51 protein-coding genes (2 of these 51 cut by a window edge) are annotated in these 57017 nt (G+C 61.0%); 25 read left to right on the top strand and 26 right to left on the bottom strand.

Translation table 11 applies throughout. The features are described 5' to 3' along the window. On the bottom strand, positions 1-313 hold the 5' end (the start) of the coding sequence (gene minC, locus BFN10_RS17845; RefSeq protein ID WP_071490789.1) for a septum site-determining protein MinC. Its footprint begins 425 nt before the window's first position; the window shows 313 of its 738 coding nt (coding positions 1-313); its start codon is at positions 311-313; its stop codon lies beyond the left edge, outside the window. 119 nt (positions 314-432) lie between these two features. Here minC and BFN10_RS17840 point away from each other — a divergent pair, with 119 nt between their 5' ends. Further along, positions 433-1368: a lipid A biosynthesis lauroyl acyltransferase gene (locus tag BFN10_RS17840; protein ID WP_071490788.1), complete on the top strand. Its 936-nt coding sequence runs from the start codon at positions 433-435 to the stop codon at positions 1366-1368. A gap of 30 nt (positions 1369-1398) precedes the next feature. Then, on the top strand, positions 1399-2523 hold the full coding sequence (locus tag BFN10_RS17835; RefSeq protein ID WP_071490787.1) for a patatin-like phospholipase family protein: 1125 nt from the start codon (positions 1399-1401) through the stop codon (positions 2521-2523). Between the two features lie 3 nt (positions 2524-2526). Here the strand turns inward: BFN10_RS17835 and BFN10_RS17830 are convergent, their stop codons facing one another. From BFN10_RS17830 to puuE, 7 genes are all read right to left on the bottom strand, one after another. Continuing rightward, complete coding sequence (locus BFN10_RS17830) at positions 2527-3312, bottom strand: outer membrane protein OmpK (RefSeq protein WP_028617274.1); 786 nt, start codon at positions 3310-3312, stop codon at positions 2527-2529. A gap of 437 nt (positions 3313-3749) precedes the next feature. Then, on the bottom strand, positions 3750-5096 hold the full coding sequence (locus BFN10_RS17825; RefSeq protein WP_071490786.1) for a nucleobase:cation symporter-2 family protein: 1347 nt from the start codon (positions 5094-5096) through the stop codon (positions 3750-3752). A gap of 132 nt (positions 5097-5228) precedes the next feature. Continuing rightward, positions 5229-6512: a urate hydroxylase PuuD gene (locus BFN10_RS17820; protein WP_071490785.1), complete on the bottom strand. Its 1284-nt coding sequence runs from the start codon at positions 6510-6512 to the stop codon at positions 5229-5231. A 51-nt stretch (positions 6513-6563) separates the two neighbouring features. Then, positions 6564-7067 (bottom strand): ureidoglycolate lyase, encoded by a 504-nt coding sequence (locus BFN10_RS17815; protein WP_071490784.1) that lies wholly within the window; start codon positions 7065-7067, stop codon positions 6564-6566. A 124-nt stretch (positions 7068-7191) separates the two neighbouring features. Further along, a complete protein-coding gene (alc, locus tag BFN10_RS17810) occupies positions 7192-8187 on the bottom strand; it encodes an allantoicase (protein ID WP_071490783.1) in 996 nt (331 codons plus the stop codon). Between the two features lie 41 nt (positions 8188-8228). Then, a complete protein-coding gene (gene uraD, locus BFN10_RS17805; RefSeq protein ID WP_071490782.1) occupies positions 8229-8744 on the bottom strand; it encodes a 2-oxo-4-hydroxy-4-carboxy-5-ureidoimidazoline decarboxylase in 516 nt (171 codons plus the stop codon). Next, positions 8741-9667 carry an allantoinase PuuE gene (gene puuE, locus BFN10_RS17800; protein ID WP_071490781.1) on the bottom strand — a complete coding sequence of 309 codons (927 nt, stop codon included), beginning with the start codon at positions 9665-9667 and terminating at the stop codon, positions 8741-8743. Before puuE ends, uraD begins: the two co-directional genes overlap by 4 nt. Before the next feature lie 345 nt (positions 9668-10012). Here puuE and uraH point away from each other — a divergent pair, with 345 nt between their 5' ends. Beyond that, complete coding sequence (uraH, locus tag BFN10_RS17795) at positions 10013-10366, top strand: hydroxyisourate hydrolase (RefSeq protein WP_071490780.1); 354 nt, start codon at positions 10013-10015, stop codon at positions 10364-10366. A gap of 149 nt (positions 10367-10515) precedes the next feature. Continuing rightward, positions 10516-15720 carry a dermonecrotic toxin domain-containing protein gene (locus BFN10_RS17790; protein ID WP_071490779.1) on the top strand — a complete coding sequence of 1735 codons (5205 nt, stop codon included), beginning with the start codon at positions 10516-10518 and terminating at the stop codon, positions 15718-15720. Here BFN10_RS17790 and BFN10_RS17785 read toward each other — a convergent pair. The 3 genes from BFN10_RS17785 to BFN10_RS17775 form a co-directional block, all read right to left on the bottom strand. Beyond that, positions 15701-16342: a LysE family translocator gene (locus BFN10_RS17785; RefSeq protein ID WP_071490778.1), complete on the bottom strand. Its 642-nt coding sequence runs from the start codon at positions 16340-16342 to the stop codon at positions 15701-15703. The two genes, BFN10_RS17790 and BFN10_RS17785, sit on opposite strands and share 20 nt — an antisense overlap. A gap of 13 nt (positions 16343-16355) precedes the next feature. Further along, the gene (locus BFN10_RS17780; RefSeq protein ID WP_071490777.1) at positions 16356-17702 is read right to left on the bottom strand and encodes an NCS2 family permease; all 1347 of its coding nucleotides are present in this window, start codon (positions 17700-17702) and stop codon (positions 16356-16358) included. Positions 17703-17881: 179 nt separating this feature from the next. Continuing rightward, positions 17882-18316, bottom strand: a complete 435-nt coding sequence (locus BFN10_RS17775; RefSeq protein ID WP_071490776.1) for a MarR family winged helix-turn-helix transcriptional regulator — start codon at positions 18314-18316, stop codon at positions 17882-17884. An 81-nt stretch (positions 18317-18397) separates the two neighbouring features. Here BFN10_RS17775 and BFN10_RS17770 point away from each other — a divergent pair, with 81 nt between their 5' ends. Both BFN10_RS17770 and BFN10_RS17765 read left to right on the top strand, forming a co-directional pair. Beyond that, positions 18398-19564: an aminotransferase-like domain-containing protein gene (locus BFN10_RS17770; RefSeq protein ID WP_071490775.1), complete on the top strand. Its 1167-nt coding sequence runs from the start codon at positions 18398-18400 to the stop codon at positions 19562-19564. Between the two features lie 11 nt (positions 19565-19575). After that, a complete protein-coding gene (locus BFN10_RS17765; RefSeq protein ID WP_071490774.1) occupies positions 19576-20178 on the top strand; it encodes a glutathione S-transferase family protein in 603 nt (200 codons plus the stop codon). On the opposite strand, the gene BFN10_RS17760 is transcribed toward BFN10_RS17765, so the two are convergent. Beyond that, the gene (locus tag BFN10_RS17760; protein ID WP_071490773.1) at positions 20175-21086 is read right to left on the bottom strand and encodes a LysR family transcriptional regulator; all 912 of its coding nucleotides are present in this window, start codon (positions 21084-21086) and stop codon (positions 20175-20177) included. The two genes, BFN10_RS17765 and BFN10_RS17760, sit on opposite strands and share 4 nt — an antisense overlap. A 111-nt stretch (positions 21087-21197) precedes the next feature. Between BFN10_RS17760 and BFN10_RS17755 the strand changes: the two genes are divergently transcribed. The 3 genes from BFN10_RS17755 to BFN10_RS17745 are packed head-to-tail and all read left to right on the top strand — an operon-like array spanning position 21198 to position 24134. After that, on the top strand, positions 21198-22490 hold the full coding sequence (locus BFN10_RS17755; protein ID WP_071490772.1) for a CitMHS family transporter: 1293 nt from the start codon (positions 21198-21200) through the stop codon (positions 22488-22490). A gap of 1 nt (position 22491) precedes the next feature. Then, a complete protein-coding gene (locus BFN10_RS17750; protein WP_071490771.1) occupies positions 22492-23817 on the top strand; it encodes an acyclic terpene utilization AtuA family protein in 1326 nt (441 codons plus the stop codon). Next, entirely contained in the window at positions 23814-24134 is a 321-nt protein-coding gene (locus BFN10_RS17745; protein ID WP_071490770.1) for an AtuA-related protein, read from the top strand. Before BFN10_RS17750 ends, BFN10_RS17745 begins: the two co-directional genes overlap by 4 nt. Positions 24135-24243: 109 nt before the next feature. Here BFN10_RS17745 and BFN10_RS17740 read toward each other — a convergent pair whose 3' ends face one another. The 5 genes from BFN10_RS17740 to BFN10_RS17720 form a co-directional block, all read right to left on the bottom strand. Beyond that, positions 24244-24615 carry a glutathione S-transferase N-terminal domain-containing protein gene (locus tag BFN10_RS17740; protein ID WP_071490769.1) on the bottom strand — a complete coding sequence of 124 codons (372 nt, stop codon included), beginning with the start codon at positions 24613-24615 and terminating at the stop codon, positions 24244-24246. Between the two features lie 102 nt (positions 24616-24717). Continuing rightward, positions 24718-25263 (bottom strand): GTP cyclohydrolase I FolE, encoded by a 546-nt coding sequence (folE, locus tag BFN10_RS17735; RefSeq protein ID WP_003236739.1) that lies wholly within the window; start codon positions 25261-25263, stop codon positions 24718-24720. Between the two features lie 78 nt (positions 25264-25341). Next, a complete protein-coding gene (locus BFN10_RS17730; RefSeq protein WP_058424628.1) occupies positions 25342-25899 on the bottom strand; it encodes a Smr/MutS family protein in 558 nt (185 codons plus the stop codon). Positions 25900-25974: 75 nt separating this feature from the next. After that, positions 25975-26295 (bottom strand): hypothetical protein, encoded by a 321-nt coding sequence (locus BFN10_RS17725; RefSeq protein ID WP_058424627.1) that lies wholly within the window; start codon positions 26293-26295, stop codon positions 25975-25977. Positions 26296-26437: 142 nt separating this feature from the next. After that, positions 26438-27028 carry a cysteine hydrolase family protein gene (locus BFN10_RS17720; protein ID WP_071490768.1) on the bottom strand — a complete coding sequence of 197 codons (591 nt, stop codon included), beginning with the start codon at positions 27026-27028 and terminating at the stop codon, positions 26438-26440. Positions 27029-27267: 239 nt separating this feature from the next. Between BFN10_RS17720 and prmB the strand changes: the two genes are divergently transcribed. Next, positions 27268-28176, top strand: a complete 909-nt coding sequence (prmB, locus tag BFN10_RS17715) for a 50S ribosomal protein L3 N(5)-glutamine methyltransferase (protein ID WP_071490767.1) — start codon at positions 27268-27270, stop codon at positions 28174-28176. A 148-nt stretch (positions 28177-28324) separates the two neighbouring features. Here the strand turns inward: prmB and BFN10_RS17710 are convergent, their stop codons facing one another. Together BFN10_RS17710 and BFN10_RS17705 are read right to left on the bottom strand one after the other, a co-directional pair. Further along, positions 28325-29131: a hypothetical protein gene (locus BFN10_RS17710; protein ID WP_058424625.1), complete on the bottom strand. Its 807-nt coding sequence runs from the start codon at positions 29129-29131 to the stop codon at positions 28325-28327. A gap of 99 nt (positions 29132-29230) precedes the next feature. Beyond that, positions 29231-30193 carry an alpha/beta hydrolase gene (locus BFN10_RS17705; protein WP_071490766.1) on the bottom strand — a complete coding sequence of 321 codons (963 nt, stop codon included), beginning with the start codon at positions 30191-30193 and terminating at the stop codon, positions 29231-29233. A gap of 143 nt (positions 30194-30336) precedes the next feature. Here BFN10_RS17705 and aroC point away from each other — a divergent pair, with 143 nt between their 5' ends. From aroC to BFN10_RS17685, 4 genes are all read left to right on the top strand, one after another. Next, the gene (gene aroC, locus BFN10_RS17700) at positions 30337-31428 is read left to right on the top strand and encodes a chorismate synthase (protein WP_071490765.1); all 1092 of its coding nucleotides are present in this window, start codon (positions 30337-30339) and stop codon (positions 31426-31428) included. 10 nt (positions 31429-31438) lie between these two features. Beyond that, complete coding sequence (locus BFN10_RS17695) at positions 31439-32599, top strand: MFS transporter (RefSeq protein ID WP_071490764.1); 1161 nt, start codon at positions 31439-31441, stop codon at positions 32597-32599. Continuing rightward, positions 32596-33126: an acireductone dioxygenase gene (locus tag BFN10_RS17690; protein WP_071490763.1), complete on the top strand. Its 531-nt coding sequence runs from the start codon at positions 32596-32598 to the stop codon at positions 33124-33126. Before BFN10_RS17695 ends, BFN10_RS17690 begins: the two co-directional genes overlap by 4 nt. Positions 33127-33335: 209 nt before the next feature. Next, positions 33336-33605: a response regulator transcription factor gene (locus tag BFN10_RS17685; RefSeq protein WP_071490762.1), complete on the top strand. Its 270-nt coding sequence runs from the start codon at positions 33336-33338 to the stop codon at positions 33603-33605. Between the two features lie 58 nt (positions 33606-33663). Here the strand turns inward: BFN10_RS17685 and BFN10_RS17680 are convergent, their stop codons facing one another. After that, positions 33664-33942 (bottom strand): DUF3509 domain-containing protein, encoded by a 279-nt coding sequence (locus BFN10_RS17680; protein ID WP_003172952.1) that lies wholly within the window; start codon positions 33940-33942, stop codon positions 33664-33666. Between the two features lie 352 nt (positions 33943-34294). Here BFN10_RS17680 and BFN10_RS17675 point away from each other — a divergent pair, with 352 nt between their 5' ends. The 5 genes from BFN10_RS17675 (at position 34295) to BFN10_RS17655 (ending at position 39956) form a co-directional block, all read left to right on the top strand. Beyond that, positions 34295-36121 (top strand): long-chain-acyl-CoA synthetase, encoded by a 1827-nt coding sequence (locus BFN10_RS17675; protein ID WP_071490761.1) that lies wholly within the window; start codon positions 34295-34297, stop codon positions 36119-36121. Between the two features lie 110 nt (positions 36122-36231). Then, positions 36232-36747, top strand: coding sequence for an ankyrin repeat domain-containing protein (locus BFN10_RS17670; RefSeq protein ID WP_071490760.1), 516 nt, complete (start codon positions 36232-36234; stop codon positions 36745-36747). Between the two features lie 42 nt (positions 36748-36789). Then, entirely contained in the window at positions 36790-37320 is a 531-nt protein-coding gene (locus BFN10_RS17665) for a hypothetical protein (RefSeq protein WP_071490759.1), read from the top strand. Positions 37321-37387: 67 nt separating this feature from the next. After that, positions 37388-37579, top strand: coding sequence for a PLDc N-terminal domain-containing protein (locus BFN10_RS17660; RefSeq protein ID WP_003192770.1), 192 nt, complete (start codon positions 37388-37390; stop codon positions 37577-37579). A gap of 289 nt (positions 37580-37868) precedes the next feature. After that, the gene (locus tag BFN10_RS17655) at positions 37869-39956 is read left to right on the top strand and encodes an LTA synthase family protein (RefSeq protein ID WP_071490758.1); all 2088 of its coding nucleotides are present in this window, start codon (positions 37869-37871) and stop codon (positions 39954-39956) included. A gap of 54 nt (positions 39957-40010) precedes the next feature. Here BFN10_RS17655 and BFN10_RS17650 read toward each other — a convergent pair whose 3' ends face one another. After that, positions 40011-40163: a DUF3309 family protein gene (locus BFN10_RS17650; RefSeq protein ID WP_015885095.1), complete on the bottom strand. Its 153-nt coding sequence runs from the start codon at positions 40161-40163 to the stop codon at positions 40011-40013. Between the two features lie 327 nt (positions 40164-40490). Here BFN10_RS17650 and BFN10_RS17645 point away from each other — a divergent pair, with 327 nt between their 5' ends. Next, entirely contained in the window at positions 40491-41306 is an 816-nt protein-coding gene (locus tag BFN10_RS17645; RefSeq protein WP_071490757.1) for an SDR family oxidoreductase, read from the top strand. Positions 41307-41435: 129 nt separating this feature from the next. Next, positions 41436-41639 (top strand): carbon storage regulator CsrA, encoded by a 204-nt coding sequence (csrA, locus tag BFN10_RS17640; protein ID WP_071490756.1) that lies wholly within the window; start codon positions 41436-41438, stop codon positions 41637-41639. A 2-nt stretch (positions 41640-41641) separates the two neighbouring features. Here csrA and BFN10_RS17635 read toward each other — a convergent pair whose 3' ends face one another. The 4 genes from BFN10_RS17635 to BFN10_RS17620 form a co-directional block, all read right to left on the bottom strand. Beyond that, complete coding sequence (locus BFN10_RS17635; protein ID WP_003192759.1) at positions 41642-41869, bottom strand: YheU family protein; 228 nt, start codon at positions 41867-41869, stop codon at positions 41642-41644. Between the two features lie 59 nt (positions 41870-41928). Beyond that, the gene (locus BFN10_RS17630; protein ID WP_033900901.1) at positions 41929-43113 is read right to left on the bottom strand and encodes an osmoprotectant NAGGN system M42 family peptidase; all 1185 of its coding nucleotides are present in this window, start codon (positions 43111-43113) and stop codon (positions 41929-41931) included. A gap of 78 nt (positions 43114-43191) precedes the next feature. Then, entirely contained in the window at positions 43192-44940 is a 1749-nt protein-coding gene (ngg, locus tag BFN10_RS17625) for an N-acetylglutaminylglutamine synthetase (RefSeq protein ID WP_071490755.1), read from the bottom strand. Positions 44941-44943: 3 nt separating this feature from the next. Continuing rightward, entirely contained in the window at positions 44944-46716 is a 1773-nt protein-coding gene (locus tag BFN10_RS17620; RefSeq protein ID WP_071490754.1) for an N-acetylglutaminylglutamine amidotransferase, read from the bottom strand. A gap of 215 nt (positions 46717-46931) precedes the next feature. Here BFN10_RS17620 and BFN10_RS17615 point away from each other — a divergent pair, with 215 nt between their 5' ends. Then, positions 46932-51770 (top strand): NEL-type E3 ubiquitin ligase domain-containing protein, encoded by a 4839-nt coding sequence (locus BFN10_RS17615; protein ID WP_071490753.1) that lies wholly within the window; start codon positions 46932-46934, stop codon positions 51768-51770. Here BFN10_RS17615 and mnmC read toward each other — a convergent pair whose 3' ends face one another. After that, positions 51771-53753, bottom strand: a complete 1983-nt coding sequence (gene mnmC / locus BFN10_RS17610) for a bifunctional tRNA (5-methylaminomethyl-2-thiouridine)(34)-methyltransferase MnmC2/FAD-dependent 5-carboxymethylaminomethyl-2-thiouridine(34) oxidoreductase MnmC1 (protein WP_071490752.1) — start codon at positions 53751-53753, stop codon at positions 51771-51773. Positions 53754-53894: 141 nt separating this feature from the next. Here mnmC and pap point away from each other — a divergent pair, with 141 nt between their 5' ends. The 3 genes from pap to BFN10_RS17595 all read left to right on the top strand — a co-directional run. Further along, positions 53895-55412 carry a polyphosphate:AMP phosphotransferase gene (gene pap / locus BFN10_RS17605; RefSeq protein ID WP_071490751.1) on the top strand — a complete coding sequence of 506 codons (1518 nt, stop codon included), beginning with the start codon at positions 53895-53897 and terminating at the stop codon, positions 55410-55412. Between the two features lie 109 nt (positions 55413-55521). Beyond that, positions 55522-56706, top strand: coding sequence for a thiolase family protein (locus BFN10_RS17600; protein ID WP_071490750.1), 1185 nt, complete (start codon positions 55522-55524; stop codon positions 56704-56706). 83 nt (positions 56707-56789) lie between these two features. Further along, a protein-coding gene (locus BFN10_RS17595) for a DMT family transporter (protein WP_071490749.1) crosses the window boundary here: on the top strand, positions 56790-57017 show its beginning. It continues 729 nt past the right edge of the window; only the first 228 of its 957 coding nucleotides appear in the window; the start codon lies at positions 56790-56792; the stop codon falls past the right edge of the window.

Genomic DNA, 57017 nt, shown 5'->3' with positions numbered 1-57017 from the left:
GCAGTTCAATGGCGATGGCCGCCGCGATGTCTTCGATACGGCTGGCGCGAATCGCCAGGGTGCGCAGGCCATGGGAGCGGCACACGCGCATCAGGCCGGGCAAATCGATACTGCCCTGGTCGGCGGGCAACTTGTCCAGGGCCAGCACCAGCGGGGCGTTGTTGAAGAAGTTCGGCGCCAGGGCGACCTTGGCCGCAAGTTGGCGGTCCAGGGCGTCGAGGTCGTTACGGGCGAGTTCCAGTACGGTGATGGCGAGCATGCTGCCTTTCAGCTGGAACACGGGATCTTGGTCTAGCGGTTCGGTTTGGCTCATGGTCGGCAAAAGCGGCTTGTCGCGAAAAGTGTCGAGACTTATAACGAGAACACTCACTGGCCGCAAGCCGGGTCGAACCGTTGTAGAATGCGCGGCCCTTGTCTTTACCGGAATCTGTAATGGATCGCCCGCGTTTTCGAGCTGTATTTTTTCACCCGCGTTTCTGGCTGTTATGGCTGGGGCTCGGCCTGTTGTGGCTGGTCACCCAACTGCCGTACCGCGCGCTGCTGACCATCGGTCGCCTGCTGGGCGCCGGCATGTACCGCGTGGCCGGCGAACGCCGCCGCATCGCCGCACGCAACCTGGAACTGTGCTTCCCGGAAAAATCCGCCAAAGAGCGTAAACAGTTGCTCAAGGAAAACTTTGCCTCCACCGGCATCGCGTTCTTTGAAATGGCCATGAGCTGGTGGTGGTCGCGCCAGCGCCTGGCGCGCCTGGCCCACGTCGAAGGCCTGGAACACCTCAAGCAGGCGCAGTTGGATGGCAAGGGTGTGATCCTCATGGCCCTGCACTTCACCACCCTGGAAATTGGCGCAGCGTTGTTGGGGCAGAAGCACACCATCGATGGTATGTACCGCGAGCACGGCAACCCGCTGTTCGACTATATCCAGCGCCGTGGCCGCGAACGTCACAACCTCGATTCCCTGGCCGTGGAGCGTGAAGACGTGCGCGGCATGCTCAAGCTGCTGCGCGCCGGCCGTGCCATCTGGTACGCACCGGACCAGGACTATGGCGCCAAGCAAAGTATCTTCGTGCCGTTGTTCGGCATCCAGGCCGCTACCGTGCCGGCCACCAGCAAGTTCGCCAAGCTGGGCAAGGCACTGGTGGTGCCGTTCACTCAACAGCGCCTGGCCGATGGCAGCGGTTACCGTCTGGTGATCCACCCGCCGCTCACCGACTTCCCCGGCGAAAGCGATGAAGTCGACTGCCTGCGCATCAACCAATGGGTTGAAGCCTCCGTGCGTGAATGCCCCGAGCAATACCTGTGGACCCACCGCCGCTTCAAGAGCCGGCCACCGGGTGAACCCAAGCTGTACGAAAAACGCCGTCGATAAGACAGACATTTCCCCACATGGAGTGACGCAATGCGCCCAGCTGAACCGGTTACTGGCTTGATTCTTTCCGGCGGCGGGGCGCGAGCGGCGTATCAGGTGGGGGTATTGGCGGCGATTGCCGAGTTGCTGCCGCCGGGGGCGCCCAATCCTTTTCCGGTGATCGTCGGTACGTCGGCCGGTGCGATCAATGCGGTAAGCCTGGCCAGTGGCGCCATGGACTTCACCGCCGCGATCCAACGCCTGACCGCTTTCTGGCAGGGCTTCAGCAGCCATTTGGTGCTGCGCAGTGACTGGCCGGGGGTGATCCGCCAGGCGAGCCGTTTCCTGATCCACAGCCTGCTGGGCTTGGGCGCACAAGTACCGGTGGCACTGCTCGACAGCACGCCGCTGAAGGCGCTGCTCAAAGACAAGCTGCATCTGGACGGCATCGACGAAGCCATCCGCAACAAACACCTGCATGCGGTGGCGGTTACGGCTTTTGGTTATGAGTCCGGGCAGGCAGTGACCTTCTATCAGGGCGGCGGCACCATCGACGCCTGGTTGCGCCACCGCCGTATCGGCCTGCCGACTCAACTGACGGTCGAACACCTGCTGGCCAGTTCGGCGATCCCCTTGTTGTTCGCCCCGGTCAAACTCGACCAGGAGTACTTCGGCGACGGCGCCGTGCGGCAGTCGGCGCCGATCAGTCCGGCGTTGCACCTGGGCGCCAGCCGCGTGCTGGTGGTCGGTGTCAGCGGCAACCCGCGGGGCAATGAGCCGGCGGTACAGCGCAGCTACACCGGCCAGGAGCCGACCCTGGCGCAGATCGGTGGGCATATGCTCAACAGCACGTTCATTGACAGCCTGGAAAGCGATATCGAATTGCTCGAACGCTTGAACCAGTTCAGCCATGTCGCACCTGGGGTGGCGGCGGTGGAGGTGCTGGTGATCGCACCCAGCCAGCCGATCGATGAGATCGCGGCGCGGCATCGCCAGGAACTGCCGGCGGCGTTGCGCTTGTTTCTGCGTGGGCCGGGGGCGACCAAGACGAGCGGGGCGGGGGTGTTGAGTTACCTGCTGTTCGAGGCGGGGTATTGCAGTGAATTGATCGAGCTGGGGCGACGGGATGCGTTGGCCAAGCGCGAGGAATTGTCGAAATTCCTCGGCCTGGCCTGACGGTCAGAAGTGATACTTGACCAGGAAGCTCGCCGTGTCCTGGTTGGTCTTGAACGCGCCGGAATCTTCGATCCCGTACTTGTTCTTCCAGTAGTCGTATTCAAAACCCACGTACAACTGCTTGTCGCCCCAATGCAGCGCCTTGCCCAGGTCATATTTGACCTGCGGGTTGAAGTGCAGGTTGGCGTGGTAGGTGCCACGGGCGTTCTTGTCGTTGTCCGTCACCCAGTCCATGAAGCCGTCGATCAGCACGTCGGAATTGCCCACTGGGATGGTGTAGGACCAGACCGGCGTGATCTGCCAGACGCCGTCACCTGGGCGATTGCCTTCGGTCTGGCGTTGGTAGAAGTTCAGCTGGAAGTAATCGAAACCGGGGATGTTCAAGTCAAAGCCAGGCCCGAGCAGGTACGACTCGTTGTCGCCTTCGCCGAACTCGTAAGTGAACGCCAGCAATACATCCTTGATGGGGCCGAAGGACAGGTCTTTATCAAAGATCTTGCCGAATGACAGACGTGGGCTTATTTCGCCGTAATACGTACTGGGGCCGACGTTGCCGTCTTCCTTGCCGTTGTAAAAGATGCGGTCGACGAAGATAAAGTTATCACCGTACTTCCACGCATCGGCATGTTCGAACGTGACGGTTTGCTGAATCTGCGGGTTGACGGTAAAGCTCTTGCCCCACAAGTAAGTCAGGCTGTTGTTCTGCCACTGCAACAGGTCACCGGCCACGGCTTGGCCACCGGCCAGCAGGGATCCCGCCAGCATCAGGCCTTTGAACATAGGTTTCATTCGGTTGCTCCCGAGTTAAAGTTTTATGGTTTTTCTTCTACGCAGGCGCTCTGGTGTGGCGCCTTTTGGTTCGCTGCAAAAATCGTCTGTTCGGTCAGCTTTAGTGCTTTTAGCAAGAGCTGCGCCAAGGTGTTTAAAAAGCCAAAAAATCCCCGTCGGCTGCATGAGATGCAGTCGAATTCAGAGGACATTTGCGCACTTTGGCCGCAGACATTAGGCCGGGATAAGTTGGCCTTGCAGTCAGCTTTTACATTCGCTGTTTTTTTTTGAGTCGATTCGAGCGGGCGCGGAGAATACTGGCTCCCAGGCCTGGGCTCAAGTGCGCCGTTACAGCGCGCGCGGGGCGAGAATGGGGCACGGCTTGTGACCGGCCCCAGGTGAGCGGTGTGCATGTTGATGTTCCCTGTTTCGTTATTGTTTTTGTGCGAACGAAGGAATCAATGCGTAGGAGCAACGGCTGGTCGTTCAGAACCGCCGAGAATGTTGAACAGGATATTCAGCGACAACGCGCTGAGGGTGGCCATGGCGATACCGCTGTGGGTAATCGGGCTCATCCATAGCGGCAGCTGCGCGAAGAACTCCGGGCGCACCACCGGGATCAGGCCCATGCCGATGCTCACCGCCACCAGCAATTGGTTGCGCCGGTCGGCGATATCGGCTTCCTGCAGGATCTTGATCCCGGTCGCCGCCACCATGCCGAACATGGCAATCGCCGCGCCGCCCAGCACCGCCGGCGGGATCGACGCGACCAGGTACGCCGCCTTGGGCAGCAGGCTGAGCACGATCAGAAATGCGCCGGCCATCATCGTCACCGAACGGCAACGCACGCCGGTCATCTGCACCAGGCCGATGTTCTGCGCGAACGAAGAGTGGGTGAAGGTGTTGAAGAACCCGGCAAAGAACGACGCACCGGCATCACACAGCAGGCCACGGCGCAGCATTTTCGGCGTGACGTCCTGGCCGGTGATCTTGCCCAGCGCGAGGAACATCCCGGTGGACTCGACAAAGATGATCACCACCACCAGGCACATCGACAGGATCGGCGCCAACTCGAATTTGGGCATGCCGAAGTGCAACGGCGTCACCACCTGCACCCACGGCGCCTGGGCCAGGCCACTGAGGTCGACCATGCCGATGGCGCCGCACAAGGCGTAGCCCAGGCCCATGCCGATCAGCACCGAGATGTTCACCCAGAAGCCACGCATGAAGCGGTTGATCAGCAGGATGGTAGCCAATACCAGCGCGGCAACCGCCAGGTAGACCGGTGAGCCGAAAGTCGCGGCGGCACTGCCACCGCCGGCCCAGTTCACCGCCACGGGAAACAGCGACAGGCCAATCGCGGTGATCACCGTGCCGGTCACCAACGGCGGGAAAAAACGCACGACCTTGGACATGAACGGTGCGATCAGCATGCCAAAGAACCCGGCAGCGATGGTCGCGCCGAAGATGCCCTGCAAGCCGATACCGGGCATGCCGGCCATGGCGACCATGCTGCCGACGGCGGCAAAACTGGCGCCCATCATCACCGGCATGCGAATGCCCACCGGGCCGATGCCGAACGACTGCACCAGGGTGGCGATGCCGGCGACCAGCAGATCAGCGTTGATCAGAAAGGCGATTTCTTCACGGCCGAGGCCTGCGGCCTGGCCAATGATCAAGGGCACGGCGACGGCGCCGCCGTACATCAGCAAGACGTGTTGCAGGCCTACCAGAATCAGTTGCAAGAGGGGCAGCCGCACCAGGGCGGGTGCGGCGGGAATCTGCGGTTCGGCTAACTCGGTCATGCAACACCTCGGATCTTTTTATTGTTGTGTTGTTCGGCATTCAATTGCCGGGTGGAACTCGATCTTCAAAACCCTGGAGACCCTTGTGGGAGGGGGCCTGCCCCCTCCCACCTTTGGATCTGCGCCAGCCTGTCAGTTGGTACGCGCCCCCTGGTTGATCCAGGTGCCAATCAAATCCCGCTCCTGCTGGGTCATCTGGGTGATGTTGCCCAGCGGCATGATCTGGCTCGCCACGGCCTGCGCCTGGATACGTGCGGCCTGCTGCTGGATCTGCGCCGGGGTGTCGAACATCACACCCGCTGGAGCCGTACTGAACAACGGACTGGTGGGCTTGGCCGAGTGACACACGGCGCAGCGCTCCTGGATCACCCCGTGGACCTTGTCGAAATCAATCGTCGCCTGGGCCGGAGCAGGTTCAGCGGCGGGGGCGGCAGGCGCTGCCGGTTTCAAGCCACCGCCCAGTGCGGTTTCCGGCAACGGTTGGTACTCGATGGCCGCCGGGGCCTTCGCCACTTCGGCCACCGGCTTGGGGCCGGTCACGTAGGCGAGGCAGATCATTGCCAGTGCACCCACCGGCAACGTCCACGCATACTTCTGGCTGTTATGCCGGGTGTTGAAGTAGTGGCGCACCAACACCGCCGCCACCGCGATGCCTGCCAGGATCAGCCAGTTGTATTGGCTGCCGTAGGTGCTCGGAAAGTGGTTGCTGATCATGATGAACAGCACCGGCAAGGTGAAGTAGTTGTTGTGACGCGAACGCAGCAGACCTTTGGCGGGCAGCGCCGGGTCCGGCGTGCGGTTTTCCGCGATCGCCGCCACCAGCGCGCGTTGTGCCGGCATGATGATGCGGAACACGTTGCCCACCATGATGGTGCCGATCACCGCACCCACGTGCAGGTACGCACCCCGCCCACTGAACACTTTGCTGAAGCCGTACGCGGCGGCAATCAACAGCACGAACAGGATGAAACCGAGCAGGGCAGGGCGCTTGCCCAGGGCCGAGTCGCAGAGGAAGGAGTAGATGAACCAGCCGGCGAACAGTGAGCCAATGCCCAGCAACACGCCTTCCGGGCCACTGAGACTGCTGCCCGGGGCCAGCAGGTACAGCGTCGGGTTCCAGTAGAACACCACGCACAGCAGCGCAATGCCCGACATCCAGGTGAAGTAGGCCTCCCATTTGAACCAGTGCAGGTTGTCCGGCATGGTCGGTGGGGCCAGTTTGTACTTTTCCAGGTGGTAGATACCGCCACCGTGGATCGCCCACAAGTCACCGGCCAGGCCGCTCTTGGGGTTGACGCGATTGAGGTTGTTTTCCAGCCAGACGAAGTAGAAAGAAGCGCCGATCCACGCGACGCCCGTGATCATGTGAACCCAGCGCACGCTCAGGTTCAGCCATTCCATCAAATGTGCTTCCACAGTCTTTACCTCTCGCCTGTCACCCTTGTTGTCGGGTGATCAGACCTTCTCTTATTGGTGGGGGGCGAGGATCAACCGCTCATCCTCTTTGAAAAAATGCTCATCGCAGTTATTGCCTGTGCCACTGCGATCAACCACCAGGAAGTCATCCCGCTTTTCGATCGTCAGCACCGGGTGGTGCCAGACGCCGCGATGGTAATTAATGCCCTGCCTGCCGTTGGTGACGAAGGCGCGGACCAAGCCCGATACAGGTTCATCGCCAAGTGGCGCGACCACGATCAGAAAGGGGTTGCCGAGCAGCGGAATGAAAGCCTGGCTGCCCAGCGGGTGTCGTTCCAGCATGCACACGGTCAGCGGCATGTCCTGCGCATCGGCGCGGAAGATGCTGATGATTGCGTGGTCTTCCGGCGTCGCGGTTTGCACCGTCGCCAGCTTGTGAAAGCGCATGGTCGACCCGTTGTTGATCATGAAGTGATCGCTGCCATCGGTTTCGATAACGTCTCCGAAAGGGGCGAAGGCTTCTTTGGTCAGGGGTTCGATCATCAGTGTGCGCATGGCTGTCTTCTTAAATTTTCGAGTGTGATGGTGTCTGGTCTACCGTTATCGCGGGCAAGCCCGGCTCCCACATTTGACCGCATACTCCTGTGGGAGCCGGGCTTGCCCGCGATGGGGTCCACCCTTATTTCGCTACCTTACCGAGGACCCGCAGGCGACTTACGCCCCCATCCGGGAACACATTCAGGCGGATGTGGGTAATCGGCCCCAGCGCCTTGATCTGCTCGGCGAAGGTGTGTTCGGCGTGCATTTCCAGCTTCTGCGCCGGCAGCAGTTCGCGCCAGAACAGCGACTGGGTTTCGATCTGGCTGTCGGTGCCGCCCTTCACGAACGCGCCCTGGATCGAGCAGGTGTCCGGGTAGTTGCCCTTGAAGTGCAGGGTGTCGACGATGATCTTCTCGATCTCGCCCGGGTGACCCAGCGCCACGATCACCCAGTCATTGCCCGGTGTGCGACGACGCGCGGTTTCCCAGCCGTCGCCCATGTTGATGCCACGGCCTGGATTGAGGATGTTGCTCATGCGGCCGAAGTGTTCATCGGAGCAGGCCAGGGCACGGCCACCGTTGAGTGCTGCCGCCAGGTCGACCTGTTCGTTGTCGCCCACCGAGGACCAGTCGCGAAACGGCACGCCGTATACGCGCAGGCGCGCCACGCCGCCGTCCGGGTAGATGTTGAAACGCAGGTGGCTGAAGGCCTGGTCGTTGTGGATCTCGTGATAGTGGTGGCTGTTGCCTTGCAACTCGACGGCGGACAGCACTTCGACCCACTGGGTGTTGTCATCCGGCTCGCCCGAAGTCAGGAAGCAGGCTTCCAGGGAGGCCGATGGCGGGAAGTTGCCGGTAAAGAATGAAGTGTCGATGTCCACGCCTTTGATCGAGCCTGGCACACCCAGGCGGATCACAGCGCTGTCGTAGCCTTCGAAGCGTTTGCGGCGCGACTCCCAGCCGTCCATCCACTTGCCGTTGTCATCGAAAACGCCCTCCTTCCATACGGCCGGGGTCGGCTGGAACAGGCGGTTGGCGTCGGCGAACCAGTCATCGGTGACGGAGATGATCTTGGTGCCCAGGCGGGCGTCGGCCAGGTTGACGAACTTTTCGAAAGGTACGGCGTAAGCTTTCATTCTTCTTGTCTGCCTTAGATAAAGTGGCTGGGGATGGTCGTTTAGAGGGTCAGTAATCGGAACAACGCGATCTTGTTGATCTCGGCCAGTGCACATTTGAACTCGGCCTCGACCGAGTTGTGAATGCGCGTTTCGAACGCGGCCAGGATCTGATGCCGGTTGCTGCCTTTTACCGCCATGATGAAGGGAAACTTGAACTTGGCCTTGTAGGCGTCGTTCAGCTCGGTGAAGCGCGAGAACTCTTCGGCCGTGCATTGGTGAATCCCCGCGCCAGCTTGCTCATCGGTGCTGGCTTGGGTCAGTTGGCCCTGGACGGCGGCTTTGCCGGCCAGGTCCGGGTGAGCGTTGATCAGCGCCAGCTGGCTGGCATGATCAGCGCTCAACAGGATGTCGCTCATGCGCTGGTGCAGGGTTTCGATCTGGTCGATCGAAGCATCCTGGCCCAGGTCGAAGGCCTTTTCGGCCACCCATGGCGAGTGTTCGTAAATATCGGCGAAGGCAGCGACAAACTCATCTCGGCTCAAGGTCGAGGGTTTCAGGCCGTGGAACGCAGTCATTTCGCCGCTCCCGTGTAGGGGTGGGTTTCCTGCCAGTGGCGGGCAATGTCGACGCGGCGGGTGAACCACACCTGCTCGTGACCTTTGACGTACTCGATAAAGCGCTTCAACGACGCCAGGCGCGCCGGGCGGCCGATCAGGCGGCAGTGCAGGCCGATGGAAAGCATCTTCGGTGCCTCGGCCCCTTCGGCGTAGAGCACGTCGAACGCGTCCTTGAGGTACTCGAAAAAATCATCGCCCTTGTTGAAACCCTGCACCTGGGTGAAGCGCATGTCGTTGGTGTCCAGGGTGTAGGGGATCACCAGGTGCGGCTTGCCGGTCGGGGTGTTGGGTTCCCAGTAGGGCAGGTCGTCGTCGTAGGTGTCGCAGTCATAGAGGAAGCCGCCTTCCTCCATGACCAGCCGCCGGGTATTGGGGCCGGTGCGCCCGGTGTACCAGCCCAGTGGGCGTTCGCCGGTGAGTTCGGTGAGGATGCGGATGGCTTCGAGCATGTGCTCGCGCTCCTGGGCCTCGTCCATGTATTGGTAGTCGATCCAGCGGTAGCCGTGGCTGCAGATCTCATGGCCGGCGTCGACCATGGCGCGGATCACATCCGGATGGCGCTGCGCGGCCATGGCCACGGCGAAGATGGTCAGCGGGATATCGAATTCTTTGAACAGCTTGAGGATACGCCACACGCCGGCACGGCTGCCGTATTCGTACAGCGACTCCATGCTCATGTTGCGCTCGCCCTGCAGGGGCTGGGCCGAAACCATTTCGGAGAGAAAGGCTTCGGATTCTTTGTCGCCGTGCAAGATATTGCGCTCGCCGCCTTCTTCGTAATTGAGTACGAAAGACAGCGCAATGCGCGCCTTGCCCGGCCAGTGGGGGTGAGGAGGGTTACTGCCGTAACCGATCAGGTCGCGTGGGTAGTCAGCGCTCACTGCAGTCTTCCTTCTTGTTCGTCGTAGTAGCGATGAGTGATTGTATACAACTTATCGCGCACTTTGTAAGCCTACATTTCTGCATTTTTTCGGCGTAGCGCTAGACCAGTGGTGTAGCAAGAAACTTGCCTGGTTGGTCAGCTAATGGACAAAAGGTCGTTTAAAAGCAAGGATAACGCGCAGATTGCCCTGTTGAGCAATGGCAGCAGGCGGATCTGAGAGTTTGTGATTTTTATTGTGTACAATTTTTTTAAAAAGTGTCTTAATCGATCATCGCCGGCTTTTTCGATGCCCTGAAAAAGTGCGGATCACTCTTCTATTGACCACAGGAGGCGCGTAGACGCCATGGGACGCTTGACCACACACGTATTGGACGCCGCACACGGCTGCCCCGGCAGCGCAATCAAGGTTGAGCTGTACCGCGTCGAAGGCGCGCAGCTGGCACTGGTCGCCACCGCGCAGACCAACAGCGACGGCCGCTGCGACGCACCGTTGCTGCAAGGCGATGACTACCGCAGCGGCGTGTACCAATTGCAATTCAGCGCTGGCGATTACTATCGCGCCCGTGGCGTGCAACTGCCGGAGCCGGCCTTCCTCGATGTGGTAGTGCTGCGTTTCGGCATCAGCGCCGAACAGGATCACTACCATGTCCCGCTACTGATTTCGCCCTACAGCTACTCCACCTATCGCGGTAGCTGAGCGTCAACTCGCTTCACACCCCCAAAGCCCTTCGTTGGTTTTTCGCCCGCCCACACTGCGGGCTTTTTTCGATTCTGGGCTTAACTATCTAGCTCCTTTCGCGTGTGCGCCCTATTTAGGCTGGGTTTTTCTCATTGATAGAAAACACCATGAGCCCGCCCCCCGATACCGATGATGCAGACATGGCCGCCCAAGCGGCGTCGCAGGAAATACGCAAAACACTGCGGTGGCGAATAAACGCCAGTACGCATCCCAGCCGCTTGATCAATAAGATTGCCTTTGCCGACCTTCGGTGCGTCGAGTCGACTCGGGCGCTTGCCCGCCTGATAGGACGTTCGCCCACAGTGTTGAAGGTCATCCGCGCCGAGCTGCACAAGGCGTTCGAGATTGACCCGGACACGCTGTTGTTTACCGAGCCCAAACCGCCGCTTGTACCTGAGAAGGTCCAGACGCTGACCGAGCGGGCATTGTTGTTGCTGGTCAAGCCGGTGGTGGAAATCAACGTCAATGCCTTTACCGTCCTGAGCGTCAAGGGTGAGCCGAGTCGTCGATTGTCCTACACGCCGTTGGAGGTATTGCAGCGGGTAGTCGAGATGCGGCTGTCTGACCGGCTGGCGCGTGCGCATGACACCTATTGGAATACCCTGGCCGAGGGTTCCTGGCTGACGCGGCGTGAGCGCTGGATCGAGCTGCATGCAGGACTGTTCGCTGACCGGGCCTTTATCTCGTGGCAACTCAACGAACTGTCGAGTGCGGCAATGCTGATGGTCCAGGCCGTGATCGATGCCCCGACTGCTGAAGCACGCCAGCGGGCAGGTGGGCATTGGGCCAACGTGCACGTGAGCCAATTGATGTGGCCGGGCTCGCCGGCTGAAGCGATCCCCGGAGCGTTGCATATTTACCGTGAGGGTGAGTCTGCTGAAGCCCTCCACGTGACTTACCTTCCAGGTGTGGTACGCAACTTCTACGAGTACCCGAGCTTCAACGACCTTCAGTGCGGCCTGCTGGAGCTGGACAGAGAGCGCTTTCACCAGTTGTGGCAGTGTATGCCGTTGAAGCGGCGCAATGGATTGTGCTCACCGGCCGGCCTGTCGTCGGCAACTGGATTCGCGTGTGGTCCGAAGATTGTGGGGGATGCGCTGACGCAAGGCACGCAGATGTTGCTGGAGGGGCAATGGGCCAATGAAGTCGCTTGTGCCTTTACGATTAATCTGGCCCAGGTCTTCTCCGCAGAGCCCCCCCAGTCTCAATCGCTGGAGGTAGTGCCCTTTCTCAGGTTCATGGAGCGCACCAGAAAGCAGTTGATCGGCGGCGTTCGCCTGGGGGCCATCCGCGACTCGTTACTTGAATGGGATCATCAGCGACGACACGCAGAAATAATTTTTGCCAGCATGCCACCCGGCCTCGCATTCCTTACCGTAAAGCATCAGGTCAAGCGCTATGAAAAAGGCCTGGTCGCGCTGTTGGCTCCGAATGATCCCGCTGCTCAGACACCTGCGTACCAAGATCACCTGTCGCTGATGAGCCAATTGGAGATTCATACACAGGCGTTAAAGACGTTGATCAAGGAGGCACCGCAAAGGTCGCTTGATCTGGCTTTTTGGGCTGAACGACCCGGCGGGGCGGGTACTCCCAGGCGTGTTTCGCTGTTCATGAACGCCCAGGCCGAGGCTCTGCGCTGTGAGGTTCAATTGCAACACCGGCTCAAGCTCCTCGGCACGGCACATCGGGACTTGATGATTGAGGTGATAGATCAGCCTTTGGCAAGCAAGCGCCCCGGCAGTCAAACCCAGGTGATGTCAGTCGCCATTGGCAACGACCCAGACGCCTTCTATCCGCTCCATAACGTGTGGGTGATCACCACCGCAGCGGCGTTGAGCAGGCCGACACGCCAGCTTCCCGTGGTTCTGTACGCCTTTGGGGAAGAGGGGGGGGTATTGGCTTTTTCCGGGGTGGACGGGCTAACACGCAGTCTCAAGGCAAGCCTGGGCAGTCGGGACGACTCTGTGCTGTGGGGCTGTGTCGAGCACGATAAACGTCGCGACTTACGTGCACATGCCGCCCGTGAAACCCTGAGCGTGCGCTATGTAGACATCCCGGGTAAGCCCGCGCTGGCCACTCTCAAGAAGTTGCTGGGGACTTACGACCGATTGCACAAAAGCAGCGAAGATATCACCCGTGTTTTCAGTGAGGTAAAGGATGCGCAGTTGAGCCGTGCGCTGCTGCTGACTGAGCTGGAGCAACAACTGAAGGCTCCTGTCAACAGCGCCCTGAGCCGAGCGCAGGCGAATATTGAGCTGCTGCGCAAGGTTGCGCTTGAAGCGAAAAAACTGCCGACATGGTTGACGACGGCAACGCGTGCGCAGCGTAGGCACTGCAGGCGCGTGCAAAAGCACTACATGAGCAGCGCCTGGGCATTGTTAGCGCGGCAAGAACAGCGTCTGCCAGATTTACACACGTATGCCAGGCAGGCGTTGACCGCCCGCTTGTATAGCGAGGGGATCGCCCTGGAGATTGATATGGACGAGCCTTTTATCGCGATGTCTGGCGATATTCACGGCACCTATTGTGATTACGAAGAGGCCTGCCTACTGAAGGACCCGAAAACCCGATTGCCTCTGTCTTCTGCATGCAGGGCCTTCAGTCTGATGGAGGTGGCGCTGCAAAACCTGGATCCGCTGGCATCCTGGACCCAGTACAAATTAAACCGTGCCTGTCTTCTGCGAGTGCCGTGGCCAGGCTTTCATGTTAACCATCTGAGGCAAATAATCGCTTCGCTGGATATCGGCGGTCGGTACGGCGTGCTGATCAAAGACAGTTTTTATCCACCCGTTAGCCCTGACCAGTCGCTCAGCGAAGGCCGAATGCCTGAGTTACTGAATCGAGTGTTGCGCGCGGGCGTTGACTATCATCTGTTTTCAGCGGTTCAACAGGGGCTGTCGGCGCAAGCGCAGAGCGTATTCAGCACTGCAATGGCCGCGCGAACGCCGCAGGACCTGTTGAAAAACCAGCATGAATTACAACTGCACGTGGTTCATCTGGTGGGGCATACGCTGCAGCATGATCGCTATGTCACCGGGATAGTGGTCGTGCAAGACAAGCACTCGCAGCTTTGCGTGGTCTATTGGCCGCAGGCCCCGCACGCCTGGGTGCTCACTGAGTACAGTAGTCTTGAACAAGCCACGGCTGAATTGAATCGCTTCGGCGCATTGCCCGATAACGCCAAGGCGCTGGCGCGGCAGGTCGCCGCCGGCTGGGCCTTTGAGGCAACGTTCGACGCTCTGTTTGAACGCAATGTCTTCAGCCTGGCTAAAGCGAAGGCTGGGATGTTTTTTGTGATCGGGAAATGGCTGTTGTCTCGTGTGACCCGCGCAAAGCATCTGGAGCCATCGCTGTCGCTTGATGAGATAGAAGCGCAGGTGTTCGAGCAGATTGCCAGCAACCCAAAGGATTGGCTGGCGATTGTCCCCCGGTCCAACAGCGATGCCCAGGCGTTGCTGTACCACGGCCATGTGCAGTGCCTGCAACGACAGACACAGGCCGCCAGCTATTCCAATAAGGCGCTGGAGGAATATCGAACCCGGCGCCTTCGCGACGATAGCGTATCTAAAATACGGATGATGTTAGGTGTCTTTTTTCCGATTGCCGGGGCGTTCAATGACATCGTTGAACTGTACCTGGCGGTGCGGCGCTATCAGCGTTCTGGCGATCCCCGTGATAAACGTGTGTTGGCCGATACGATAAAGCTTTCTATGGTTGGTCTTGTGATGACCTTCGTACCCGGCCCCAAGAGAGTCGGTAATGTGGCGAATGCTGCTATACGCTCTGCTTTGCCGCCGGCGTTGGGACGGATACGCCGTTGGCGTGGGGAACTGAGTGGCGTTCCCCGTCCGGTGTCATCGGTGAAGCAACTTCCGGCGCTGGAGCGTTTCAAAGTCAAATCGGTGCCCGAAGGGGCCGTGGCGCTCAAAGGGCTGGGCGAGGAGGGTGTGTACGCGAAGGGGGGCACGCTTTTCATGGCGGATGGCACCCACCATTACCCTGTTTATCGGCGCAACAACGAACCGTTTCTTCGCCTGAAAAACCAGCAGGTCGCGGGCCAGGACGAACTGATCCTGAACATCCATGAGTCGGGCGAGTGGTTGCTCGGTGCGGACGCGCCCCAGCCCGTGGCGGGGATGAGTTCAGGAACGTTGAATCCATGGCGCTCGCCGGTGTCGCCCCCGCCTGATTGGTGGCCGCCCATTGTGCGCACGGCGACGGAAAATACGATTCTTCGATCAACTAGCACGACTGAACATTGGACAAGTTGGCGTATACCAGCCCCTGATCCTCGACAAGTGGTTTCTCCTGCACCTGGCGTTTTCCGCGTTCCCGGTGAGGCCCCCGGTTGTTCCTATAATGTTGCGCGAATCGCCCCGCCGAATGTTCCATTCGACCACCTGACAAGTGGTTTTTACAGGTTGCTACCTGAGGGACAGCAGGCGCCTTTGAACCGTATTGTGTTTATGACAAAGAATGAGCCTCTGGCTTCAAAGGCTGCCGTTGATATCGTGCGCTGGACAAGCACGGCGCGGCATGAACAACCCCTTCCAATGTCCTTCTCTGCCCAGGGCGAATGGATACCCCATGCTCCGCTGTTCGACAGACCGTTGGCTCAGTCTGTAGGTGAGGCCTTCCCCTCCATGACAATCAGGGATCGAGATCTCACTGTCATACGCATGATTGAGTTGTCTGGGCCAGAAGGTTCTGCAACGGCAACTCATTTGCTTAACATCCGCACAACGTTGGACAAATGGTTGCCGCCACTGCCTGCTCGGCCGGGGCAAACGGATGACTTGTTGAGAATGCTAAGGCCCGTTGAGAGGGGCACCGGGAACTTTTTTATTGGTTATCAGGGTGCTAGCCCTGGCTTCACGCGTGTTGACTTTCAGATGAGGGGATTAGACCCCTCATTGCGGATCGTTAAGTCTCGTATCTCCCCCGAGCGCCGCACTGTGATGATGACTGCCGTCGAGGGGGGGCTGCTGCAGCGGGGGTTCACGGTTCATCAACTAGACGTTAAGCGTCCCGGTTCCCCATCATGTGAGTTGGCGGCGACGCACCCCGGGTCGAATTCACTTTATTACGTGTCAGTTCACTGGGTAGAGGGAGGGAGTATCCACTTACAAAAAAGACTGACCGATGAATGGCTCAACATTACCATTCGCAGAAACTCAAAGAACCCAGCATTCTTGCCCGTCAAAACAGCTATGGAGGAAGGGCGGTTGGTCCGGATCGTGGCAGGCATTCAATGGCCCACCACGGGTACGGTTCCCCCGAGCATTTATTTTGTCAAAGTGAGTCCATCCTGACCTTCATCAGCGACATCACCCCCGCACCGCCAAACAACCCTGCGCTGACGCGGTTGAACCAGCCTTGACCTTTGCCGCTGCGTAGATACCGTGCGGCCCCCTGGGCGCTCAAGCCATAGGCAAGCTTGCAGAGCAGGTCGAGCAGCGTCCAGGTGGCGATCATCATTAGCAATTGCGGCAGAAATGGCCTTTCGGCGCTGAGAAACTGAGGCAGGAAGGCGGCGAAAAACAGAATGTCCTTGGGGTTGCTCGCGCCGAGCACAAATGCGCGGCCAAACAGGCTGCAAAAGCGCGGTGTGGCAGCCGACATCATGACCTCGGCGCCTAGGGCCGGTTGTCGCGATTGCTTCCAGCTCTGCCAGGCCAAATAGAACAAGTAGGCTGCGCCGACCACCTTGAGCGCACTGAATAGCTGTTCCGACGCCAGCAACAGCGCGCCCAAGCCGAGGGCCGAGGCGCTGAGCAGGCAGATCGAGGCGGTTACGCCGCCGAGGAAGGCAGGGTAGGAGCGGCGCAAGCCATAGTTGAGGCTGTTGCTGATCATCAACAACGACAGCGGCCCGGGGATCAGGATCACCACCAATGCCGCGCCACTGAACAACAACCAGGTTTCCAGACTCATGCCTTGCTCCTCTTTATAGAAATATGAATTTCGCGATGAAAATCGCGCACAGCACCCACAGGCTCACGGAGATCTCGCGGTACTTGCCGGTACCGGCCTTGAGGGCCACGTAGGTGATAAACCCCAGGGCAATCCCATCGGCGACCGAGAACGTCAGCGGCATCATGATCGCGGTGACAATCGCCGGAATGCTGTCGGTGGCCTCATCCCAATTGATATGGGCCATGCTCGCCATCATCAGCATTGCCACGTAAATCAGCGCACCTGCGGTGGCATAGGCCGGAATCATCCCGGCCAGCGGTGCGAAAAACATCGCGGCCACAAACAGCACGCCGACGGTGACGGCGGTCAACCCGGTACGGCCACCTGCGGCCACGCCCGCAGCACTTTCCACGTAGCTGGTCACCGGCGGCACACCGACCATGGCACCGAACACGCTGGAGGCACTGTCGGCCTTCAATGCACGGGACAGGTTGTCGATCTTGCCGTCGGCATTGACCAATCCGGCCCGTTGCGCGACGCCCATCAGTGTACCTGCGGTGTCGAACATGTGTACAAAAAGAAAGGCAAATACCACGCTGATCATGCTGACATTGAACACACCCGCTACGTCCATCGCCATCCAGGTCGGCGCCAGGCTCGGTGGGGTGGAGATGAAACCGTTGTAATGCACCAGGCCCAGGCCCCAGCCGGCGAGCGTCACGGCGATGATGCTGATCAGGATCGCGCCGAAAACCCGGTGGTAGCTGAGAATCGCGATCAGTAAAAAGCACACCGCCGCCAACAGCGGCGCAGGCTCATGCAAGGAGCCGAGCTTGATGAGGGTCGCCGGGCTGTCGACGATGATGCCGGCGGTCTTCAGGCCGATCACCCCGAGGAACAACCCCACGCCGGCACCCATGGCGTGGCGCAGGCTGACGGGGATGCTGTTGAGCAGCCATTCACGCACCCGGGACAGGGTCAGGAACATGAACAGCACACCGGAGATAAACACGGCGCCGAGGGCGGTCTGCCAGGTGTAGCCCATGGTACCAACCACGGTGTAGGTGAAAAACGCATTCAAACCCATGCCCGGCGCCAGGCCCACGGGCCAGTTGGCATACAGCCCCATCAACAGGCAACCGAGTGCGGCGGCGATGCAGGTGGCGACGAACGCCGCACCGTGATCGATGCCCGCGTCGGCCATGATGTTGGGATTGACGAAGATGATGTAGGCCATGGTGATGAAGGTGGTGAGGCCGGCGATCAGCTCGGTCTTCACTGTGGTGCCATGCAAGCGCAGTTTGAACAGGCGTTCCAGCCAGCCATTTGGTGAGGGGGCAAGGTCCAGCGTCGGGGCTTCGGATTTGCGGCTATCCACAGCGAGTACTCCTCAAGCATTTTATTGTTATGGCCAGCGCGGAAGCGCTGAGAGGTACTGGCGGGTTTGTTGACCAATAGGTCAGGAACTCGCACGAAGCGAATTATGCTTTTGTATACAAATAAAGCAAATAATGTTTTCTATCTGCTGCGCCAAATAGATGAAAGGCAACCAAAGGGTCAGGGCTGGTTGGCGAGCGCCTGATTCACCGTCAGCCACCCAACCACCGCGTCTTCACCGGCGTCATTGAAGGCACGTTGCAGCAACTTCACCTGTTCGCGGCGCAGTGACTGTTCGAAGCGCAGGCCTTCTTCGGTCAATTCCAGCAGGCGTTTGCGCTTGTCTGTCTCGGACGCGACGCTGTTGACCAGGTGCATCTCCTGCAATTGGCGCAGAGGGATGTTCAGTGCCTGCTTGCTCACACCGAGCAGTTCCAGCAGTTCCTTCACGCTCAGCGCCGGGTAGCGCGCGATGAAAAACACGATGCGCTGATGCACCCGGCTCAGCCCGCGGCGCTCGAGCATTTCGTCAGCCTTGGCGGTAAACGCCTGGTAGCCGAAGAAAAACGCTTCCATCGCGGCCTGCTGGGCGGTTGGGTTTTTAAGGTCAAGCATATTGACGTATCCGTGCGAGTCGTCGTAATTTCGGTCAACCAGTTTGACGTATTTCCCACAGTCTTCGCTACCGGTGACCCCATGGCCTTCTCTGAACGTGTTACGCGCCTCAAAAGCTCCCTGATCCGTGAAATCCTCGCGGCGGCCCAGCGCCCGGAAGTGATGTCGTTCGCCGGTGGCCTGCCGGCCGAAGCCATGCTGCCTGCCTTGAACTGGGACGACATGCCGCTGAACATCGGCCAGTACGGCATGAGCGAAGGCGAACCGCAGTTGCGCGAACTGCTCGCTGCCGAGGCGCGTGCCCTGGGCGTGCCGTGTCAGGCCAGCCACGTGCTGGTGGTCAGCGGCTCCCAGCAGACCCTCGACCTGGCGGCCAAGCTGTACATCGACAAGGGCACCCGGATCCTGCTGGAAGGCCCGACCTACCTGGCCGCGTTGCAGATCTTTCAACTGTTCGGCGCCGATTGCCTCACCGTGCCACTGGACGCCGACGGCCCGGACCTGAACGCGTTGCGTGCCAACCTTGAACGCCATCGCCCGGCGTTCATCTACCTGATCCCGACCTTCCAGAACCCCTCGGCCGTGCGCTACAGCGAGGCCAAGCGCGAAGCCGTCGCCGCCTTGCTCGACGAATTCGGCGTGACCCTGATCGAAGACGAACCCTACCGCGAACTGACTTTCGACGGCGGCAGCGCCAGACCCATCGTCGGGCGCCTGAAAAAAGCCAGCTGGATCTACACCGGCACCGTGTCCAAGACCCTGTTGCCGGGCCTGCGCGTGGGCTATCTGATCGCCAGCCCGGACCTGTTCCCGCACCTGCTCAAGCTCAAGCAATCGGCGGACCTGCACACCAACCGCGTCGGCCAATGGCAGGCCATGCAGTGGATCGGCACGGAGCAATACCAGCAGCACCTGACTCAACTGCGCGGCTTTTATCGCGAGCGCCGCGATGCTTTCCAGTCGGCGCTGGAGCGTCACTTCGTCGAGCTGGCCGACTGGCAGGTGCCCCAGGGCGGTTTATTCTTCTGGCTGACCTTGAAACAGCCGCTCGACACCCGCACCTTGTTGGCTCAAGCGCTCGACCAGAACGTCGCGTTCATGCCCGGTGAACCGTTCTTTTCCGAGCCCGACCGACACCTGGGTTCGTTGCGGCTCAATTTCAGCCATATCGACCCGGCCCGTTTGGACGAAGGTCTCAAGCGCCTGGCCGCGGTGGTCCGTCAAGCACAGCACGCGCAAGCAGCATAAGGGGGAGCCCCATGTACAAGGTTTATGGCGATTACAAGTCGGGCAACTGCTACAAGGTCAAATTGATGCTCAGCCTGCTGGGCATCCCGTACCAATGGATCGATGTGGACATCCTCAAGGGTGACACCCAGACCGCCGAGTTCCTGGCGAAGAACCCCAACGGCAAGATCCCCGTTCTGGAGCTGGAAGACGGCACCTGCTTGTGGGAGTCCAACGCGATCCTCAACTTCCTTGCCGATGGCAGCGAGTTCCTGCCCACCGAACCGCGCCTGCGCACCCAAGTGTTGCAGTGGCAGTTCTTCGAGCAGTACAGCCATGAGCCGTACATTGCGGTGGCGCGGTTTATCCAGTTTTACCTGGGCCTGCCCGAGGACCGCCTGGAGGAATACAAGAAACTGCACAAAGGCGGTTACAAGGCACTCAAGGTCATGGAGCGCCAACTGCAACTGACGCCGTACCTGGTGGGCGAGCAGTTCTCCATCGCCGATGTGGCCTTGTATGCCTATACCCATGTGGCCCATGAGGGTGGTTTTGAGCTGGAGGCTTATCCGGCTGTGCAGGCGTGGTTGAAGAGGGTTGCCAGCCATCCCAAGCATGTGGCCATGCTCGGTTAAACCTGTGGTAGGGGGCTTGCTCCTCCCACATTCAGTTCTTCGTTCAGCAAGTCAAAGCAGCGTTGCGCCGCCGGGCTCAGGCCCATCCCGCTGCGACTGATCAGCCCGATCTCCCGGTTTACGCCGGGATGCTCGATGTGGATGCGCTTCAACCCCGCCAGGCTGTCCGCCGCCGATTCCGGCAGCACACTGATCCCCAACCCCTGGCGCACCAGTGCCAGCACCGTCGACATGTAGTTGGCCTCCATGCCCGCGTTCATCGTCAGGCGCGTCTCATCGAACAGCGCATCCACTTGCTCGCGCACGCTGCTGTCGCGGCCAGTGAGGATGATCGGTTGGTCCGCCAGTTGTGCCAGGGTCAGTTTGCGATGGCGGGTCAGCGGATGACCGACCGGTACAAACGCGCACAGGCGATCGTTCAGCACTGGCACGAACTCCAGGCCATGGCTGAGCCGTGCGCGCACGCCGATGCCGAAATCCACCTCGCCGGACCGCACCTGGGCGTGTATGCGATGGGCCACCAGGTCATGCAGGCGCACTTCGATTCCGGCAAAACGTTCGCGAAACAGGCGCAGCACCGGTGGCAGGCTGCCGGCACAGACCGAGGGCAGGGCGGCGATGGTCACCACGCCTCGGCGCAACGCCGCCAGGTCGCGGGACCCGCTGACGATGTTGTCCAGATCCAGCAGCAGTTTTTCCATCGGCCCACGGGCGTCCTGGCCAGCGGCGGTGATGCTGACGTGGCGCGGGCTGCGGTCGAGCAGGGCGACGCCGAGCCAGTCTTCCAGTTGTTGCACCTGCACCGTCAGCGCAGAAGGCGACAGATGCAGCTCATTGGCCGCCTTGGTGAAACTGCCAGTACGGGCCACGGCAAGAAACGCCTGAATGTGTTGGATACTGTTCTTCATTTTGTTTTTCCGAACACTAGCGGGTGAATATTCCAATTTACAAAGACTAACCTGCTTCCAATACTCCAGGGAAAACAATAACCGACCAAAAAGGTCGCTCTGGAGTAACCCATGCTCGCTACCCTGGGTGTCATCACCATCCTGTGCCTGCTCGCTGCCGTCATGAGCAAACGCCTCTCGCCGCTGGTGGCCCTGATCGCCTTGCCGATCATCGCCGCACTGCTCGGTGGGTTCGGCCTGCAAACCAGCGCCTTCATCATCACCGGTATCAAGAACGTCGCCCCCGTGGTCGGCATGTTCGTCTTTGCGATCCTGTTTTTCGGGATCATGACCGATGCCGGCATGCTCGACCCCATCATTGATCGCATCCTGCGCACGGTAGGGACGCGTCCTACACGCATTGTTGTAGGCACCGCGACCCTGGCGCTGCTGGTACACCTGGACGGCTCCGGCGCGGTGACATTCCTGGTGACGGTACCGGCGATGTTGCCGCTGTATACGCGGCTGGGTATCGATAAGCGCATCCTGGCCTGTGTCTGCGCGATGGCGGCCGGGGTCAACTTCCTGCCGTGGACGGGCCCGGTGCTGCGCTCGTCAGCGGCCCTGCACGTGCCGGTGGCGGACCTGTTCCAGCCGTTGATCCCGGTGCAGATCGTCGGCCTGATCTTTGTGTTTGCCTGTGCCTGGTGGCTGGGCCGTCGCGAAGAAAAACGCCTGGGCCTCGGCGCCGGCTCCACGGTGGATGCGGTGCCGCAACGGGTGCTCAGTGAAGACGATATCAAGCTGCGTCGCCCGCGCCTGTTCTGGGTCAACCTGATCCTGACCGTGCTGGTGATGGTGGTGATGATTGCCGGCTGGGTCGACCCGGTGGTGATGTTCATGCTCGGCACCGTAGTGGCGTTGTGCATCAACTATCCGAACGTAGATGCCCAGCGTGCCCGCATCGATGCCCATGCCAAGACCGCCCTGACCATGGCCAGTATCCTGCTGGCCGCCGGGGTGTTCACCGGCATCATGCAAGGCACCGGTATGCTCAAGGCTATCGCCGAAGTAGCGGTGGCGCAGATTCCGGCGGGTCACGGCAAGTTGATCCCGGCGGTGGTGGGGTTCATTTCCATGCCGTTGAGCATGCTGTTCGACCCCGATTCCTACTATTTCGGCGTGATGCCGGTGATCGCCGAAGTCGGCAAGGCCCTGGGCGTCGACCCGCTGCAAGTGGCCCAGGCCTCGTTGCTGGGGGTGCACACCACCGGCTTCCCGGTCAGCCCGCTGACCCCTGCGACTTTCCTGTTGGTGGGCCTGTGCAAGATCGAGTTGGCCGATCACCAGCGCTTCACCATTCCGTTTCTGTTTGCCGCGTCGGTGTTGATGACCCTGACCGCGTTGCTCCTGGGAGTGATTTGAGATGAAAACCTTGCGCATCGGTTCTGGTGCCGGCTATTCCGGCGACCGTATCGAACCGGCGGTCGAGTTGGCCGAACACGGCGACCTGGATTACCTGGTATTCGAATGCCTGGCTGAACGCACCATCGCCTTGGCGCAACAGGCGCGGATCAGCGATCCGCAGGGCGGTTACGATCCACTGTTGAGTGAGCGCATGCGCCGGGTGCTGCCGTTTGTGGGTGTGCAGACCGGGCGCCGTCGCCTGCGGGTGATCACCAATATGGGCGCGGCCAATCCAGTGTCGGCGGCGGCCGAAGTGCGGCGAATTGCTGTTGAGTTGGGCCTGGATCTCAAGGTGCTCGCTGTGGTGGGCGACGACGTGTTGACGATGTTGCAGCCCGAGTTTCTGCTGGATAACGGCCAGACCGTCGGCTCTTTGGGCGAACGGTTGATCTCTGCGAATGCCTACCTGGGCGTCGACGGCATTCTGCAGGCATTGCACGCCGATGCGGACGTGGTGATCACCGGGCGCGTGGCCGACCCCTCGCTGTTCCTGGCGCCGCAGATGGTTGAGTTCGGCTGGGCGGCGGACGATTGGCCGCGGCTGGGGCGCGGCACCTTGGTGGGTCATTTGCTCGAATGTGCCGGGCAAGTCAGCGGTGGGTATTTTGCCGACCCGGGTTTCAAGGATGTGGATGACCTGGCGCGCCTGGGTTTCCCGCTGGCCGAGATTGATGCTGACGGTCAGGCCGTGATCACCAAGGTCACCGGCTCCGGTGGGCGGGTCAGCCGTGCCACCTGCACCGAGCAGCTGATCTACGAAGTGCATGACCCTGCGGCCTATCTGACGCCGGATGTAACCGCCGATTTTTCCCGGGTGTGCTTTGTCGAGGAGGGCGCTGATCGCGTTCGTGCCCAAGGTGCTGGTGGTCGCTCGCGTCCCGAACGGTTGAAGGTGAGTGTTGGCTATCTGGACGGCTGGATCGGCGAAGGGCAGATGTCCTACGGTGGGCCCGGTGCTGTCGCACGGGCGCAGCTGGCGCGGGATGTCGTGCTCAAGCGCCTTGAGTTGATAGGCGTGAAGATGCAGGACGTGCGTGCCGAACTGATCGGCATGGACTCGCTGCACGGCCCGCGCAGCACGGTGGAGCCCTGGGAAGTGCGCCTGCGCGTGGCGGCACGCTGTGAAGAGCGCAGCGAAGCGGTGCGCGTGGGCAACGAAGTGGAAACCCTTTACACCAATGGCCCGTCCGGTGGCGGCGGCGCGAGCAAGAGCGTGCGGCAGGTGGTGGCGGTGGCGTCGTTGCTGCTGCCGCGTGATGCGGTCAACCCGAGGATCGAAGCATGAAGCTGCACACACTGGCCCATTCCCGCACGGGGGATAAGGGCGATACGTCGAACATTTCGATCATTGCCTATCGTGCCGAGGATTACCCCTGGCTCTGCGAACAACTGACCGTCGAGCGTGTGGCTGGGTTTTTTGCGGATCTACTGGAGCCAGGCGCCGCACCGGTGCGGCGCTATGAGCTGGCGAATGTGCAGGCACTGAACTTCGTGCTGCCGGGCATCCTGCGCGGCGGTGTGACCCGCTCGCTGGCGCTGGATGCCCATGGCAAGTGCCTGGGCTCTGCACTGCTGGACATTGATTTGCCAATAATGAACTAAGTGTGGGAGGGGGCTTGCCCCCGATAGCAGAGTGTCAGTCACACACTAAGTTGACTGATACACCGCCATCGGGAGCAAGCTCCCTCCCACATGGGTCATCCAGTGTCTGTCAGACCGCAGCGAAACGCTTGTCGAGGTAATCGATGATCACCTCGGAGTCATACATCCAGGTGGTCTGGCCATTCTCTTCAATGCGCAGGCACGGCACCTTGATCTTGCCGCCTTGCTCCAGCAGGGTCTGGCGGTCCTGCTCGTTGTTCTTCGCGTCCTTCAACGCCACCGGCACATTCAGGCGGTGCAGGGTGCGACGGGTCTTCACGCAGAACGGGCAGGCGTGGAACTGATACAGGGTCAGTTCCTTGGCCGCTGCATTCACCTGCGCCTGCTGTTCGGCGGGGCGCTGTTTTTTACGGGGACGGGTCAGGAAGTCGCCCGCGATGATGATCTGGCCGAGGCCGACTCGAAGTGCTTTGACCAACATGGTTTAAACCTCTTGCCCATAACTGAGGGGCGGCAGCTTACCTGAATTCTGCGGGCGAAAAAAAAACCGGCGATGAACGCCGGTCTTTTCCTACGCAGCCCGTTACTTGATCAGGCTAAGGAATTCGCTGCGGGTCGCCGCGTTTTCGCGGAACTCACCCAGCATCACCGAAGTGATCATCGACGAATTCTGTTTCTCCACACCACGCATCATCATGCACATGTGCTTGGCCTCGATCACCACGGCCACGCCCAGGGCGCCGGTGACTTGCAACACCGCGTCGGCGATCTGGCGACTGAGGTTTTCCTGGATCTGCAGGCGGCGGGCATACATGTCGACAATCCGCGCGACCTTGGACAGGCCCAGCACTTTGCCGCTCGGGATGTAGGCAACGTGGGCCTTGCCGATAAACGGCAGCAGGTGGTGTTCGCACAGCGAGTACAACTCGATGTCCTTGACCAGCACCATTTCGCTGTTGTCGGAGCTGAACAAGGCACCGTTGGTGACTTCTTCCAGTGTCTGCTCATAGCCGCGGCAGAGGTACTGCATCGCCTTGGCGGCACGCTTTGGCGTGTCGAGCAGGCCCTCGCGGGAAACGTCCTCGCCGAGTTGGCCGAGGATCGCGGTGTAATTCTGTTCCAGGGACATGAAACTACCTGTGGGATTTTCGCAAAGCGCAAGGTTACGGTGGCGGGCACATCGCTGCAAGCCTGACGATGGCACTTGTTACTCGTCGCGCCCTTCCATCATGGTCCGCTTGAGCATCACATACACCGCCCCCGCGCCGCCGTGGCGGGCCTGGCACGAGGTAAAGCCGAGTACCTGGGCGTGCTGGCGCAGCCAGGTGTTGACGTGGCTCTTGATCATCGGCCGCTTGCCGTCCAGCCGCACGGCCTTGCCATGGGTGACGCGCACGCAGCGGATTTCGAATTTGGTGGCTTCGGCGAGGAAGGCCCACAGGGTTTCCCGGGCTTTTTCCACGGTCATGCCGTGCAGGTCGAGGCTGCCTTCGAACGGGATCTGGCCGATCTTGAGCTTGCGCATCTGGCTTTCCTGCACACCGTCGCGGGCCCACATCAGCTCGTCTTCGGGGCCGACGTCGATCACGAACTGGTCCGACAGGCCGTCCACGGTGGTGGCATCGGTGCGCACGGTCGCGGCCTGGCGCAGCTTGGCGATCTGCGCGCGGTCGGCCTTGGGTTTGCCGGTGTCGGCGCGGTCGTGCTTGATCGGCTTGACGCCGCGCAGCTCGTTTTTGAACAGGGAAAAATCGTCGTCTTGCATGTCAGCCTCCGCGAAGGGCGGGCAGTTTACCTAAATCGCGGCGGCCGGGGCGCAGGAAACGCTATCCAAGCGCCATCAGTCGTGTTTTTTCATCAGGTGCGAAGCGATATTAAGCGACAACGGCTGGCGCATTTTCCGACGGCTGCGCCGCCACAACCATACGCCCAACCACAGTACCAGCAGCCCGATCCCCAACAGGATAGCCGAGCCGCCAGGGCTGGCATTCAGCTCGCCAAGGGCCGGGGAGTGACCAGACAGACCAGCGCCACCAGCGCCGGCCAACAGCAGACCTACGATCGCCAGCAGCGCGGCGATGCCGGCAACCAGGCGCAGACGCCAGTTGCTCGGGCCCTTGGGGCGCAAGCGACGAGCATCAAAACCATCGGATATCTTCATTCCGACCTTTCCTCCAGGGTATCGGCCCTTCGACCGGACAATACACAGGTTGTTCCGGGGCGAGGGGTAAATGCGCCAAATGAAAAGGCTTTGCGGATGAGCGGGGTAATAAACATTGCCGCACCGCTCATCAGAAGGTCGATCAGATCAGGTCTTTGGTCAACGCCAGGGTGGCGAAGTTGTCGGCCATGATGGCCATTTCGGTCTGCTGTACGTGCTCGGCGCTCAGGATGCCGCCTTTGCAAGGCAGGTCGCGGGTGGCGCAGGCATCTTCCACCAGGGTGCAGCGAAAGCCCAGGTTCTTGGCGGCACGCACGGTGGTGCTGACGCTGGAGTGGCTCATGAAGCCGCAGACAATCAGGTCCAGGGAACCGAGGTCCTGCAGGTGTTTTTCCAGGCCGGTGCCGTGAAATGCGCTGGGCAGCAGTTTGCCGATGATGGTTTCGTCGCCTGCAGGCTCAAGGCCCGGGATGAACTCACCCCGTTCGCCTTGCGGGTCGAACAAGCCGCCAACGGTGCCCAGGTGACGCACATGCACGATCGGGCGCCCGGCGTTGCGCGCTGCGGCGACCAGTTGCTTGATGTTACCAACGGCCGCGTCCATGCCCGAGAGGGCGAGCGGGCCGCTGAGGTATTCCTTCTGGGCGTCGATGATCACGAGGGTCGCATGGCTGAGGTTCGCAGCTGCGTAACCACGACCGCTGAGTTGAAACATCGTCTTTGGAACGGACATTCTGGGGCTCCTGTGAGGGGGGCTTTTGCGACATTGTCCACTGGCTGAGCGGTTCTGTGAATCGCTACCATCGTAAGGTACGCCGTTGTTGACGTGTAGCCATGTCAAGAGGTGGGCCTGTTTGACACAATGATGGCAATTCGGATGAAATCCGACGGATGGGCGCTGGGTTTCGTACATCGTCGGTACAGGTGAACGCTGTTAGAATCACCAGTCGTTTTTTCCAGGAGCTTGCCCCCGTGATCACATCCCGCCTGCGCACGTTGCGCGACCACATCCGTTGGGCTGTCAGCCGTTTCCATGGGGAAGACCTGTTTTTCGGGCATGGCACTGACAATGCCTGGGACGAAGCCCGTCAATTGGTGCTCGGCGCGTTGAACTTGCCGTGGGAGATTGCCGACAGTTATCTGGACTGCAACCTGGAGGAAGAGGAAGTTTCCCATGTGCAACGTTTGCTGCACAGGCGCATCCATGAGCGCGTGCCCACCGCGTACCTGTTGAACGAGGCGTGGTTCTGCGGCATGTCGTTCATCGTCGACGAACGCGTGCTCATCCCCCGTTCACCGATCGGCGAGCTGATCGAAAACCGCTTCGAACCCTGGCTGGCGCAACCGCCGGCACGCATTCTCGACCTGTGCACCGGCTCCGGCTGTATCGGCATTGCATGTGCCTACGAGTTCCAGGACGCCGAAGTGGTGCTGGGCGACCTGTCGTTCGAAGCCCTGGAAGTGGCCAACCAGAACATCGAGCGCCATGGCGTCGATGAGCGCGTGTACACCGTTCAGGGTGACGGTTTCGACGGTCTGCCGGGCCAGCGTTTTGACCTGATCGTGTCGAACCCGCCGTATGTGGATGCGGAAGATTTCGCCGACATGCCCGACGAATACCAGCACGAACCGGAACTGGGCCTGGCCTGCGGCGATGATGGCTTGAACCTGGTGCGGCGCATGCTGGCCGAAGCGGCGGACCACCTGACCGAGAAAGGTTTACTGATCGTGGAGGTGGGCAACAGCCAGGTGCACGTCGAGGCGTTGTACCCGGAAGTGGACTTCGCCTGGCTGGACTTCCAGCGTGGTGGGCATGGGGTGTTCATGTTGACGGCGGAGCAGTGCCGCCAACATCAGGCGGTGTTTGCCGCCCGCGTTTAACCCACCTTACTGAACGAATAGGGCCAATGTGGGAGGGGGCTTGCCCCCGATGGCGGTGGATCAGTCAGCTACTCCAAATACTGACACTCAGCTATCGGGGGCAAGCCCCCTCCCATATTCAGACCTTATTTCAAGGCATAGACTCATTTCAGCGGTGGGTGGCAATCCAGATCAACAACCCCGCCTGAAACACCGTAAACGCCACCAGGCAGGTGATGGTAAAGCGCAACCCGCTGTCCTCACGCTTGAACTTGGTGACCTTTTCCTCTTCCTTGCGCAGCTTCACTTCCTGCTCCGCCAGGTTCTGCTCAGCCTGTTGCAGCATCTGCGCGGCTTCGAGAATCTCCACGAACTGCACCTTCTCGGTGTTCCAACTGTCCAGCACATCACCGACCTTGCCCGGCTGCACATTACCTTTGAGGTGTTGCACATCGGCGTAGGCCACATCAAAGCCCTGGATGCGCAGGAAGTGATCGCGGCGCAGGCGGGTGGCCTCGTTCAAGGCATCTTTGTTGGCCAGGTCGACGCCGTCGACGCGATAGTGTGACCACTTCTTCTTCGCCCACGCGGCGCCCTGGGCCACCAGGAAGCGACCGATACCCCGGTTGGCTGGTTCGATTTCCAGGCTGTTGCCCGGGCCGAAGTGCACACGGTGCTTGTCGTGGTCGACCCAGATATCCAGGTGGTTCTGCTCACGGCGCACGCGCTGCCCTGGCAGCTGGATGACCATGCGCAGCAGGCTGTGGTGTTTGTCATTGCGCTCGGCGTAGCCGAACTGCACGAACCGCAACGGTCGCACGCCAGTGGCACGGTCGGTGGCCAGGGGCGCCAGGCGCAGCATCTTGAAATGCTCGGCCTGGACATCCGCCCACGGCAGGGGCGCCGCGTCGACGGCCTCGGTTTTTTCAGCCGGGGTGTCGGCGGTGGATTCCGGTGTTGCTTCAGTGGTTGTCATGCGGCGCGATCCTGTCCAAGCCCAGCGAGCCGACAGTCTTTTTACTGTCGACCCAGGGCTTATCGGCCGGTTTTCCCAGGACTGGAGGCAAATAGTCGCTTAATGGGGTTGAAGTCCTTCGATAAAACGCACGACGCGGCTGCCCAGCTCGGCGGCGAGGGGCAGTTGCGGATCGTTGTAGGAGGCCAATTGTTGCTTCACATCGTTGGGCACGATGCGCATCACGTGGTTCATGCCTTCGATGACCGCCAACTGCGCGTCGGGCTTGGCCTTTTTCAATCGCTGGGCGTCGCTCACACCCACCTGGATATCGTGGGTGCCCTGGATGATCAGCGCGGGCATGCGCAACTGGGCGAAAGCGGCCGATGGGTCGGCACGGAACAGGCTGATCAGGTACGGCTGCACACTGGGGCGGAAAATACCTTCCAGCGGGCCAGGCACGTCGTTATCCACCTGGCCGGCCTTGAGGTGATCGAGGATCTCGTTGCTGCGCAGCAACAGGGCGGGGGGCAGGTGATCGGCCAACTGCTGGCGGATCACCTGGTCTACCGGGCGTGCGCTGCCGGACAACGAAATGACGCCGGCCGGGTCCAGTTGCGGCGCGGCGAGGGTCGCCACCAAAGCGCCTTCGCTATGACCCAGCACAATCAACGGCCCCAGGCGTGTGTCGGCCTTGAGCCGCTTGCCCCAGGCCACGGCATCGGCCACGTAGGCATCCAGGGTCAGGTTGCGCTCATCCGGCGTGGCCGCCAGGCTGGCCGCGACGCCGCGCTTGTCGTAGCGCACGCTGGCGATATTGTGCCGCGCCAGCACCCAGGCCAGACGCTTGAGGCTGTCGTTGCGCGCGCCGTCGGCACTGTTGCCGTTGCGGTCGGTGGGACCGGAGCCGGCGATGATCAGTACAACCGGGACTGGCCTATCGGATTTGGGCAACAAGAGTGAGCCAAACAACTCGCCACTGCCGGTGTCGAGGCTGATGGGCCTTTGCAGCACGACCGGGGAGGCGGCGAAGCCAACGCTGGAAAACAGGGTGAGGGTCAAAAGCAGAACTCGCAGCATCATCGCGCCATCATGGGGAAGGTGCCGGTTGGACCAAGGTCTACCGGGAAGGTTTCGAGGATGAACTACTCGGTTAGCCTGCGTATACTGGCCGCCTTAAGTTATTACGGTTGACTTGATTCAACTGATTTCACGGAGCGCCCTGCATGTCCGGCAATACCTTCGGCAAGCTGTTCACTGTCACCACCGCGGGCGAAAGCCATGGCCCGGCGTTGGTCGCCATTGTCGACGGCTGCCCGCCAGGCCTCGAACTGTCCCTGGAAGACCTGCAGCGTGACCTCGACCGCCGCAAGCCCGGCACCAGCCGCCACACCACCCAGCGCCAGGAGCCGGACGAAGTCGAGATCCTCTCCGGCGTGTTCGAAGGCCGCACCACCGGTTGCGCCATCGGCCTGCTGATCCGTAACACCGACCAGAAGTCCAAGGACTACTCGGCGATCAAGGACCTGTTCCGCCCGGCCCACGCCGACTACACCTACCACCACAAATACGGCGAGCGCGACTACCGTGGCGGCGGCCGCAGTTCGGCCCGCGAAACCGCCATGCGCGTGGCCGCCGGTGCCATTGCCAAGAAATACCTGGCCACCCAGGGCATCGTGATCCGGGGCTACATGAGCCAACTGGGTCCGATTGAAATCCCGTTCAAGACCTGGGACAGCGTCGAGGACAACGCCTTCTTCAGCCCGGACCCGGACAAGGTGCCGGAACTGGAAGCCTACATGGACCAGTTGCGCCGCGACCAGGATTCCGTCGGCGCGAGGATCACCGTGGTGGCCGAAGGCGTGAAGCCGGGACTGGGCGAGCCGATCTTCGACCGCCTCGATGCGGAACTGGCCCACGCGCTGATGAGCATCAACGCCGTCAAAGGCGTTGAAATCGGTGCCGGCTTTGCCTGTGTGTCCCAGCGTGGCACCGAGCACCGTGACGAGTTGACCCCGCAAGGCTTCCTCAGCAACAACGCCGGCGGCATCCTCGGCGGTATTTCCTCCGGCCAGCCGATCGTGGCGCACCTGGCGCTCAAGGCCACATCGAGCATCACCACGCCAGGGCGTTCGATCGACGTGCACGGCAACCCGGTGGACGTGATCACCAAGGGCCGCCACGACCCATGCGTCGGCATCCGTGCCACCCCGATCGCCGAAGCGATGATGGCCATCGTGTTGATGGACCACCTGCTGCGCAATCGTGGGCAAAACGCCGATGTGCGCGTGAGTACGCCGGTGCTGGCCCAGTTGTGACGGCGCTGCTGTGACAGCCCTCCCATACTGGCGCCTCTCCAGCTTCTACCTGTTCTACTTCGCCCTCCTGGGGGCGACCGCGCCGTTCCTGGCGCTGTACTTCGATCACCTCGGGTTCTCCAGCGCGCGTATCGGCGAGCTGGTGGCCATTCCCATGCTGATGCGTTGCGTGGCGCCCAACCTGTGGGGCTGGCTGGGCGACTACACCGGCCGGCGCCTGGCCATCGTGCGTTTTGGTGCGGTGTGCACCCTGGCGAGTTTTTCGCTGATCTTCGTCAGCCATACCTACGCCTGGCTGGCCCTGGTCATGGCGCTGCATGCATTCTTCTGGCATGCGGTACTGCCGCAATTTGAAGTGATCACCCTCGCGCACCTGCAAAAGCAGACGGCGCGCTACAGCCAGATCCGCCTGTGGGGCTCCATCGGGTTTATCCTCACCGTGGTGATCATGGGCCGCTTGTTCGACTGGTTGAGCCTGGACATCTACCCGGTTGTGGTCGTAGTCATCATGGCCGGCATCATCGGCGCCAGCCTGTGGGTGCCGAATGCGCAGCCCGCGACCCACGGCAATCGTCTGGCGGGCGACGGCTTCCTCAAGCAATTGCGCAGCCCCGGCGTACTGGCGTTTTATGCCTGCGTGGCATTGATGCAACTGAGCCACGGCCCCTATTACACCTTCCTCACGCTGCACCTCGAACACCTGGGTTACAGCCGGGGCGTGATCGGCATGCTCTGGGCGCTGGGGGTCGTGGCGGAAGTATTGATGTTCCTGGGCATGAGCCGCATCCTCACGCGCGTTTCGGTGCGTCGTGTACTGCTGGCGAGCTTCCTGTTGGCGGCATCGCGCTGGCTGCTGTTGGGGTCGTTTGCCGAGTATTTCTGGGTGTTGTTGCTGGCGCAGGTGATGCACGCTGCCACGTTCGGCAGCTTTCATGCAGCCTCGATTGCCTTTGTGCAACGCAGTTTTGGTGACCGGCAACAAGGCCAGGGCCAGGCGCTCTACGCCGCCCTGGCCGGCACCGGCGGTGCGCTGGGTGCGCTGTATGCCGGCTACAGCTGGAACCTGTTGGGGCCGACCCTGACCTTCAGTATCGCGAGCGTCGCGGCCCTGGCCGCCGCCCTTATCATCGGTCTTCGATTGCACGAGCAGAACCAAGGAACCCTTCAATGAGTTATGTCGCCGTCTACTGCGCTGCTTCACCGGACACCCCGAACAAGGTGCTGACCCACCCCGAGGATATTGCTGCGACCCTGGCCGAGCACGGCGTGCGTTTTGAGCGTTGGCAACCGGTTTCTATCGAGAAGGGGGCCACAGATGCGCAACTGATTGCGGCGTACAAGGCACAGATTCAAGCCTTGGGCTACGCGGGTGCGCAGGTGCTCAGGGTGACGGAGGATCATCTCCAGAAGGCCGAGGTGCGTGCGGGCTTTCTTGCCGAGCGCCGCTGCAGCGAAGCTGCCGCACGTTTCATCATCGCTGGCCAGGGGCTGTTTTCCCTGCACATAGGCGATTATGTATACGCCGTGCGTTGCGAGAAAAACGACCTGCTTGTGATCCCGGCCAGTATGCCGCACTGGATTGACATGGGGGAGAACCCGCACTTTGTCACACTGCGGCTGTTCAATACGCTTGAAGAATGCATACCGGAGTTCATCGAGGACGATATTGCCAGTCGTTTCCCCGGCCTGGACGACTAATCCCCACCGATCAAAAACTACAACCCCTGAAGGTTGGAAGTTGCTGTGGGAAGAAACTTAAACTTCTGTAAGGCTTGGATGTTTATGCGCGGGCCTGCGCCTTAATACCATTCGTTATGTAACCCTCTGCGACATCAATGTTTATGTCACCTGTCAATAGGAGGAATCCGAAGAGGGGGCGGCATGAGCCAGAGAAAGGAGAGGAACTAATGAGTGGCCCCAAGGAATCGTTTCTACCGCCATATTCGGTACCCAATGCAATCAGGCGACGTTTGAACCTGGCTGGCAAGGCCCTGACTCCGGCGGAGTTGGAAATCCTGCGCTGGGCTTCGGAAGGCAAGACCGTCTGGGAGATCAGCCAGATACGCGCCACGTCCGAAGCAACCGTGAAATTCCACCTGCGTAATATCTATTGCAAGCTGCAAGTGACCAATCGGGTACAAGCCGTCAATGAAGCCAGCCGCCAGGGGCTGTGTTGAACCCATGAAAAAGGGCCGCGACGCTCAATGCGTCGCGGCCCTTTTGGGTATTTCAGGCTTAAGCCGAGTGGTAGGTCGGCAAGGCAAAGCGGTTCTGGCTTTGCAGCATCGAAATCTGCGGCAACTCGCTGGCCTGTTCAGCCAGGTCGCGGCGAATGGCGCTGATGACCCAGGTCAGCTGATCGGCAGTGTGCAACTGCTGATAGGAGATCGAACGCTTGACCTGTTTACCTTCGCTGTTGCGCAGGGTCAGCAGGATGCCGCCGTCTGGACGAGGCTGGGTGGTGACATCGTAGTTGGAGAATACTGAAGCGAATTTATCTTGGATCAGGCTCATGTCTATCAGCTCCGTTGGCTCAAGTGGGCAAGCATGGAGAGATAGGTGCAGTGATTGTGCCAGCTAGTGATTTAGATAAATATCGTTATAAATCAAGGAGTTATAAAAATACAAAATTTCCGGATTCGTGCAATTTGCATGAATGGCCATCATGCATCCTGCATTTTGCGTTGCTGGGCGCGCTCGGGCAGGTGCCTCATTACTCATAATGACTCTCTCTGCTTGGCTTAATTCCTTTTTTCAGCGTTCGCTTATCGGGATACAAAACTTTTCAAATCCTGCGTGTACAGCCGAAGAGGGCCTGACGTACTTTTCTGCAAGGTTTACGAACAATAAGAAAAAGGACGTTCCCATGAGCCACCCGCAAAACGACATGATCACCTGGGGCATGATGCTGCGTAAGGTGCCGGCCATTGTTCGTGCTCTGCCTCGGGTGGTGCGCGGCATGCGGGCCGCCAATGTCACCGACCCCGCTCAGCCCTGTGGCCTGGGCTGGCAGTTTGAACAAGCCACCCTGCGCAACCCGGATGGCACCGCCTTGTTGTACGGAGAGCGCGTGCTCAGCTACAGCGAAGCCAACCAGCAGGCCAACCGTATTGCCCACCATCTGCAAGCCCAGGGCATCGGCAAGGGCGATGTGGTGGCGATCTTTATCGAAAACCGTCCCGAGTTGCTGCTCAGTGTGCTGGCCGTGGCCAAGCTGGGCGGCATCTGCGCGATGCTCAATACCGCGCAGACCCAGGCGGCGCTGCTGCACAGCCTCAACCTGGTGAACCCGGTGGCGATTGTGGCCGGTGCGGAATTGGTGGCTTCCTATGACGCGGTACGTGAGCAGGTGAGCATTCCCGCTGAACGCACCTGGTTTGTCGCGGACCAGCAAGCCACTGCGCTGCCCGATGGGTATTGTGACCTGATGGCTGCCAGCGCTGGTGGGCCGGTAGATAACCTGCCGAGTACCGCGCAGATTTTCTTCAACGACCCCTGCTTCTATATCTATACCTCCGGCACCACCGGGCTGCCCAAGGCCGGCATCATGAAACATGGCCGCTGGACCAAGACCGCGATCAGCTTCGGCAGCATTGCGCTGGACATGGGGCCGGAGGATGTTCTTTATTGCACCCTGCCGCTGTACCACGCCACCGGCCTCTGTGTGTGCTGGGGCTCGGCGATTGTCGGGGCGTCCGGTTTCGCTATCCGGCGCAAGTTCAGCGCCAGTCAGTTCTGGGAGGATGCGCGCAGATTCAAGGCGACCACCCTCGGCTACGTCGGCGAACTATGCCGCTACCTGCTCGACCAGCCAGCGGCCGAAAACGACCGTGATCACCGCGTGACCAAGATGGTCGGCAATGGCCTGCGTCCTGGCGTGTGGGCGCAATTCAAGGCGCGCTACGGCGTGGAGCATGTCTGCGAGTTGTACGCCGCCAGCGACGGCAATATCGGTTTTACCAACATATTGAATTTCGACAACACCGTCGGCTTTTGCCTGCAACACTGGGCGTTGGTGGACTACGCCCACGACACGGGTGAACCGATCCGTGGCGGCGATGGTTTCATGCACAAAGTGAAGACCGGCGGGCAGGGCTTGTTGCTGGCCAGGATCGATGAAAAGTCGCCCTATGACGGTTACACCGACCCGGAAAAAAACCGCAAGGTGATCCTCACGGATGTGTTCGAGAAGGGCGACCGCTACTTCAATACCGGCGATCTGGTGCGCAGTATCGGCTTCGGCCATGCACAGTTCGTCGACCGCCTGGGCGACACCTATCGCTGGAAGGGAGAAAACGTCTCCACCACCGAAGTGGAGAACATCCTGTTGCAACATCCGCAGATCGCTGAAGTCGTGGCCTATGGCGTGGAAATCGAAAACACCAACGGCCGTGCCGGCATGGTCGCCATCACCCCGAGCGAATCGCTGGCTGCCCTGGACATGCGTGAGTTGCTGCAGTTCGCCCACGGCCAGTTGCCGCACTATGCCGTGCCATTGTTCCTGCGGATCAAGGTGAAGATGGAAACCACCGGCACCTTCAAATATCAGAAGGTGCGGCTCAAGGAGGAAGCCTTCGACCCGGACAAGGCGGGCAATGACCCGGTCTACGCCTGGCTGCCGGGGTCGGACAGTTATGTGCCGGTCACCGGGCAATTGCTGGCGCAGATCCAGGGTGGGCATTTTCGTTATTAAAGTAGCGCTATTGATTCTGCCTATTGCCGCTTTTGACAAAAAAGCAATGACAGGGGGGAACTCCCTCGTGACACTGGGCGCCATATAAAGGACCAGACAAGGAGCCCCACATGTCAGACCAAGCCAAACAAATGACCGAAGACGAAGCCGCCGAATTTGCCGAGCAGGTCTTCGACGTTGCCCGCAAAGGCGACGCCGCCATGCTCGCTGCGCTGCTGGCCAAAGGCTTGCCGGCCAACTTGCGCAACCACAACGGCGACACCTTGCTGATGCTCGCGGCTTATCACGGCCATGCCGAGGCGGTAAAAGTGCTGCTGGAGTTCAAGGCCGATCCGCAGATCGCCAACGACAAGAACCAGCTGCCGATGGCCGGTGCAGCGTTCAAGGGCAACCTGGACGTGGTCAAGGCGCTGATCGACGGAGGCGCGCCGGTGGACGCCGCGTCTTCCGACGGCCGTACGGCGTTGATGATGGCGGCGATGTTCAACCGCGTGGAAATGGTCGATTACCTGCTGGGGCAGGGCGCCAACCCCAAGGCCACCGACGCTAATGGCGCCACCGCACTGGCTGCCGCGCAAACCATGGGCGCGGTGGATACGACGGCGCAGTTGCAGAAACTGGTGTAGGCTACGCGCCCTCAAAAGCCAGCCCGCTACAGGACCATTCCCATGAAAACCGCCCTCGTCGAACTCATCAGCAAAATCAGCGCCGGCGTCATGGGCGAGGACGAGGTGGCGCGCATCGCCGATGAGGCAGCCCAGGCCTACGCCGACCCGGCCGCGTTTCTGGCGGCCAACCCGGATATCAACTATGACGACACCTTCCCCATCCCACTGGGTGAGTGGGTGGTGGTCGGCAGCCTGCCGGACACCGTGCTGTTCCAGGCCGACACCTATGGTGACCTGTTCGCGCAGATCGTCGCGTCGTTCGGCCCGGGCGTTGCGTTCAACCTCAAGCCCAAGCAACTGGCCAAGACCGAAGACCTGACCGCACTCAACCGCATCCAGATCCAGATGAGCGCCCTCAGCCCGGAGGATGGCGGCTATGTGCTGCTCAACTTCAGCCAACTGCTGGATGATGAGATCCAGGCGGTACTGGTGTACGGCAACGACCTGCCGCGCGTGCTGGAGCTGTGCGCCGAAATCGGCATCAAGGGCGAACCGTCCCTGGAAGCGCTGAAAGTCGCGGTTCACGTCTGAAATAAAACGGAACCCCCGTGAGGGCTGACTATCCTACAAGGGCATGCCCTCACTTAGGAGCGACACCATGGGTTCCACGTTTAATAGCTTGATCGGGCTGATCATCCTCGCGCTGGATATCTGGGCGATCATCAACGTATTCAAAAGCGGCGCAAGCACGGGCGCCAAGGTGTTGTGGATCTTGTTGATCCTGCTGCTGCCGGTGCTGGGCCTGATCATCTGGGCGATTGCCGGACCACGGGGTAATGTGCGGATCTGATCTCGCACACCACCTGGCAGCTGTCGAACCCTGGCTCGGCCGCTGTCGGGCCACGGGTTTACCCTTCAATTCATTTTGTGTTTCGAAATATTCGCTGCACAAAATTTTCACATCCCTTCCAAGACAATTCGCCGGCTTTATCTTCCTGCCAAGGCCCTGTCCCAAGAGCCACTAAAGGCGGAGCGCCGGTGCACGTTCAGTAATTAATAGCCTTGCCGCCGTTGATCGGGCACCATTCGCGCCACTGCACTACTTCGTCACTTAAACTTCCAATGGGTCCTGAAACGACATGGCAAACCCGGACGCCCTGAGTCAGCAGCGAGCTTCTAATCGCCTGCTGCAACCGACCGTCAAATCCCATCTGGCGTACACGCTGCTCTGCGCACTGGTCATGATGGTGATGTTCTCCCTGCTGCGCCTGGCGCTGCTGGTCTACAACCGCGAAATGATCCTCGACACGCCGGCCTCGACCTTCCTCGAAGCGTTCGGCAATGGCCTGCGCCTGGACATTCGCCTGGTGATGTACCTGCTGGTCCCGCTGCTGTTGGCCTTGTTCAGCGTCCGCGCCATGGCTGCGCGTGGGTTCTTCCGTTTGTGGCTGACCGTCGCGTCCAGCATCGCCCTGTTCCTGGGCCTGATGGAAATGGACTTCTACCGCGAGTTCCACCAGCGCCTCAACGGCCTGGTCTTCCAATATGTGAAGGAAGACCCGAAGACCGTGATGAGCATGCTCTGGTACGGTTTCCCGGTGGTGCGCTACTTGCTGGCCTGGGCCGTGGGTACGTTGATCCTGAGCATGGCGTTCAAAGGCGCCGACCGCGCCACACGCCCGCGTGGCCCGTTCAGCGGTGGCAGCATCGGCACTCGCCAGGTCGCGCCGTGGTACACGCGCATCGCGGTGTTCGTGGTCTGCCTGCTGATCGCCGTGGTCGCCATCCGTGGCACCCTGCGCCAGGGGCCGCCGCTGCGTTGGGGGGATGTCTACACTACGGATTCGAACTTCGCCAACCAGTTGGGCCTCAACGGCACCTTGTCGCTGATCGCCGCGGCCAAGTCACGGTTCTCCGAAGATCGCTCCAATATCTGGAAGGCCACCCTCGACCAGCCGCTGGCCACCCAGACCGTGCGTGACATGCTGGTGCTGCCGCAAGAGAAACTGGTGGATACCGACATCGCCGCCGTGCGCCGCGACTACATGCCGCCGGCCGAGAAGACCCTGCCGATCAAGAACGTGGTCGTGATCCTCATGGAAAGCTTCGCCGGTCACTCGGTCGGCGCCTTGGGTCGTCCGGGCAACATCACGCCGTACTTCGACAAACTGTCCAAGGAAGGCCTGCTGTTCGACCGTTTCTTCTCCAACGGCACCCATACCCACCAGGGTATGTTCGCCACCATGGCGTGCTTCCCGAACCTGCCGGGCTTCGAATACCTGATGCAGACCCCGGAAGGCAGCCACAAGCTGTCGGGCCTGCCGCAGTTGCTCAGCGCGCGCAAGTTTGACGACGTGTATGTGTACAACGGCGATTTCGCCTGGGACAACCAGTCGGGCTTTTTCAGCAACCAGGGCATGACCAACTTCATCGGTCGCAATGACTTCGTCGACCCGGTGTTCTCCGACCCGACGTGGGGCGTGTCTGACCAGGATATGTTCAACCGTGGCCTGGAAGAGCTCAAGGCGCGTGAAGGCGGCAAGCCCTTCTATGCGTTGCTGCAAACCCTGTCCAACCACACGCCGTACGCGTTGCCGACGCCGTTGCCAGTTGAGAAAGTCACCGACCGTGGCAGCCTCAACGAGCATTTGACCGCCATGCGCTATTCCGACTGGGCCCTGGGCCAGTTCTTTGAGAAGGCCCGCAAGGAGCCTTACTTCAAGGAAACCCTGTTCGTCATCGTGGGTGACCATGGCTTCGGCAACGAGCAGCAGATCACCGAAATGGACCTGGGCCGTTTCAACGTGCCGATGCTGATGATCGCGCCAGGCATGCAGGAAAAGTTCGGCGAGCGTGACCACACCGTGGGCACCCAGATCGACATCGTGCCAACCATCATGGGCCGCCTGGGTGGCGATACCCTGCACCAGTGCTGGGGCCGTGACCTGTTGAACCTGCCGGAAGGCGATAAGGGTTTTGGTGTGATCAAGCCATCGGGCAGCGATCAAACCGTGGCATTGGTGACGGCAGATCGCATTCTGGTGCTGCCGAAGGAAATGCCACCGAAGTTGTGGGAATACGAACTGGGCGCCAACCCGACCGGTAAAGTGATTCCCGAGTCGCCGGACGAGGCGGCACTGAAGCAGAAACTTGAGTCGTTCCTGCAGACCGCTACCAAGAGCCTGTTGGATAACACCGCCGGTGTGGTCAACGGCAAGCCGGACTAATTAACCGGCCATAAAAAAGAGGCCCTTTAAAGGGCCTCTTTTTTTGCCTGGCGTTTATATACGCCCAAGCAACAACAGTACCAGCAGCACCACTAGGACAACGCCCAGGATACCTGACGGGCCATAGCCCCAGTTACGTGAGTGAGGGAACACTGGCAGACCGCCGACCAGCAGGAGGATCAAGATAATGATCAGAATGAGGCTCATGGTTTTTTTCCTTATTGGCCTTCTGCAAAGACCGGTTGTTTAACGATAGGCCCGCATATTAAAGACAGACGCCTTAACAACTCCGACTCTGGTTCTTCGCAGAAAATTCAGTATTTTTTTAAAGCATTTCGCACACAGGCTTATTTCTTTTAATGCGCTCGCAACTAAACCTATTAGTTGAAAAATATTGAACTTAGGCTATACGCGAACATCCGACCCGGCCCACGGTTTGCCAGGGGCATTCATCACTCTGATGGTGGATGGGGGCAGGAAAAACCTTCGCTACACTGCCGGTCACTTCTTCCGTGAACCACAAGGCAACTTCCTATGCAAAATCGCATGATGATCACTGGCGCCGGGTCCGGCCTGGGTCGTGAAATCGCTCTGCGCTGGGCCCGTGAGGGCTGGCAGTTGGCCTTGTCGGACGTGAGCGAGCCCGGCCTGCAGGAAACCCTCAGGCTGGTGCGCGAGGCCGGTGGCGAAGGTTTTATCCAGCGCTGCGACGTGCGCGACTACAGCCAGCTCACCGCGTTCGCCCAGGCCTGTGAGGTCAAGCTGGGCGGTATCGATGTGATCGTCAACAACGCAGGCGTGGCGTCAGGCGGTTTCTTTGCCGAGTTGTCCCTGGAGGACTGGGACTGGCAGATCGCAATCAACCTGATGGGCGTGGTCAAGGGCTGCAAGGCGTTCCTGCCGCTGTTGGAAAAGAGCAAGGGCCGCATCATCAACATCGCCTCCATGGCCGCGCTGATGCAGGGGCCGGCCATGAGCAACTACAACGTAGCCAAGGCGGGTGTGGTGGCGTTGTCGGAGAGTCTGCTGGTGGAGCTCAAGCAGCAGGAAATCGGTGTACATGTGGTGTGCCCATCGTTCTTCCAGACCAATCTGCTGGATTCCTTCCGTGGGCCGACCCCGGCCATGAAGGCCCAGGTGGGCAAGTTGCTGGAAAGCTCGCCGATTTCGGCGGCGGATATCGCCGATTACATCTATCAGCGGGTCGCGGAAGGTGAGTTCATGATCCTGCCCCACGAACAAGGGCGCATGGCATGGGCGTTGAAGCAGAAGAACCCGCAGTTGTTGTATGACGAAATGACCAGCATGGCCGACAAAATGCGCGCCAAGGCACAGGCCGCCAAAGGCTGACCGGGAAGTGGTCTGTCAGGCATTTTACCTACACATGTAAGTAGTGCCTGATTTCACGGCAAGCCATTGATGCACACCACAGCCTGCGCGCATGGTCGAGGTCCTTTCACTGTTAAAAGGACAACCGCCATGCTGGTTTTAAGCCGCGCCATAGGCGAAGTCATCTCCATTGGCGATGACATCGCCGTGCATATCCTCGAGTTGAACGGTACCCAGGTGAAGTTTGGCGTTGAAGCGCCGGCCGGGGTGCATGTGCATCGCGCGGAGGTGCATCAGAAAATCCGCGAGCGCCAGGCCGCCAGCACCCATCCGGTGCAGGTGCCCAATCTCTGACGTCAGTCGAACAGATGCTTGGGCACGTCGTGCTTGAGCATCAACTGGCACTGCTCGCTTTCCGGGTCGAACACGATCAGCGCCTGGCCCTTGGTCAGTGCCTGGCGCACACGCAGTACGCGGGTTTCCAGCGGCGTGTCGTCGCCATTGTCGGTGCCGTCGCGGGTCACGAAGTCTTCGATCAGGCGTGTGAGCGTGTCGACTTCAAGTGCATCGTAGGGAATCAGCATACAAGCCTCGGGTGATGGATCCCGGCGATCCTACTGCGCCGGGACCGTAGTTGCCAGTCTCAGGACTTGTTGCCCACCAGGCTATCCACCGACGGCACTCGCGTGTCGCTTTCCATCTGCGTCTCGTGCTCGATCTGGTGACTGAACCGGTCCAGGGAACCCTGTGCCGGCTGTGCATCGCTGGCGAACACGGGCGGGCTGAGAATGTAGGCGCCCAATAGACGACTCAGCGCCGCCAGACTGTCGATATGCGTGCGCTCGTAGCCGTGGGTCGCATCGCACCCGAACGCCAGCAACGCGGTGCGGATGTCGTGGCCGGCGGTGACGGCCGAGTGCGCGTCGCTGAAGTAGTAGCGGAACAAATCGCGGCGCACTGGTAACTCATTGTCCGACGCCAGGCGCAGCAAATGCCGCGACAGGTGATAGTCGTACGGCCCGCCGGAATCCTGCATCGCGACGCTCACCGCATGCTCGCTGGAGTGCTGGCCGGGGGCGACCGGCGCAATGTCGATGCCGACAAACTCACTGACGTCCCAGGGCAGTGCGGCCGCTGCGCCACTGCCGGTTTCCTCGGTGATGGTGAACAGCGGATGGCAGTCGATCAGCAACGGCTCGCCACTGTCGACGATGGCCTTGAGCGCGGCCAGCAGCGCGGCAACGCCGGCTTTGTCGTCCAGGTGCCGGGCGCTGATGTGCCCGCTCTCGGTGAATTCCGGCAGCGGGTCGAAGGCGACATAGTCACCGATGCCAATGCCCAGGGAATCGCAGTCGGCTCGGGTGGCGCAGTAGGCATCCAGGCGCAATTCCACATGGTCCCAGCTCACCGGCATTTCATCCACGGCAGTATTGAACGCATGCCCTGAGGCCATCAACGGCAACACGCTGCCACGGATCACGCCGTTATCGGTAAACAGGCTGACGCGGCTGCCTTCGGCAAAGCGGCTCGACCAGCAACCCACCGGCGCCAGGCTCAAGCGGCCATTGTCCTTGATGGCGCGCACGGCGGCGCCAATGGTGTCCAAGTGTGCTGATACCGCACGGTCGGGGCTGTTTTTCTGGCCCTTGAGGGTGGCGCGGATGGTGCCGCGCCGGGTCATTTCAAAGGGGATGCCCAGCTCTTCCAGGCGCTCGGCGACGTAGCGCACGATGGTGTCGGTAAATCCGGTGGGGCTGGGGATGGCGAGCATTTCCAGCAGCACTTTTTGCAGGTAGTTCAGATCCGGTTCGGGGATGTTTCGGCTCATAAAGACTCCTGATGAGGTGTGGCGAGCAGCCGTGTTGTGGCTAGCTGGCTCACCACAAGAGGTCCCCTGGTCACAGGGTTATTGAGTGGCAGGCTGGCTGTGGGGAAACAACAAATCCACAAACTTCTCCGCGGTCGGTTGCGGCTCGTGATTGGCCAGGCCGGCCCGTTCGTTGGCTTCGATAAACACGTACTCGGGTTGGTCGGCGGCGGGCACCATCAGGTCCAGGCCCACCATGGGAATATCCAGGGCGCGGGCGGCGCGCACGGCGGCGTCCACCAGCGTGGGGTGCAGGATGGCGGTGACGTCTTCCAGGCAACCACCGGTATGCAGGTTGGCGGTGCGACGCACGGCCAGGGTCTGGCCACGGGGCAGGATGCTGCTGTAGTCATAGCCAGCGGCTTTCAATGTGCGTTCGGTCTCACCATCCAGAGGGATTTTACTTTCACCGTCGGTGGCGGCCTGGCGACGGCGGCTCTGGGCTTCGATCAATGCGCCAATGGAGTGATGACCGTCACCGGTGACTTCCGCAGGACGGCGGATCGCGACGGCCACCACCTCGAAACCGATGACCAGGATGCGCAGGTCCAGGCCTTCGTGAAAGCTTTCCAGCAACACGCGGCTGTCGAACTGCCGCGCCGCTTCAATGGCTTGCTGCACCTCTTCGATACTTTGCAGATCCACGGCGACGCCCTGACCCTGCTCGCCATCCAGCGGCTTGACCACGATGCGCTGGTGCTCATCGAGGAACTCCAGGTTGTCATCCGCGCTGCCCGCCAGTTGCTGCGAGGGTACTTTCAAACCGGCGGCCTTCAGCACCTTGTGCGTCAGGCTTTTGTCCTGGCACAAGGTCATGCTGATCGAGCTGGTCAGGTCGCTCAAGGACTCACGGCAACGCACACGGCGCCCGCCATGGCTCAGGGTGAACAGCCCGGCATCGGCGTCATCCACCTGTACATCGATACCGCGCCGATGGGCTTCCTCGACGATGATCCGCGCATAGGGGTTGAACCCCGCCTGCGGGCCAGGGCCGAGGAACAACGGTTGGTTGATCCCATTCTTGCGCTTGATCGCAAAGGTGGTCAGCGCGCGAAAACCGAGCTTGGCGTAGAGATTCTTGGCCTGGCGGTTATCGTGCAGCACCGACAGGTCCAGGTAGCTCAGGCCACGACTCATAAAGTGTTCCACCAGATGGCGCACCAGTACTTCGCCCACGCCGGGGCGCGTACACAGCGGGTCGACCGCCAGGCACCACAGGCTGCAACCGTTTTCCGGGTCATGAAACGCCTTCTGGTGATTCAGCCCCATCACGCTGCCGATTACTGCGCCGCTGTCTTCATCTTCCGCCAGCCAGTACACCGGGCCGCCCTGATGGCGCGGCGTGAGGCGTTCAGCGTCGACCGGCAACATGCCGCGCCCCTGGTACAGTTGGTTCACCGCCAGCCAATCGGCCTCGGTCTGCACCCGCCGGATGCGGAAGCCGCGAAATACCCGGGTAGCCGGGCGATAGTCGCTGAACCACAGGCGCAGCGTGTCGGAGGGGTCGAGAAACAGCTGCTGGGGATCGATGCCCAGGATCTGCTGGGGCGCCGCCACGTACAGAGCAATGTCACGCTCACCCGGCTGCTCATGGAGCAGTTCCTGGGCCAGGCTGGCCGGGTCGGGAAAGGTATGCCCGATCAGCAACCGGCCCCAGCCGCAATGCACCGCAATCGGCTCGGCGGCCAATGGGCTGCCGTCTTCCGCCAGGCGCGCCTGCAGGCGCTCGTAGGTCGGCGCCTGGCCCTTGATCAAGCGTTGGCTATAGGCCGCTGCGAGAGGTTTCATCAATCAGATTCCTTGTTCGCTGAGCCACAGGTTCAGCGCTGCCAGTTGCCACAGCTTGGAGCCACGCAACGGCGTCAATTGGCCCTGCGGGTCGGTCAACAAGCGGTCCAGCGCGGCGGGGTTGAACAGGCCGCGATCCTGGCTCGGGTCGAGCAGCAGTTCGCGTACCCAGTTCAAGGTATCGCCCTGCAAGTGCTTGAGGCCCGGCACCGGGAAGTAGCCCTTCTTGCGGTCGATGACTTCGCTCGGAATGACCCGGCGCGCCGCTTCTTTCAGCACTTGCTTGCCGCCATCGGGCAACTTGAATTTACCTGGCACGCGGGCCGACAGCTCTACCAGGCGGTAGTCCAGGAACGGCGTGCGCGCTTCCAGGCCCCAGGCCATGGTCATGTTGTCGACGCGTTTGACCGGGTCGTCCACCAGCATCACCGTGCTGTCCAGGCGCAGGGCCTTGTCCACCGCCGCATCGGCGCCGGGCATGGCGAAATGTTCGCGCACGAAATCGCCAGCCGCGTCGTTGGCGGTCAGCCATTTGGGCGCGACAGTGGCGGCATAGTCGTCGTAGCTGCGGTCAAAAAATGCATCGCGATAAGCCATATAGGGATCGGCGGCACCGTCGACCTGCGGGTACCAGTGGTAACCGGCGAACAACTCATCGGCGCCCTGGCCGCTTTGCACCACCTTGCAGTGCTTGGCCACTTCCCGCGACAGCAGGTAGAAGGCGATGCAGTCATGGCTGACCATCGGCTCGCTCATGGCGCGGAAGGCGGCAGGCAGTTGCTCGATGATCTCACTTTCGGCGATGCGCAATTGGTGGTGGCGCGTACCGTAGTGTCTGGCGATCAGGTCCGAGTACTGGAACTCATTGCCGGCCTCGCCACCGGCGTCTTCAAAACCGATGGAAAAGGTCGACAAATCCTGTACGCCGACTTCACGCAGCAGGCCGACGAGCATGCTCGAATCGACCCCACCGGAGAGCAGCACACCCACATCCACCGCAGCGCGTTGACGGATGGCCACGGCTTCGCGAGTGCTGTCGAGCACGCGGTCGGTCCAGTCTTCCAGGCTCAGTTTTTTTTCATCTTCGCGCGGGCCGTAGGGCAGGGTCCACCAGGTTTGCTGTTCAGTCTTGCCGCTGGCATCGATACGCATCCAGCTGGCCGGCGGCAGTTTTTCGATGCCCGCCAGCAAGGTGCGTGGTGCCGGCACCACCGCATGGAAATTCAGGTAGTGATTCAGGGCTACCGGATCGAGGATCGGGTTGATATCGCCGCCCTTGAGCAGCGCCGGCAAGGCCGAGGCAAAGCGCAGGCGCTGGCCGGTGCGCGACAGGTACAACGGCTTCACGCCGAGGCGGTCGCGGGCGATGAACAGGCGCTGGGCATCACGTTCCCAGATGGCGAAGGCAAACATGCCATTGAGCTTGGGCAGCAGTGCCTCACCCCAGGCGTGGTAACCCTTGAGCAACACTTCGGTGTCGCCGCCGGAATAGAAGGCGTAGCCCAGGGCTTCCAGCTCTTCGCGCAATTCCGGGAAGTTATAGATCGCACCGTTGAAGGCCAGGCTCAGGCCCAGGTGCGAATCGACCATCGGTTGGGCCGAGCCGTCCGACAGGTCCATGATTTTCAGGCGCCGATGGCCCAGGGCTATCGGCCCCTGGGCATGAAAGCCCCAGGCGTCGGGGCCTCGCGGGGCCAGGTGATGGGTGATGCGTTCAATCGCCGCCAGGTCGGCAGGTTGGGCATCGAAACGTAATTCTCCAGCTAATCCGCACATAAATTCCTTACCGGTTTTTCCGTTGGGGAGCATAAAACTCAATACGCCCAAAAGGGCGCGTACCCAGAAACTGACACGGGGCTATTCGTGGAGTTTTAGATCAATCGGTTATAAGCGGAGTGGGTCTGTCGCAAGGCGGTATACAAATACCCGGTTTTGACCCAGGCCAGGCTTATCGTTTGGCGTCATGTTCAGCTGGCTGAGGAAACATGCCGATGACGCAAAACCGCGATTTGAGTGAGGTCGCCGCAGGGGCGACCCAGGATGAGCTGGACAGGGCATTGCTCGACATGACCGCCGACCTGGACAAGGCGCAGGTTTTGCGCAAAAACCTGCCGCACTGGTTGGTTGAGGCCGACGCTTCGATACTCACGGCCCTTGAGCAGGCGCATATCGACAGCAAGGCGATCCGTGAGAACGTCCGTTATCTAATACAGCGCCTGGAATCGCTGGATCAATACTGCGCAGAGCGCTTGACCAATTTTCTGCGGGCCAAAGGGGTTGAGTCGCCGGATGTCAGGCAAGACCTGCTGGAGTTGCCCAAACGTAAGCTCACCGGCGTCAGCCCTGACCTGGGCGGCGGCTTGCACCAGACCGTTACCTACACCAAGCAGAGCCTGCTGCACGCGGCGATGCAGAATTTCTCCGAAGAGCGCGCCGAGCCGGGGGGCATGTCCGTCGTAGCGGTGGTGCGCTCTGCGGCCACCAGGCAGCCGATGGTCGGGATGACGGTGCCTGAATTTGTCGGTTATTGCCGGGAGCTGGACCTGGGGGCCCTCTATCAAAAACACATCGAAGAGGTCTTCGACCTGCCCGACCCGAAAAGCAAAGAGGAAGTCAGCTCCTACAACCAGGCTGCCGTCAGTATTGGCCTGGGCAAACTCATGGACATGCGCACGGATCTGCATATTGCCTTGTGCAAGGGGCATATCGAAGCCGGGACCTATGCCCGGTTGCTCAAGCTGATCGGTTTCGACCGTCCGGCCAGTGAGCTCAAGAGCAAGGTGCCGGGCAACGGTCTGACTACGTGGCAAGGCGTGAACATCGATGACACCTGTGTGTGGAGTGTATTGGTGTTTTCCGACAGCGTACCGGGCAGCCTGGATACCGGCCCCTTTATTGTCTACATGCCTAACGAACCCTCTAGGCCCTGGTACGAGTACCCGACGCTGGAAGACTTCAAGCTGTACTTGTCCTTGAAGCTGCAAATCAAGAGCTACCGGACGTTTTTCGAAGGGTACCTGGATGAGTCCAACCGCCTGGATTTTTTCGAATCGTTCGACATGACGCGCAAGGTTGGCCAGCTGCGCGCCTTACCCGTCACGACCAGCCTGACGGGGTTCTTCTTCCAGGCATTCGTCGGCAAGATTCAATTGGATGCGTTAGTGCTGGCGGTGCCCAAGGCCCAGGTCGACCAGCAAGCCAGTGAAGAGCGCACGCAGCGCTATCTGGACCTGGGGCTGGACCTGCTGAATGTGGCGGCGTTGGTGGTGCCGGTGTTGGGTCAGTTGATGCTCGGGGTAGCCATCGGACAGCTGTTGGGGGAAGTGTTCGAGGCCGTCGAGGACTGGCAGCACGATGAACATACCGAGGCCCTCAGGCATCTGGTGAATGTGGCCGAAAACGTCGCGGCCATGGCTTTGTTTGTGGCAGGGGGGCGGGTCGTGGGGACGTTGAAGCGCACCCTGACAACCTCTACGGAGTTCTTCGAGAAGTTCGAAACCGTCACCACTGCCGACCAGGGCCAGAAACTCTGGCGGCCACGGCTCAATGCCTATCGACAGCCTGAGCCGGTCGCACGCCAGACCGTGGCCAGTTCTCGCGGCGTCTACCAAGTCAACGGCCGCTCTTACATCCGGATGGGGGGAAACCACTATTCGGTTGCCTTCGATACCAAACTGCAGAAGTGGCGGGTTATTCATCCACAGCGCCCGCAGGCTTACCGCCCGACGCTGGAGCACAACTTCCGTGGTGGCTGGCAGCATGTCTACGAGCGCCCCTTGCAATGGGAAGATCCCGTCTACAGCCTCAGGCGACTGGATCCAAGCCTTGAGGAATTGCCCGCTGAGCCGTTGTCGAACCTGGCAACCCTCACAGGAATGACCCTGCCACACTTGCGGGCATTGGGCAGTGCCTACGAGCCGTTACCCGAGCGTTTTCATGACAGCGTGCTGCGCTACAAGCAAAACGACAGGGTCCGTGAACTGATGGAGTACCTGGCGCGTGGTCAACGTCCGGATGCGAGTACCGCACGCGTCCAATTGTTCGCATTGCCGCTGGTGCCTGGCTGGCCCCAGGGACGTTTTTTCGAGGTGCTGGACGAGGAGGGCGAACTGCTGGAAAGGCATCCGGAAACAGCACCTTTCGATTATGAGGACCTGAGCATCCATATCACCCGCAAGGAGTTGAGGGAGGGGCGGGTCATGGACACCTTGCTGGAGCATCTGAGCGACGAAGAGCGTGTCGACCTGTTGGGCAAGGGCGTGGCGGAAGACGACATGCGCAGCACACTGGAGCGGCGTCTGTTGGACACCCTGCGTAGCCGGCATCAAACCGTGCTTGATCGTTTGTGCACCTATTACGCCGGTGTTGCTCTGAACGAGTTGGTGCCGTTGTGCGAACGCTTCAAACAACTGCCGCCCCGTGTGGCGTGGGAGCTGTACTCACAGGCCACATTGTGGGAGCGCCGGTATTTGCGCACCACTGGCCGAGTACCACTGGTGCTTGCCCAGCGGGCACGCGAGGCGGTGGACCAGTTGGAGCAGGACCGCGCGCTGATGGGCCTGTACTGGCCGGAGTTGGCGGGGGACGGCACCCGACGCGTGGCCGTCGGTATGCTGGAGCGAATGCCCGGCTGGCCCCGAGACCTGGCATTGCAGGTACGCAGGCACACCCTGAGCGGGGAGGTGCTGGCCGAGACGGGCGCTTCAACAGCTGCGACGCAGAGGACCCTGGTCAGTACGCCCCAGGGGTATCAGGCATTCGATCAAAAAGGCAAGGCCCTGGGGCCGGTCGCGACAGGCGCGGACGGCTTGTACACGGCGCTTTTCGATAGCCTGCTGCCACGCCAGCGTATTGCATTGAAGCTCCAGGCCGAGAATGAGGCCGCCGACTTGCGGGGCCGCCTGCGTGCCACCACGGTGCATGAGCGTGAAAGCGTCGCCCGTTACCTGTGGCCGGAACGCGGGCTGCTGGAAGAAGAACCGCTGATCTGTACCCAGTCGGCGCGGGGCGAGGCAGAGCATTTTCCGGCGGCGTTGGTGCGTAAGGTCAACAAGCTTTATCCCTTGTTCAGTCCGTCGCAGGTCAACGATTTCTTGCGCGATGCGGGCCATGATCACCTGTCTCGTGCCAAGGCGGTCCAGGCACGTGAGCAGGAGTTTGAAGCGCTGCACACGGCACTCAAACGCTGGCGTGCCGAGAGGTCTGTCAATATCGTGCAGGCCGACCCCCTGTGGGACTATCGATTGAGTCGCCACCAGGCGGCGAAAAGCATCGAAAAATGCTGGCGACGGATGTCGACCCTGCCCGATGAGCGCGCCAGCCAGGTTCCAGGGCTGTTGCTCGATGATATGGTCATCGGCCCTCTGCCGACATTACCCGCACAGGTGCGCTTCGATCACGTCGAGCATTTGTCATTGCGCCGTTTGAACCTGACCGACGATGTGGCGTATTTCCTCAGCCACTTCAAGGGGCTGCGCACCCTTGAACTGGGCGAAAACCAGATTACCCGGCTACCTGAAGCCCTGTCGCACATGCCGGGCCTGGAGCGGTTGTACCTGAGCAACAACAAACTCCAGCTCACCGAATACACCCGTGCCAAGCTGGCCGATCTAACGCGCCTGAAGGTGTTGAGCCTGGCGGATAACCCGCTGCTGGACCCGCCGGATATCAGCCGTATGTTCGCGCTGCGCAGCCTGGTGTTACGCAACTGCCGGCTCAAGGAACTGCCCAGGGACCTGTGGCGTCTGCCTTATCTTGAACACATCAATTTGCGCGCCAATGACATCAGCGTGCTGCCGGAGTGGCTATTGCGCGTGCCGCGAAACGTTGCCCTGGGTGTCAACTTGCGGCACAACCCGTTATCGGCTCAAAGCCAACTGGCCCTGAAAAATTACCGGCAAGCGTACGGTCCGGGCATGGGGTTCCTGGAAGATGATATTGCGCGTTTGAACGAGCAGAGCGCACGCGAACTGTGGCTGGCGGACGAACGGATGGCGGGCTATGCGGCGAAGAAAGTCACGTGGACGGGCCTCAAGGACGATCACCGGTCGGACGCCCTGTTCAAGTTGCTCGCGGAACTGGGCGGCACCAAAGACGCCGAGTTCGTGCGTGAGGACCTGCAGCGCCGCGTATGGCGCGTGCTGGAGGCTGCCGCAATGAACAGCGAACTGCGTGAGGAAGTATTCGAACGGGCCGCCACGCCGATCAATTGTGACGATGCCGCCGCCGTCAACTTCAGCAGCCTGGAAGTCCTGGTGGAAATCAGCGATGCCAAGGCCCTCATCCAGGGGCGTGCGCTGACGCCCAGGCCGCTGTTGAAACTGGGTCGTGGCCTGTTTCGCCTGGAGCAGTTGGAGGCGATTGCGCGCCGTCACAGTGGCCTGCATCCTGCCGCCGATCCATTGGAGGTCAGCCTGGCTTTCCGCACAGGGCTGGTCGGCGAATTCTATTTGCCCGGCCAGCCTCGGCACATGCGTTATTCGCGGCTGGGGGAGGTCACTCAGTTGGCGCTGGATGAAGCCAAGGCTGAAGTCACGCTGGCCGAGCTGTCCCCCGAGCTGATGACGTATCTCAAGAAGCTGCCGTTCTGGACCGACTACCTCAAGCGTGCCCATGCGGCTCGCTTCGAGGCCTTGAGCTCGCCCTATGACGAGCGCCTCAATGACATCTTCGAGCAAAGCCTGGTACTGAGCGATGCCGATTACCGTAGTCGCATGCACACCGTCCTCAGTGAACGGGAGCAGGCCGAAAGCGTGCTGATCGAGCGCTTGACCGAGGACGCCATCAAGGCCGAAGCGCTGGGCTCCGTGTGTGAGGTCCCAGCCGGTTGATCACTCGACCTTGCCGGTGGTGGCGCGGATCAGCGCCCGCACGGCAAACCGATTGGGGTGGCAGGCGTCAGCCACGGCGCGCGGCACCGGCAGCGGCTCGTTGTCCAGCCAGGCGGCGAGCAACTCCGCACTCAACGGGGCGGTGATCAGCCCCCTTGAGCCATGGCCGCTGTTGACGTACAGCCCGTCCAGCCAGGGGCAAGCGGTGCCTGGCACTTGCCGGGCGTCCTTGCGCAGGGCGGCGTAGGCCTGGTCGAACGCCTGGCGGTCAGCCAATGGTCCCACAATCGGCAGGTAATCCGGGCTGGTGCAGCGGAACGCGGCGCGACCTTCCAGGGTCGCCGGCTCCAGGGTGTCGGCGCCTAGGCGCTGGGCCAGGTCCTCGGAGATGCCCATGAGCAGCTCCAGGTTTTCGGCATGTTCAGCGGCGGTGGGCGTAAGGTCATCGCTTTTGAAGTCGAAACTGGCGCCCAGGGTGTGTTCGCCCAGGCGTGGCGGGGCGACGTAGCCTTCGGCACACACCACCGTGGCCAGGGCCTGGCTGTCGGCGGTCTGCGGCAAACGGGTGATCTGCCCGCGAATGCGCTTGAGGGGCAGGTCGGCGAACCGCTGGACTTCGGCGGCGCCGGCCAGCACCGCCACGCTGGCGCTGGCCAGCAGGTGTTCACCGTCCCAGGCTTGCCACTGGCCGTCGACATGACGCAGGTCGAGCACATCGTGGTGGGTTAGCACGGTCACGCCCGGTTGATGGGCTTGCCACTCGCACAATGCCGGTGGGTGCACCCAGCCGCCTTCGGGGAAAAACAGCCCACCGTGCGCCAGTGCGATACCGGCGCGGGCCTGGGCCTGGTCGCGGTCGAGCAGGTGCAGCAAGTCCGGCGCGAAGGCAGCGGCCAGTTGCGCCTGGCGCTGGGCCTCCTTGGCATCGAAGGCCAGTTGCAGCACGCCGCAACCGTCCCAGTCGACGCCGCGATGCAAGTGCTCCAGCACTCGACGGGTATAGCCGAACCCGGCCACGATCAACTGCGACAAGGCAGTGCCGTGGGCCGACAGTTTCAGGTACAGCACGCCCTGGGGATTGCCGGAGGCTTCCCGCGCCACGCCGTCATGGCGCTCCAGCAGGCTGACTTGCCAACCCCTGGCCGCCAGGCTGGCCGCCGTCGCACAGCCCGCCAGGCCGGCGCCGATCACCAGTGCGTGGCGGTCACCCGTAATGGCGGGCGGCCTGGCGAACCACGGCTTGGCCGCGGCCGGTACCGGCGTGTCGGTCGGCCAACCGAGAAACTCCCCGCGCAGGATCTCCCACTTGTGGCCAATGCCCGGCGTACGTTTCATCTTGAACCCGGCGGCATTGATCAGCCGACGCACCCAGCCGGTGCTGGTAAAAGTGCTGATGGTCGAACCCGGTGCCGCCAGGCGTGCCAGTTCGGCAAACAGCTCGGCGGTCCACATATCCGGGTTTTTCGCCGGGGCGAAGCCGTCCAGGAACCAGGCGTCGATCTGCGCGTCCAGTTGGGGCAGTTGCTCCAGGGCGTCGCCGATCAGCAGGGTCAGGGTCACGCGGCCGTTATCCAGCACCAGGCGCTGGAAGCCCGGATGGATGGCAATGTATTGCGCCAGCAGTTGTTCGGCGAAGGGTTGCAGTTCCGGCCAGAGCAGCAGGGCGCGTTGCAGGTCGGCATGGCTGAGCGGGTACTTTTCCACGCTGACGAAATGCAGGCGCGCACCGGCCACGGCGTGTTGTTCGAACAGTTGCCAGGCGCAGAGGAAATTCAACCCCGTGCCGAACCCGGTCTCGCCAATCACCAGCCGCCCACCGGCGGGCAGCGCGGCAAAGCGCTCCCGCAAACGGTTCTGTTCCAGGAACACGTAGCGGGTTTCTTCAAGGCCTGACTTATCGGAAAAGTACACATCGTCGAAGATCCGCGAGTGCGGGCGACCTTGGTCATCCCAGTCGAGTTGGGCGTGGGTGATGGGATTCATGGGCGGCTCGGTAAAGGCAAGGCCGCCATTCTAGCCGATCAACCGGCGTTGAATTGATCCATGGCAAGCGCCGGTGGAATTTCCTCCCGCGTGTTGCTGCCTAATCCGCTAGTCTTGAGCCATCTTGAAACGGAGCTGCCCATGTTCGAATCCGCCGAAATCGGTCACGCCATCGACAAAGACACCTTTGAGGCCGAGGTGCCGGCCCTGCGCGAGGCCCTGCTGGAAGTGCAGTACGAGCTGCAGCAGCAGAAGCGCTTCCCGGTGATTATCCTGATCAACGGTATCGAAGGCGCCGGCAAGGGCGAGACGGTCAAGCTGCTCAATGAATGGATGGACCCGCGCCTGATCGAAGTGCGCACCTTCGACCAGCAGACCGACGAAGAACTGGCGCGCCCGCCGGCCTGGCGCTATTGGCGCCAACTTCCTGCCAAGGGTCGCATGGGCATCTTCTTTGGCAACTGGTACAGCCAGATGCTGCAAAGCCGCGTACATGGGCAGATCAAGGACGCCCGCCTCGACCAGGCCATCGCCGGCGCCGAACGCCTGGAGAAAATGCTCTGCGATGAAGGCGCGCTGATCTTCAAGTTCTGGTTCCACCTCTCCAAGAAACAGATGAAGGCGCGGCTCAAGGCCCTGGCCGATGACCCCCTGCACAGTTGGCGCATCAGCCCGCTGGACTGGCAGCAATCCGAGACCTACGACAAATTCGTGCACTTCGGTGAGCGCGTGTTGCGCCGCACCAGTCGCGACTATGCGCCGTGGCATGTGATCGAAGGCGTGGACAGCAACTACCGCAGCCTCACCGTGGGCAAACTGCTGCTCGAAGGCCTGCAGAATGCGCTCAAGCTGTCCAAGGGCAAGGCCAGCGGCATGAACCCGGCGCCGTTGATCGCCTCGGTGGACAAGAAGAGCCTGCTGGACAGCCTCGACCTGTCCCAGCGCCTGGACAAGGACGATTACGAAGAACAACTGATCACCGAACAGGCGCGTTTCTCCGGACTGATGCGCGACAAGCGCATGCGCAAGCATGCCCTGGTCACGGTGTTCGAGGGCAACGATGCGGCGGGCAAGGGCGGGGCGATCCGTCGGGTGGCGGCGGCGCTGGACCCGCGTCAGTACCACATCGTGCCGATTGCCGCGCCCAGTGAAGACGAACGCGCCCAGCCTTACTTGTGGCGGTTCTGGCAGAAGATCCCGGCGCGCGGCATGTTCACCGTGTTCGACCGTTCCTGGTATGGCCGCGTGCTGGTGGAGCGCATTGAAGGCTTCTGCACCCCGGCGGACTGGATGCGCGCCTATGGCGAGATCAATGACTTCGAAGAGCAACTGCGCGATGCGGGTGTGATCGTGGTCAAGTTCTGGCTGGCCATCGACAAGGACACGCAACTGGAGCGCTTCCAGGCCCGCGAGGAAATCCCGTTCAAGCGCTTCAAGATCACCGAAGACGACTGGCGCAACCGTGACAAATGGGATGACTACCGCGCGGCCGTGGGCGATATGGTCGACCGTACCAGCACCGAGGTGTCGCCCTGGACATTGGTGGAGGCCAACGACAAGCGCTGGGCGCGGGTCAAGGTGTTGCGCACCATCAACCTGGCGCTGGAAGAAGCGTTCGCCAAGACCGACAAGCACGACAAAAAGAAAAAGAAAAAATGACGCAGTGAGCCGGCTCGCCATGGTTTTGTATCTATGGGGTGAATGATCGTCGCGGTGGCGCGGGGCGGGATCTATGCTCGATCCGACAACCACAAGATCGAGGTAGCCCATGCGTGAAGTAGTGATCGTCGACAGTGTGCGAACCGGCCTGGCCAAGTCCTTTCGCGGCAAGTTCAACCAGACCCGCCCCGATGACATGGCGGCCCATTGCGTCAACGCGCTGCTCGCCCGCAACGGCATCGACCCGGCGACGGTGGAGGATTGCATCGTCGGCGCCGGCTCCAACGAGGGCGCACAGGGCTACAACATCGGGCGCAATGTGGCGGTGCTCTCTCAACTGGGCACCGGCGTGGCCGGCATGACCCTCAACCGGTTTTGCTCCTCGGGCTTGCAGGCGATTGCCATTGCGGCCAACCAGATTGCGTCGGGTTGCAGCGATATCATCGTCGCCGGCGGTGTCGAGTCCATCAGCCTGACGATGAAAAGCGTCAATACCGACAACCTGATCAACCCGCTGCTCAAAGAGCAGGTGCCGGGTATCTATTTCCCCATGGGCCAGACCGCCGAGATCGTCGCGCGTCGCTACCACGTCAGCCGCGAAGAACAGGACCTGTACGCCCTGCAAAGCCAGCAACGCACCGCCCAGGCCCAGGCCGATGGGCTTTTCAGCGATGAAATCGTGCCGATGGCGGTCAAGTACAAAATCGAAGACAAGAACACCGGTGAGGTGCAGATCCTGGAAGGTGTGGTCGACCGTGACGACTGCAACCGCCCGGACACTACCCTGGCCAGTCTGCACGGTTTGAAGCCGGTGTTCGCCGAGGATGGTTCGGTGACGGCGGGCAACTCGTCGCAGCTCTCCGACGGTGCCTCGATGACGCTGGTGATGAGCCTGGAGAAAGCCCTGGCACTGGGGCTCCAGCCCAAGGCGTTTTTCCGTGGCTTCACCGTGGCCGGTTGCGAGCCGGACGAGATGGGCATCGGCCCGGTGTTCTCGGTGCCCAAGTTGCTCAAGGCCAAGGGGTTGCAGGTGGCGGACATCGACCTGTGGGAGCTTAACGAAGCGTTTGCCTCGCAATGCCTGTATGCGCGCAATCGCCTGGAAATCGACAATGCCAGGTACAACGTCAATGGCGGTTCGATCTCCATCGGGCATCCATTCGGCATGACCGGCTCGCGGCAGGTGGGGCACCTGGTGCGTGAGTTGCAGCGACGCAACCTGCGTTACGGCATCGTCACCATGTGCGTGGGCGGCGGCATGGGGGCCACCGGGTTGTTCGAAGCGGTGCGCTGATCGGCAAATTAAGTGTTCGCTACACAAAGTGCATCGGGTGCCCCTAGAATGCGGCTCCACTTCCTCCAGCTTCTGGGGTACTCATGCACATCTCTTCCGGCCGCTGGGTCTATGGTTTTCTCCTGACCCTGCTGACCGCGTTTCTGTGGGGCATTCTGCCGATCAAACTCAAGCAGGTGCTGCAGGTGATGGACCCGATCACCGTCACCTGGTTTCGCCTGATCGTGGCCGGCAGTTGCCTGTTCGTCTACCTGGCGCTGACCAAACGCTTGCCCAGCCGCAAGGTGCTTGGCCCCCGGGGTGGTTGGCTG

It is taken from the genome of Pseudomonas extremorientalis (assembly GCF_001870465.1).
GTDB lineage: Bacteria > Pseudomonadota > Gammaproteobacteria > Pseudomonadales > Pseudomonadaceae > Aquipseudomonas > Aquipseudomonas extremorientalis.
The sequence above is the reverse complement of the archived record's forward strand: the minus strand, read 5'-3'. Positions and strand labels throughout refer to the sequence as shown.

Bases quoted from the DNA above. Each gene is read 5' to 3' on its own strand.
- BFN10_RS17840 (WP_071490788.1), top strand. From the start codon at position 433: ATGGATCGCCCGCGTTTTCGAGCTGTATTTTTTCACCCGCGTTTCTGG.
- BFN10_RS17655 (WP_071490758.1), top strand. From the start codon at position 37,869: ATGGCAAACCCGGACGCCCTGAGTCAGCAGCGAGCTTCTAATCGCCTG.
- BFN10_RS17740 (WP_071490769.1), bottom strand. From the start codon at position 24,615: ATGTTGGTCAAAGCACTTCGAGTCGGCCTCGGCCAGATCATCATCGCG.
- BFN10_RS17830 (WP_028617274.1), bottom strand. From the start codon at position 3,312: ATGAAACCTATGTTCAAAGGCCTGATGCTGGCGGGATCCCTGCTGGCC.
- BFN10_RS17745 (WP_071490770.1), top strand. From the start codon at position 23,814: ATGAAGCTGCACACACTGGCCCATTCCCGCACGGGGGATAAGGGCGAT.
- BFN10_RS17815 (WP_071490784.1), bottom strand. From the start codon at position 7,067: ATGCGCACACTGATGATCGAACCCCTGACCAAAGAAGCCTTCGCCCCT.
- BFN10_RS17600 (WP_071490750.1), top strand. From the start codon at position 55,522: ATGCGTGAAGTAGTGATCGTCGACAGTGTGCGAACCGGCCTGGCCAAG.
- BFN10_RS17750 (WP_071490771.1), top strand. From the start codon at position 22,492: ATGAAAACCTTGCGCATCGGTTCTGGTGCCGGCTATTCCGGCGACCGT.
- BFN10_RS17705 (WP_071490766.1), bottom strand. From the start codon at position 30,193: ATGATGCTGCGAGTTCTGCTTTTGACCCTCACCCTGTTTTCCAGCGTT.
- pap (WP_071490751.1), top strand. From the start codon at position 53,895: ATGTTCGAATCCGCCGAAATCGGTCACGCCATCGACAAAGACACCTTT.
- BFN10_RS17765 (WP_071490774.1), top strand. From the start codon at position 19,576: ATGTACAAGGTTTATGGCGATTACAAGTCGGGCAACTGCTACAAGGTC.
- folE (WP_003236739.1), bottom strand. From the start codon at position 25,263: ATGTCCCTGGAACAGAATTACACCGCGATCCTCGGCCAACTCGGCGAG.
- BFN10_RS17760 (WP_071490773.1), bottom strand. From the start codon at position 21,086: ATGAAGAACAGTATCCAACACATTCAGGCGTTTCTTGCCGTGGCCCGT.
- alc (WP_071490783.1), bottom strand. From the start codon at position 8,187: ATGAAAGCTTACGCCGTACCTTTCGAAAAGTTCGTCAACCTGGCCGAC.
- ngg (WP_071490755.1), bottom strand. From the start codon at position 44,940: ATGAAACCTCTCGCAGCGGCCTATAGCCAACGCTTGATCAAGGGCCAG.
- BFN10_RS17645 (WP_071490757.1), top strand. From the start codon at position 40,491: ATGCAAAATCGCATGATGATCACTGGCGCCGGGTCCGGCCTGGGTCGT.
- BFN10_RS17730 (WP_058424628.1), bottom strand. From the start codon at position 25,899: ATGCAAGACGACGATTTTTCCCTGTTCAAAAACGAGCTGCGCGGCGTC.
- BFN10_RS17635 (WP_003192759.1), bottom strand. From the start codon at position 41,869: ATGCTGATTCCCTACGATGCACTTGAAGTCGACACGCTCACACGCCTG.
- BFN10_RS17785 (WP_071490778.1), bottom strand. From the start codon at position 16,342: ATGAGTCTGGAAACCTGGTTGTTGTTCAGTGGCGCGGCATTGGTGGTG.
- BFN10_RS17615 (WP_071490753.1), top strand. From the start codon at position 46,932: ATGACGCAAAACCGCGATTTGAGTGAGGTCGCCGCAGGGGCGACCCAG.
- BFN10_RS17770 (WP_071490775.1), top strand. From the start codon at position 18,398: ATGGCCTTCTCTGAACGTGTTACGCGCCTCAAAAGCTCCCTGATCCGT.
- BFN10_RS17630 (WP_033900901.1), bottom strand. From the start codon at position 43,113: ATGAGCCGAAACATCCCCGAACCGGATCTGAACTACCTGCAAAAAGTG.
- aroC (WP_071490765.1), top strand. From the start codon at position 30,337: ATGTCCGGCAATACCTTCGGCAAGCTGTTCACTGTCACCACCGCGGGC.
- BFN10_RS17685 (WP_071490762.1), top strand. From the start codon at position 33,336: ATGAGTGGCCCCAAGGAATCGTTTCTACCGCCATATTCGGTACCCAAT.
- BFN10_RS17670 (WP_071490760.1), top strand. From the start codon at position 36,232: ATGTCAGACCAAGCCAAACAAATGACCGAAGACGAAGCCGCCGAATTT.
- BFN10_RS17710 (WP_058424625.1), bottom strand. From the start codon at position 29,131: ATGACAACCACTGAAGCAACACCGGAATCCACCGCCGACACCCCGGCT.
- BFN10_RS17675 (WP_071490761.1), top strand. From the start codon at position 34,295: ATGAGCCACCCGCAAAACGACATGATCACCTGGGGCATGATGCTGCGT.
- BFN10_RS17825 (WP_071490786.1), bottom strand. From the start codon at position 5,096: ATGACCGAGTTAGCCGAACCGCAGATTCCCGCCGCACCCGCCCTGGTG.
- uraD (WP_071490782.1), bottom strand. From the start codon at position 8,744: ATGACTGCGTTCCACGGCCTGAAACCCTCGACCTTGAGCCGAGATGAG.
- BFN10_RS17725 (WP_058424627.1), bottom strand. From the start codon at position 26,295: ATGAAGATATCCGATGGTTTTGATGCTCGTCGCTTGCGCCCCAAGGGC.
- BFN10_RS17660 (WP_003192770.1), top strand. From the start codon at position 37,388: ATGGGTTCCACGTTTAATAGCTTGATCGGGCTGATCATCCTCGCGCTG.
- BFN10_RS17665 (WP_071490759.1), top strand. From the start codon at position 36,790: ATGAAAACCGCCCTCGTCGAACTCATCAGCAAAATCAGCGCCGGCGTC.
- csrA (WP_071490756.1), top strand. From the start codon at position 41,436: ATGCTGGTTTTAAGCCGCGCCATAGGCGAAGTCATCTCCATTGGCGAT.
- BFN10_RS17775 (WP_071490776.1), bottom strand. From the start codon at position 18,316: ATGCTTGACCTTAAAAACCCAACCGCCCAGCAGGCCGCGATGGAAGCG.
- mnmC (WP_071490752.1), bottom strand. From the start codon at position 53,753: ATGAATCCCATCACCCACGCCCAACTCGACTGGGATGACCAAGGTCGC.
- BFN10_RS17790 (WP_071490779.1), top strand. From the start codon at position 10,516: ATGAGCCCGCCCCCCGATACCGATGATGCAGACATGGCCGCCCAAGCG.
- BFN10_RS17650 (WP_015885095.1), bottom strand. From the start codon at position 40,163: ATGAGCCTCATTCTGATCATTATCTTGATCCTCCTGCTGGTCGGCGGT.
- BFN10_RS17720 (WP_071490768.1), bottom strand. From the start codon at position 27,028: ATGTCCGTTCCAAAGACGATGTTTCAACTCAGCGGTCGTGGTTACGCA.
- uraH (WP_071490780.1), top strand. From the start codon at position 10,013: ATGGGACGCTTGACCACACACGTATTGGACGCCGCACACGGCTGCCCC.
- BFN10_RS17680 (WP_003172952.1), bottom strand. From the start codon at position 33,942: ATGAGCCTGATCCAAGATAAATTCGCTTCAGTATTCTCCAACTACGAT.
- BFN10_RS17755 (WP_071490772.1), top strand. From the start codon at position 21,198: ATGCTCGCTACCCTGGGTGTCATCACCATCCTGTGCCTGCTCGCTGCC.
- BFN10_RS17620 (WP_071490754.1), bottom strand. From the start codon at position 46,716: ATGTGCGGATTAGCTGGAGAATTACGTTTCGATGCCCAACCTGCCGAC.
- BFN10_RS17690 (WP_071490763.1), top strand. From the start codon at position 32,596: ATGAGTTATGTCGCCGTCTACTGCGCTGCTTCACCGGACACCCCGAAC.
- BFN10_RS17835 (WP_071490787.1), top strand. From the start codon at position 1,399: ATGCGCCCAGCTGAACCGGTTACTGGCTTGATTCTTTCCGGCGGCGGG.